The organism is Myroides sp. LJL119, from assembly GCF_054871605.1.
In genome coordinates this window covers 230686-288356 of the sequence record NZ_JBTXLO010000001.1, presented here as the reverse complement: position 1 = coordinate 288356, position 57671 = coordinate 230686, and the positions used below count along the sequence as shown (strand labels likewise).

Here is a 57671-nt window from a genome sequence, read left to right as displayed (position 1 = left end):
GATAGGTTCTACACCAAATGTGTCGCTGTAGGCCTTAGCTGCTGCTTGATAACCTACAAAGTCAATTGGTGTTACATACCCTTGTCCTCCATGATGAGGAGTAACTTTTACAGTTACCGCCTTTGGTGCAATACTCTCGAAGTGTTTTTTAAATAACTCGGTAATTTCTTCCCAATCTTGATTTGGTACCAAACGCATAGATATTTTTGCAAAAGCTTTACTGGCTATTACTGTTTTAGCTCCTTCTCCTGTATATCCACCCCAAATTCCATTTACATCTAAAGTTGGACGTATAGAGTTTCTTTCATTGGTAGAATATCCTTGCTCGCCATATACATCTTGTATATTTAAAAGGTTTTTGTATTTTTCTTCAGAGAAAGGGCGTTTAGCCATTTGTTCTCTTTCATTGGTTGATAACTCTTGTACTTTATCATAAAAGCCAGGAATAGTGATTCTATTGTTATCATCATGTAATGAAGCAATCATCTTTGTTAGAACATTTATTGGATTGGCAACAGCCCCTCCATATAAACCAGAGTGTAAGTCTCTGTTAGGACCTGTAACCTCTACCTCAACATAACTTAATCCTCTAAGACCAGTTGTAATTGAGGGTTGTTCATTGGATATCATCCCTGTATCACTAATTAAAATTACATCGTTTTTTAATTTTTCCTGATTTCTTTTAATAAACCATCCTAAACTAACAGATCCAACTTCTTCTTCTCCTTCGATCATAAACTTAACATTACAAGGTAAAGTATTGTTTGCAATCATGTATTCTACAGCCTTAACATGCATGAACATTTGTCCTTTGTCATCACATGCTCCTCTAGCAAAAATAGCTCCTTGTGGATGAATTTCTGTTTTTTTAATAACTGGCTCAAATGGAGGAGAATCCCAAAGCTCGATTGGATCGGCAGGTTGTACATCATAGTGTCCATATACTAGTACAGTAGGAAGACTCGGGTCTATTATTTTTTCTCCATAAACAATTGGATAACCCGGGGTGTCACATAACTCTACGTTATCACATCCTATTTTTTCTAAACTAGCTTTTACAGCCTCTGCTGTATTGAACACATCTTGTGAATAGGCGCTATCGGCGCTAATTGATGGCATTTTTAGTAGTTCAATTAACTCGTCAATAAGACGTTGTTTGTTTTCTTGAACAAATTGTTTCGAATCTGTCATGATATATAAAGGTAGATTGTTTTATAGTTACAAACATAAGCATAAAAAAAAATAAAGTTTTTCTTGCAGATTAAAAAAGTCATTGTATATTTGCAACGTCTTAAAGGAACAGCATTGTTCCCCAGTACTAGCCGCGGGTATGGTGAAATTGGTAGACACGCCAGACTTAGGATCTGGTGCCGCAAGGTGTGAAGGTTCGAGTCCTTTTACCCGCACAAAGCCTCTTCAAAAGAAGAGGCTTTTTTATTTAAGTAAAACTGAAAAAAAAATATTTTTTTCTTGTAGATTAAAAAACTCGGTGTATATTTGCAGCGTCTTAAAGGAACAGAAAACGTTTCTATGTACTAGCCGCGGGTATGGTGAAATTGGTAGACACGCCAGACTTAGGATCTGGTGCCGCAAGGTGTGAAGGTTCGAGTCCTTTTACCCGCACAAAGCCTCTTCAAAAGAAGGGGCTTTTTTATTTACAATAAAATAATGTCTATTTTTTTTTGTACTTTCATTCTCTAGCTGAGACAACAAAAATTCAATAGACTTAAAAATAGGAGCTGTGAGAGTTAAAGATTTTATTACAAACGTTTTAGAATATCCCCTTTACACCAGTAAAACGGTTAGTATTACAGTGGCTACGCTTATATTTATAGTAGTTACTTTTTTAGTGACTAAGTACGCTTTGTATTTTTTGCGTAAAACCTATTTACGTTATGCAGCTCCTGATGTAGCAGCGCGTTTAAAAACGGTATTTAACTTTGTGAATTACTTTATTTATTTGATAATGTTTTTCTTTATTTTGAATGCCACTGGAGTCAATATTACTGTTATTCTAACCACATCTGCTGCTTTATTTGTAGGTTTAGGACTTGCTTTGCAGGATATTTTTCGTGATTTAATTGCTGGAATTTATATTATAGCTGACAAAACGTTAAATGTTGGCGATGTCATTGAGATAAATAATGAGGTGGCAATGGTTCACTCTATTAGTTTACGATGTACGGTAGTTGAGACTAGGAATCGTAAGAATATAGTAATTCCAAATCGTAAATTAATTGATGATATTGTTTACAATTGGACTCATGGCGATAATATAGTTAGAGCCAAGATAGAAGTAGGGGTTTATATAGGAACTGATGCACAGTTGGTTAAAGCTGTTTTATTATCTTGTGTGGAAAATCACCCTTTGGTTTTAAAGAGTCCTAAGTCAATGGTTTTTTTGCATGAATTTGGTGAATCTAGTATTCGTTTTTATTTATATTACTTTATTGAAAGAGCATTTGACAATGATCGAATCGCAAGTGAGATACGTTATGAGATAGATAAAAAATTCAAGTTAAATGATATTAAGCTACCTGTACCAGTAATTCGTTTGGATCACAAGTAAGTAGAAATCGGTTTTTTTTTAATAGGTTTTTTAGTATTATGTCAAAAACGGATCCAGATTCCAAGGCGCTAGCCCGTAGTATAGATAAAGTTAGGAAGACTCCACCTAGAAAGAAGGTTCCCAACAAAGGCAAAACAAAGGCAAAACCAAAAAATAAAGTTCAAGTAAATAAGCTCAGAAAGTATGCTAATCGTTTAAAATGGACTCTTATTATTGCAGGATTATTGTTTTTTGGGGGATGGTTTGGGATAACTTTTAAAGATGGAATAAAATATTTACTAGATAATAACAACGTGCCAAACCAAGACAAGCGTCTTAGTGACTTAAGAAGCGTTGAGGTTATATCCAGGCATATGGATATGTTGTTGGGAATTGATGTTTCCCATTATCAAGGTGTTATAGATTGGTCTTTGGTCGATTCTGTTAGTCATTTAAAGCAGATTGATTTTGTATTTGTTCGTGCCACCATGGGTAAGGATGGGGTTGATAAAGCTTTTAAAATGAATTGGAAAGGAGCAGGTGCTAATCATTTTATTCGTGGAGCTTACCATTATTACCGACCTGATGAGAATTCGGTAGAACAGGCAAAGAACTTTATTAAAAATGTACGTTTGCAAGAAGGTGACTTACCTCCTGTTTTAGATATAGAAGACCTGCCTAAACATCAAAGCCTAGATTCTTTAAGAACAGGTCTTGTTAAATGGATGCAAGTAATAGAGCAGCATTATAAAGTTAAACCTATTCTTTATTCGGGAGAATCTTATTATACGGATAATTTAAAGAAGTGGTTTCCGGATCAGGTATTGTGGATAGCTAATTATAATTTTTTTATAGAAAAAATTAAACCAACTTGGAACTTTTGGCAGTTTACAGACAAAGGAAAGGTACAGGGTATTGATTCAAATGTAGATTTAAATATTTATAACGGTACACGTGCTACTATACGACCACTATTAATAAAATAAGATCAATTACTTTTTACATCTAATGCATCTCGAAGCGCATTTCCTAGTAGCATAAAACTAATAACTAGTAAAAACATTGCAAAGCCTGGTAGTAAAGCTAAGTAGGCTTTACCAAGTAAAATGTAATTGTAATTCTCTTTAATCATTGCACCCCAGCTTGGAGTTGGAATTTGGGTACCTATTCCTAAAAAGCTTAGTCCACTTTCCATTAGAATTGCAGAGGCAAAATTAGCTGCTGAAATTACAATCACAGGTGCCATGATATTGGGCAGTATATGCTTGGTAACAATTCTATAGTCCGAGTATCCTAATGCTTTAGATGCGGTAATATATTGCTGTTGTTTTAAACTAATTATTTGCCCTCTTACAACCCTTGCAACCTCTACCCACATGGTAAGGCCGACGGCTATAAATACTTGATAAAATCCCTTGCCTAGAGCTAAAGTAATGGCTATAACTAGTAATAGGGTAGGGATCGACCAAAAAATATTGATAATCCATTGTATAATCATATCTATTTTCCCCCCGTAATAGCCCGCCAATGATCCTAAAGTGATACCAACTAATAAGGATATACTAACGGCAATAAAACCAATAGAAATCGATACTCGGGAACCTAAAACTAAGCGACTAAAAAAGTCTCTACCTTGACTATCGGTTCCAAGGTAATAAGTTGTTGGCTTAACAATATGGTGCTTTTTTGTTGTATAAGGCCAATTATTTAACGCAATGCCAAGGGTGTCTGCTTGCCCGTAAGCTACATAAAATAAGGTATCTTTTGTAAAGTGAAAACTCTCTATTGGAATGGTGGATTCTGGATTGTCTTTACCGGTGAAAAATTCTTTTAATGTTTTATTTTGGTTAACAGGTAAATGGATCTTATCTATTTTAAAGCCTGGTGGCTTAGAATGTAATTCAAGATGACCATTATTTGCGTTTTGTGAGTCATCAGGAATAAACAAATAAGCGGTTAGCGATACAATGGATAAAGCAATAATTATCCAAAAAGACAAAACGCCCCAAAAATTTGATTTAAATTTTTGAAGCGCTAATCTGTTATTTGAATTACTCTTTGGAGTCATTTGTTTTAGGGTCTATACTGCAAATTTCCCTCTACAGCTTTAGGTGTAGATGTTGTTTTACGATTCTTTAAATCTCTTAGGATATTAACACCTTCTTCAATGTAAATATCTGATTCAAGATTTTCATGCCATCTGTCTCTTTTAATTTTTAACAAAGAGTCTTGTTCTACACGTTGTATTTCACTAGGTAGAGAGACAAAGGTTAATTTGTTTTTATATTCAGAGATTGGTTTAAATTTCTTTGCCGTTTCCTCTATTTCTTTTTGTCTTTGTTCGTATTTATCAAAATTTAATTCAAAAGTTTTTTCGTCTTTTCTTTGATTAATCCATTGTGCATTTTGATCAATTAAGATAAACTGCGGATTTTGGGCAATTCTATCTCTACTTGAATTAATAACGGAGGAAAAATCATTATTGTAGGGAACATAATTGGCTCTATCTATTTTATCCCATGGCATAGCATGTTCTAAATCTCTTTCTCCCATATCAATGTAAGAATAGCGATCCGGTAGTACGATATCACTTAAAACACCTTCTTTTTGGGTTGAACCTCCATTGATTCGATAGAACTTTTGTAGGGTTACCTTAAGGGCTCCCAAATCACCATAGGGTTGTTTTTTAAGTAGTTCATTTAAATCAATCAAATTTTGAACGGTTCCTTTTCCATAGGTATGTTTACTTCCAATTACAATTCCTCTTTTGTAATCTTGAATAGCAGCTGCAAATATTTCAGAGGCAGAGGCAGAGAAGTTGTTTACCAATACAACTAGTGGACCATCCCAGATTATATCTGTGCCTTTATCATCTAAAACCTGTTGTTTCCCGCGTGAGGATTTAACTTGTACAACTGGGCCTTCTTTTGCAAATAGACCTACCATATCAACAACCGTAGATAAAGAACCACCACCATTGTTTCTAAGGTCCATAATTATTCCATCAATACCTTGTTCTTTTAATTCTATAATTTCCTTTTTAACATCGGTAAAGGCATTTCTTCTGTCTTTATTTTCAAAATCAATATAGAATTTAGGTAGGTGAATAACGCCATATTTTTTTCCATTATCTTCAATTATAGAGGATTTAGCATAGGTCTCTTCTATTTCTATAACCTCACGCATAATTGGAACCACCTTTATTGTACCATCAATTTTTTTAATAGTCAAATATACAGTTGTACCTTTTTTACCTTTGATTTGTTTAACAACATCCTCTAATCGAACTCCTACCACATCAACAGGTTCCTCGTCTTTATTTTGAGCAACTTTTAAGATAATGTCTCCTACTTCAATTTCTTTTCCTTTCCATGCAGGACCTCCTGTTACAAGTTCATTTATTTCTACCCCTTCTGATTTTTTACGTAATACCGCACCGATTCCTTCGAAGTTTCCACTCATACTAGCATCAAATCGATCTTTGTCCTCAGGGGCAAAATACAAGGTATGTGGATCATATTGTTCCATGATGGAATTAATATAAACCGCAAACCAATCTTTGCGTTCTAAATCTGAAATCGCTTCAAAGTAATCATCTAAAGATTTTAAAGTAGATTCTCTGGCGTCAATTTCTAATTCTTCAAATGTTTTTTCAGTGATTTTTGTCTTACCAATCGAATCGGTTTCTACACTTACATCTGCTACCTCTATAGCCTCTGGTTGTTGTAAATCTTGTTGGTTATCTAAATCTGGATTGCTTTCTTTTTTCTTTTTTAATTTTTCTTTTTGAACTTTAACATTATCCGAAATGTTTGATAAAACGTTTAGTTTTAATTGTTTTGCCCATCTTTGTTTTAATTCTTCTTCGTCTTTTGCGTATGGTAAATTTTCATAATCCGCATCAAAAACTTCGTCTAAATTAAAATCAAAAGGAGAGGCTAAAATTTCTTTATAGTATCCCTTGGCATCTTGCATGCGTTTGGTAATTCTTTCTTGTGTTAATTCAAAAAAACTTAAGTCTTTTAATTGAATCATATCGTCAATTAATAACTCGTAAACTGCAAACTCATCGATATCGGCTTGGGTGAAATACCTTTTCATCGGATCTAAAGATTCGATGTAAGATTTATAAACACTCTTTGAGAATTCGTCATTTATTTTTGCAGGATCATAATGTGTTTGTTCCAGTAAATAGGTTACAAGCTCTAAAAGCAACTGATCTTTCTCTGGACTATCTTTGGGGTCTTTGGGCATAAAACTCCACAACAACGCCGATACTCCTAATAGAAGCAATAAAACTTTAAAATTCTTTTTCATAAATAGCCAAATAGTATTCATTAAATAGTTTTCAACTAAAGTAATTAAAAAAGCAAAGCTATGTAAGGTTTAGTCGATAATTATTTGTTAAAGGGATGTATTTTTAAGGTAATGACCTGTAAATTGTTGTTGTAATAGCGTTGAACAAGGAAGCCTTTAACTTTATAATTACTAAATTTGCGATAGTAAAAAGTGAAAAAAATGAATAAAAAACCACTAATATTAGTCACAAATGATGATGGAATTACTGCGCCAGGGATGAGAGCATTAATTCAAGTTATGAAACAAATTGGAGAAGTTGTAGTTGTGGCTCCTGATAAGGCACAGTCTGGTATGGGACATGCCATGACTTTAAATAGCACCTTAACTTTGGACTCGGTAAATATGGATTCGGATATTGAATTAGAATATGCGTGTTCTGGCACACCTGTAGATTGCGTGAAAATTGCTTTAAGTCAAATTCTTGATCGTAAGCCTGATCTTTGTGTCTCGGGTATAAATCATGGTTCTAATTCTTCAATTAATGTTATTTACTCAGGGACTATGAGCGCTGCTTTAGAGGCAGGAATGAGTGGTATTCCGGCTATCGGTTTTTCTTTATTAGACTTTAATTGGGATGCTGATTTTGAACATGTAAAGCCTTGGGTTAAACAAATCGTTGAAAGAGCCCTTGCCAATGGAATTCCAACCGATGTGGTACTAAATGTAAATTTTCCAAAATTGAAGTTTGATCAAATTAAAGGTGTGAAAATCTGTAGACAAGCTAAGGCTTCTTGGCGTGAAGATTTTGATAAAAGAGTAAGTCCTCATGGTAAAGAATATTATTGGCTAAAGGGGGAGTTTGTCAATTTTGATAAAGGTCAGGATACCGATGAATGGGCTTTAGCTAATGGTTATATCTCTATTGTACCGGTTCATTTTGATTTAACCGCATATCATAGTATCAATCGTTTAAATACGTGGGAGTTTGAAAAATAATAAGATTTTGCAATTAGGGCTAGGTTTTCTAGCAGCTATAGTGGCAACTATTATAGGAAGTGAGTTTTATTTGCGTGTTTTTACGCATTTTGATTTATTCCTAGACTTTAATTTTATTCTCAAGGCTAATATGTTTGGTAGGATTGTTGCTATAGGAAGTATTTTTAATTTGCTTTTATTTAGCTTTTTCATCCAAAAAAAGTTAGATAATTTCGCGAATGGCTGTATTTTAGCAGTTATTATTTTAACCTTGGTAACGCAAATAGTTTAGATGAAGTATTATATAATTGCAGGAGAGGCCTCTGGAGATTTACATGGAGCCAATTTGATAAAAGCTATAAAGGAGCAAGATTCAAGTGCCCAAGTAAGAGTTTGGGGTGGGGAGTTAATGCAAGAAGAAGGAGCGGAGTTAGTAAAGCATTATAAAGACCTTGCTTTTATGGGGTTCTTTGAGGTAGTGCAAAACTTACGCACTATTCTTAAGAATATTTCGTTTTGTAAAAGTGATATTTTGGCTTTTAAACCAGATGTGTTAATTTTTATTGATTATCCAGGGTTTAATATGCGTATTGCAAAATGGGCTAAACAACAAGGTATTGCTACGCATTATTATATTTCGCCACAAATTTGGGCTTGGAAAGAAAACCGTATTAAGGCCATTAAACGAGACGTAGATTATATGTATGTGATTTTGCCTTTTGAGCAAGATTTTTACCAGAATAAACATGGATTTAAGGTTAATTTTGTAGGTCATCCGTTAGTGGACGCAATTGAAAATTATAGAAGACTACCTCATCAGGACTTTATAGAACATAATAACTTAGACCATAGACCAATCATTGCTTTATTACCAGGGAGTAGAAAGCAAGAAATTAGTAAGTTGTTACAACAGATGTTAAGTGTAGTGAAATTTTATCCAGATTATCAATTTATTATAGCTGGTGCTCCTGGGCAAGAGCAGGAATTTTACAATCAGTTTGTAAAGGGTAGTGATGTCAAAGTGGTTTTTAACCAAACATATGCACTGTTAAATATTGCCTATGCGGCATTAGTAACAAGTGGTACAGCAACCCTTGAAACAGCCTTATTTAGAGTGCCACAAGTAGTGCTTTACAAAGGAAATGAAATTTCTTATCAAATTGCAAAGCGAATTATTACATTGAAATTCATATCTTTAGTTAATCTAATCATGGATAAAGAACTTGTAGTGGAATTAATACAAGCAGATTGTAATTCAGATAATATCAAAAAGGAACTTGATAAAATTCTAAGTTCATCTTATAGAGAGAATTTGATAAAGCAGTACGATGTTCTAATTAGTAAATTAGGTGCAGGAGGAGCTAGTCAAACAACGGCTAGATGTATTATACAAAACAGTACAAAGGGATAATTATAAGAAGTTATTATGAAAAAGGCAATAGTTTTATTTAGTGGCTTGATTTTGTGTTGCTCATCCATGTATGGAAAAGGGACAATTCATACAAGTGGGGGTCTATTGTTAGATCAATTCTCGGATTTTTATGAACAAGAAAACAACCAGGATCCACAAAAAACTATTGTTTTAAATGAAAGTAAACAAGTTGACTTGGATCTTCAAAATCAACTGGATGCATTATTAGAGGAGTTCATTGATGAACTCAATGAACGAAAGATGGAATACTCGTATGTATCAAGTCAAGTTATAAGTAGTGCGTTTGATTTCTATGGGGTACGCTACCGCTTTGGTGGAACAACATCCAATGGGATAGATTGTTCAGGACTTGTTATAAATGCATTTTCCGATACAGCCGTTGATCTACCTCGTAGTTCTTGGGATATGGCTAAAGTGGGACAAAAAATTAGTAAAAATCAAGCGCAAAAGGGCGATTTGATTTTCTTCAAAACCAGAGGATCTCGTATTTCTCACGTTGGGATTATTACAGAAGTATTAGATGATGAAATTAAATTTATTCATTCCTCTACTTCAAGGGGAGTTATTGTTTCCTCGACAAAAGAAAATTACTATAGATCTCGATTTGTCCAAATAAATAGGGTTTTAGATGTTAACATTTAGAAATAAGATAAAAAAAATCCCTCTTGATTAGTTCAAGAGGGATTTTTTTATAATTAAATAGATTTATTGTAATCTTTCCATTAGTTTATCCGGTGTAAGGTAACCAATAATAACATCTTGAACATTTAAGCTATTATCAAAAATTACCATTGATGGGTAACCAGGAATACGTAGAAATTCCGTGAATTGATGCGATGCATTACGACCTTTTCGATTCGGGTCATGTTGCGGGTTTGTGTATTCTTGTCCTTTGTAGTTAATTACTTCTGTACCTTCGGCATCAAATTTTACAGGATTATAATTTGCATTGATGTAATCTGCTATTTTAGGATCACCAAAAGTATTTTTATCTAACATTTTACATGGACCACACCAAATAGTATAAGCATCCATGAAAATAGGTTTTGAATTTTCTTTTTGAGCTTCAATAGCTTGTTCAAAACTCATCCATTTAATTTCTTGGGCATAAGTAGCTAAAGAAACTAAAGAGATTGTTAGTATTAAAAATAGTTTTCTCATATTTATTTTAATTTAATTTTTTTTTATTTAACCCCGTGCATTAACTTTTTCAGCTTAGGATTTAGAGCAATAACTAATAAACCTGCAATAATAGGAACAATTGTGAAAATTAAAAAGAAAGTGGATAAAGAATATTTCTCTGTAATAACATCAATTTGACCTCCCAATTTTGCTGCTAAGTTATTTCCAATTGCAATTGCAAGATACCACATTCCAAACATAAGTGCAATCATTCTTCCAGGAACTAGTTTTGAAACGTAGGAAAGTCCAACAGGTGATGAGAATAATTCTCCCAAAGTGTGGAGTAGATACGCAAAGACTAACCACATCATGGAAACTTTTGTTTGTTCTCCGATGCCATGTGATCCATATGCTAAAATACCAAAACCTAGAGCCATAATAATTAATCCTAGGCCATATTTAATTGCTGCTGGAGGATTGAATTTAGAATCCCATAACTTGGATACCACTGATGCAAAAGCAATAATAAAGAAAGAGTTTAAGATAGAAAACCAAGACGCTGTAATTTCAACTTGATCGTCTTTTGTGCTCTCTACTTTACCTTGTACAATTTGTGGCGTTTTATCAAACTTGCCGTATTCTTGTGTAAGGGTGTTTTGTTGTTCAGCAGTTATTATGTTGTATTTACCTAATTCCTTATATAAGTTTACGGATGCACCTTGAGAAAATACATCTAAGTTAGATACAATGGTGTGTTGAGTAACTACTTTTTGTCCCGATGTAGCGATGTAATCTTCGCTCACTGGTTCATAGTTATATTGTAAATCACCATGCTCATCAACTTGATGTTTACCTTGACTATCCATTAGCGGTGTTTCAATTGCTCTGTAAGAAACCTCATAGGTATGTGCAGACATCTCACGGTTTAACATCCAAATTGCGGCTGCCCAAACCCCAATGAAAGTTATGGCTAGAATAACATTTGAAGCAGGAGCCTTTTTAAATGTTTTCTTGGCTAGAATAATTAAAACATAACTAATTATAAGTAAAGGAATAACGGTAAGTAGTAAATTGAAAATTTGGAAGATAGAGGCTGTGCTACCAGTTAATATTCTTTGCGTATTATCTCTTGCGAATATTACCAATGAAGTGGCTCCTTGTTCAAAGCTCATCCAAAAGAAAATAGTGAAAAACGCAAAAATTATTACAGCAATCATTCGATCTCTCACAATTTTAGAGTAGCGAGAAATACGAGAAATAACAAGATATAAAAATAGTATTAATCCTACTACTATTCCCAAAGTCTTTCCGTCAATTCCAAAGATTTGATCAGGAAATAAGCCAAAACCTGCTATAACGCGGCAAGGGTCATCAAAGGCATATAATAAACCTATAATTGTACTTAGGACAATTAAAACATAATCTAAGGTAGTATATGGGTTAGGTTTTTCTTGATCTTCATCTTGATCTGTTTGGTTGGATTGACTTTGTGTATCTACATCTGAGTTTATTTGTTGGTTGGATTTATTTGGAATCTCGCCGATATTACCAAAAATAGGCTTAGCTAACCAAAACTGTAAAGTACCCAATAACATAAAAATACCTGCTAGACCAAAGCCATAGTGCCATCCTATGCGCTCACCTAGATACCCACAAAGCATCATTCCGAAGAATGCACCTGTGTTTACTCCCATGTAAAAAATAGTATAAGCACCATCCTTTTTGTCTGGAAATGATTTATACATCTCCGATAATATAGAAGTCATATTGGGTTTGAAAAAACCTGTACCTGCAACCAAAAGAGCTAATCCTAAATACATGTAAAAAGGCGCTTCTAATGTCATTGAAGCATGCCCTAATGTCATCAATAAAGAACCAATAACCACAGCCCATCGGTAACCTAAATATTTATCGGCTAAGATTCCACCAAAAATTGGCGTAATATATAGTAGCATTGCGTAGGTTGCGAAAATTGAACCTGCGTCTACCATAGACATTTGCCAACCTGGATTTAACCCGATTACTGACATAGTTAGGAACTGAATCAGTAATACGCGCATTCCATAAAATGAGAATCGTTCCCACATCTCTGTGAAGAATAAAACAAATAATCCAGAGGGATGTCCTAAAACCTTTGTGTCAAAAAAATTAGGATTTGTACTTGTACTTTTTTCCATAATGTAAATTGTAAGGGGGTTAAAATGCCAAAAGGTGAATTAATTCACCTCTTGCATTAGTTTTTTGATTAACGGAGATATAGCAATTAAGATTACTCCTGCAATAACTGCATATAGACCTAATTCTTTATATCCATTAGTATAGGATATTAAAGCATCATAATTTGGATCATTTCCTGTATTAGTTAATGCTGTCTTACTCATTGCAGCACCTAATAATCCCGCAACATATTGTCCGTAAGCACTAGCTAAAAACCACATTCCCATCATCATTCCTTGCAAATTAGCTGTAGATAGTTTAGTCATAATCGATAAACCGATCGGAGACAAGCATAGCTCACCAAGGGTGATTATTAAAAGAGCAAGTGTAAAGAAATCTAAAGAAGTAATTCCTTGTAGAGTTGCAAAAAGTTTAGTTGCAAATAAAGCATAATAACCCGCTCCTAGTAATAGAAATCCTAAACCGAATTTTATAATGGTATTGGGTTCTATTCCTTTTTTATGTAACCAAATCCAAAGTAATCCCATTAACGGAGCTATAAAGATGATAAAAAACGCACCACCAGAATTATTTACTCCATTTGGATCTAAATGCATTCCAAGTAAATTTGAATCTAAGTTTTTGGATGCGAAAATACTTAGTGAACCACCAGCTTGTTCGTAAATTCCAAAAAATAAAATAGAGAATACAATAAAGATTAACGCTGCAAGAATCTTTTTTCTTTCACTTACTGTTAGCTTAGTCATTTCGTAGAAAAGATATAATAAAGCTAATGGACCAACAATAAGCATAAAATAGTTGGTGTACTGGGTATTGTTAATCATTAAAATTACTAATGGAATCATTGCAAAAGTACCTATATAGGTGGCTAGTTCCTTCCAAAAAGGCATTTTGATTTGTTGTCCATCAGCATTTACTTGCATTGGCTGCAATCCAATTGGACCTAATGATTTTTTAGTTAGTGTGAAGTTTACCAAGCTAATAATCATTACAAGTGCAGCAAGACCAAAGGCTACATTCCATGTTTTATCTGCCGGTATGTAATCTGCTAATATATGTCCTTTACCAATAGCTATACACAGATATCCACCTATTAAAGCACCAAGGTTAATTCCCGCATAAAATAGGGAAAAACCAGCATCTGTTCTTCCATCACCTTTTTTATATAGTTTACCAACCATTGTTGAGATATTTGGTTTAAAGAAACCAGTTCCAATAACGGTGAATGCTATTCCGGTAAAAAAGAAGGCTTTCGGATCATATGCTAACACTAAACTTCCTACAATCATTAGAAGGCCTCCCCAAAAAAGAGATTTTCTAAAGCCTAGAATCTTATCGGCAAAGATTCCCCCTAAGAAGGTAAAAGCGTATACGAATGCTTGGGTTGATCCGTATTGCAAGTTTGCGCTTTCTTCTGTGAAATCTAACTGGTAGATCATAAAGAAAACTAGCATTCCTCTCATTCCATAGAAGCAAAAGCGCTCCCACATTTCCGAGAAGAAAAGACTCCAAATTTGCTTTGGGTATTTCCCAGAGAAATTTTGGATTTGTTCTAATGTTTGTGTTTGACTCATTTAAAAATTGTTATAAATATTTTGAACCATGATATTATTAGCGAATACCATGCATTAATTTTTTAAGTACTGGGTTAAGTATTATAACTAGAACTCCCGCAGCTGCTGGAATTAAAGTGAATAGGAAAAAGAAATGACTTAAAGAATAGGATTCTTTAATAACCTCAATTTGACTACCTAAAATAGCAGCAAATTTTTGTGCAATAGCCAAGGCAAGGTACCACATCCCAAACATAAAAGCTAACATTTTTCCTGGAACTAATTTAGAAACATATGACAGCCCAACTGGAGATATAAATAATTCTCCAAGGGTATGAAATAAATAAGTTAAAACTAAAAACATCATTGACATTTTTACGCCCTCACTAGTTCCTAATGAACCTAGGCCTAAGATCAAAAATCCTATTGCCACTAAGATTAGACCAAATCCGTATTTATAAGCCGCTGAGGGGTTGTATTTAGAATCCCATAGTTTAGATACAGTCGATGCTAATGAAATAATAAAGAATGAATTTAAAATAGAGAACCAAGAAACAGTTATTTCAGAAGCTTCTTTAGAAAATTCTTGACGTAACATATAAATGGCTAATCCCCAAATACCTACAAAACAAAGAATCAAAATCACATTGGATAATGCAATTTTTTTCCAAGTCGCTTTTGCCAATAGGAAAAGAACCCAAGAAATGATTAATAAAGGTATAATAGTAAGGCACGTATTTATTATGTTGAAAGTAAGCAATGCACTTCCCTCTAAAGTTCTATCTACATAATCACGAGCAACTAACACAAGAGAAGTAGCACCTTGTTCAAAACTCATAAAAAAGAACATTACAAAGAATGCAAGTATAATTACTGCAAACATACGATCTCTTATTATAGCTCCATAACGTAGAATTCGTGATACAACAAGGTATATAAATAAAACCAAAGCTGTAATAGCCACAATATTTTGACCTCTTAAATAAGGAGTGTCTAAGAACGAAAATATATCAATTACTCCATTTTTAGATAAAGGATCATTAAATGCATAAAGTAGTCCAATTATAGCTACTAGAGCAATTAAGATATAGTCTTTAACAGTGTAAGGATTTTTCGTTTCTTTTTCCTCTTCTATTTCTTCAGGTGTTGGAGCTTTAAGTTCTGTTTTGTCCTGTAATACACCTACCTTACCAAATAAAGGTTTTGCCAACCAGAATTGAATGGTTCCTAATAACATGAAAATTCCTGCTAAAGTGAATCCATAATGCCATCCTTTTGTTTCGGCAATATAACCACAAAGCATCATTCCAAAGAACGCACCGGAGTTAACCCCCATGTAAAATATGGTATATGCTGAGTCTTTCTTCTCTGGTAGATATTTATACATCTCCCCTAACATGGAAGGCATATTGGGTTTAAAAAATCCTGTTCCAATAACCAAACAGGCCAAACCAATAAAAAACATTATTTTGGCATCAAAAGCCATTGCTGCGTGACCAATAGTCATTACAATTGCTCCGATTATCACTGCCCAACGCGAGCCTATATATTTATCGGCTATGATTCCTCCAAGAATAGGGGTTAAATATAATAACATAGCATAAGTACCATATAGAGCTCCTGCTTGTTCGGCACTCCATCCCCAACCAGAATAGGGGTTGTCAAAAAGTACTTTAGCTGTTAAAAACTGTATTAATAATACGCGCATACCATAGAATGAAAAGCGCTCCCACATCTCGGTAAAAAATAGGACAAACAATCCTGCGGGATGTCCTAATACTTTAGATTGGAATAAATTTGCATTGGTAGTGTTTTCTACTGCCATTTTTTAATTAGTTTGTTTTGGGTTATGAAAAAATTGGGGAATACTTTTATTAGTATCTTATAAATTGTTTAAGACAAAGTCAGTCATTTTATTATAAAGTTGATATCTAGTCTTTCCACCATGAATACCATGATCTCTATCAGGGTAGATTAACCAGTCAAAATCTTTACCTTGTAAAACAAGTCCTTGGATCATTGACATAGCATTTTGTACATGGACATTATCATCAGCCGAACCGTGTATTAAAAGATATTTTCCTTTAAGGTTTTTAACATAAGTGTTAGGTGAATTTAAATCGTATCCAGTTGGGTTTTCTTGTGGTGTTTTCATATACCTCTCTGTATATATTGAATCATAATATCTCCAGTTTGTAACAGGAGCAACAGCAATGGCTAATTTAAAAACATCTGGAGATTGTAGTAAGCAATTTGAGCTCATAAAACCACCATAGCTCCATCCCCAAATTCCGATTCTACTAGGGTCAATATAATCTTGAGTTCCAAGAAACTTAGCAGCATTTGTTTGATCTTCAACCTCATATTTACCTAATTCGTTCTGAGTAACTTTTTTGAAATCAGCTCCTCTAAAACCTGTTCCTCGTGGATCTACTGTTACCACAATATATCCTTTTTGTGTTAGCATTGCATGCCAATAATCATTAGTGTCAAACCATTTATCAGCTACATTTTGAGAACCTGGACCACTATATTGGTACATAAAAACTGGGTATTTTTTATTCGGATCAAAGTCAGTAGGTTTCATCATCCAGGCATTTAACATAACTCCATCTGTAGTTGGGATTTGTATAAATTCTTTCTGTGGCAGAGCATAAGCTTCAAGGTTTTGCTCTAACTCTGTATTGTTTAAAATCTCTTTGATTACCTTACCTTTTTTAGTGTCCTTTAAGGTATAAGAAGGTGCAGATTTTGTAGAGGAATGGATATTGATAAACAAATCGAAATCAGGACTAAAAATAGCTGAATTAGTTCCTGGTAATTCAGATAATTGTTTTTTGTTTTTCCCGTTAACATCAATTACATAGATATCTCTATAGATTGGTCCGTTTTCAACTGACTGAAAGTAAACTTTTTTCCCTTTAGGATCTATACCATAGTAATTTGAAACTTCCCAATCTCCACTTGTGATTTGATTTATAAGTTCTCCTTTTTTGTTATAGTAATAAAGGTGATTATGTCCGTCTCTTTCACTTAACCATACAAAGTCATTGTTATCTTGAAAAGTGATAGTTTGAATATCTATATATGCAGGGTCTTTTTCATTTAAGATTAATTGCTTTTGGGCAGTTGTTCCATCAATGAAAAATAATTTTAAATCATTTTGATGACGATTAATAATTTGCGCGCTCAAGAATTGATTGTCGTTAGTCCACTTTATTCTAGGGATGTAGAAATCTTCAAATTCGCTTAAATCTACTGTAGTGGTTTTTTTACTTTTTAAATCGTAAATATCGATAGAAACCAAAGAGTTAGCTTCTCCTGCTTTAGGATATTTAAATGTTTGTTGAGTAGGATATAGGTCTTGTCCATATATATCCATTGAGTATTCAGGTACATTAGTTTCGTCAAACTTTACATAGGCTAGTTTATCTGAATCTTTACTCCAATCAAACATTCTTACAATTCCGAACTCTTCTTCATAAACCCAATCCGAAATACCATTTATGATGTGATTTTTCTTTCCATCAAATGTTATTTGAGTTGTTTGTTTGTCAGCAATGTCATAGATGTATAAGTTATTGTTATAAGCATAAGCAATCTTAGTACCATCTTTGGAAAAAGTTGGCTCAAGTATCTTGTGCTGCGCAATTTTCACTAAAGACTGTGTTTGCGGGTTGTACAAGTAGTAATCAGCTAGAGCCGAGCGTCTGTAGATCGGAGTTGAATTGGTTCCAATTAAGATCTGTTGCTCTTGATGATCAAAAATATAAGATGAAATTGAATTTATTTCATTATGGTCGGCCGTAGAAAACAAAGTTTTTACTTTTTCAAGAGTCTTGAAACTATAAAGATTGATATGTTGGTCTTTATTATCTCCTGTTTCAATACGTGAGTATTGATTGGAGTTATTCATGGCGTTTACAGACTGCATGGCTTTGGTTCTAAAGGTACCATTCCATAGATCTTCTGATTGAATTTGTTTTTGTGCAAAGCCTAAATTGGTCATAACAATGCACAACAATAAGGTTAGGTTAGGGTATTTCATCGTTGTTATAATTGAAAAAACTTTCAATTTTAATCAAAAAATATGAGTTACACCAATTTATTTTCGGGATTAACTATCAAAATTATAAAAATAGGTTAAAACTGGTCGTTTTATAATGTTTAAAGCAATGAAAAAATGGTTATACTGGAATTTCTAAGTTTTTTTTAACCTAAACAGAATGCATTATATTTGTATTTTTTAAAGCTAGAATTTATGCAAAGCAATATCAGTGGTTTCTCTAAACTTACTAAACAAGAAAAAATAAATTGGATCGCTAAAACTTATTTCAATCAAAGTGATAAGGTACTAGAAACAATACAACAATACTGGAATTCAGATACGGATATTCAAAAGTTACACGATGAGTTTATTGAAAACACAATTACTAATTTTTATTTGCCTTTTGGGGTAGCGCCTAATTTTTTAATAAATGGTAAGTATTATACAATCCCAATGGTAATTGAGGAGAGTTCTGTGGTGGCTGCTGCATCTAAAGCTGCAAAATTTTGGAGTAAAAGAGGAGGATTTACCGCAGAGGTTTTGGGAACGCAAAAAATAGGGCAAGTTCATTTTATGTTTCAAGGGAGTAAACAAAAATTGGAGCAGTTTATTGAAACTATACAAAACGATTTTGTTGAACAAACCTTGCATATTACCCAAAATATGCAAAAAAGAGGTGGAGGTATTTGTAGTATAGAATTAAGGGATAAAACACATCAGTTACCAAATTACTATCAGTTACATGTTAGCTTTGAGACTGTAGATAGTATGGGGGCGAATTTTATAAATTCATGTTTAGAGCAAATAGCAGTTACTTTGAAACAAAAGGCCTTGGAGTATTTTTTGTTTGATCAAAAAGAAAGGGAATTAGATGTAGTTATGAGTATTTTATCGAATTATGTGCCAGAATGTGTAGTTAGAGCTAGCGTTAGTTGCGCTGTTTCAGATTTACAATCAGCAGATATTCCCGATCCACAAACATTTGTGCGTAAGTTTATTCAAGCTATTACTATTGCTGAGATAGAGCCTTTTAGAGCCGTTACTCATAATAAAGGAGTTATGAATGGAGTTGATGCGGTGGTAGTGGCTACTGGTAATGATTTCAGAGCAATAGAAGCCGGTGTACATGCCTTTGCTTGTAAAGACGGGCAGTATTCAAGTCTATCACATGCTAAAGTGGAAGATGGTATTTTTACTTTTTGGATTGATTTACCATTAGCCTTAGGTACAGTAGGAGGCCTTACTTCTTTGCATCCAATGGTTAAGGTTGCTTTACAAATGCTTGAAAATCCAAGTGCTAAAGAATTAATGCAAATTATCGCAGTGGCGGGGCTGGCCCAAAATTTTGCGGCTGTTAAATCCTTAACCACTACGGGTATTCAAAAAGGGCACATGAAAATGCATTTAAATAATATATTAAACCAGTTTAAGGCTACCAAAGCTGAGAAGCAAGCGGTCTTAGAACATTTCGAGAATCATACGGTAACCCATAGTGGAGTTGTAGATTTTTTAGAAAGCCTACGTAAATAACCAGTTATGCAGGATTTATCTTTTTATAGTAATGGAAAGTTGCTCTTAACCGGCGAGTATGTCGTTTTAGACGGGGTGAAGGCCTTGGCCTTACCATGTAAAACAGGACAGAGTATGCAGGTAATACCCAACGGGTCCGGTTTTGTTAATTGGACAGGTTTTAATTCAGATGGAACTTTTTGGATGCAGGAGAATATAAAAATTTCAGATATACTAAAGCCTAAGGGTCAATTAAATAAAAGCGCGTATTATAAGGTATTGCTTGATGTATTGGTTCAAGCCCATTTATTAAATCCTGAAATTTTCACAAGTAATAATTCTGGATTTGAGGTACGTTGTTATTTAACCTTTCCTAGATTATGGGGGTTGGGTAGCTCCTCAACTTGGATAAGTAATGTGGCTCAATGGTTTAATATAAATCCTTATGAACTCTTAAATAGAAGCTTTAAAGGTAGTGGTTATGATATTGCTTGTGCCACTAGTGATGGGCCAATTTGGTATACTAGAAATAATATTACACCTGAGATCCAACGCACAGACCTAAGTCAAGAGATAACTAAAGATTTGTATTTTGTTTATTTAAATAACAAGCAAGATAGTAAGCAAGGAATTGCAAATTATAGAGCAAATAAGACTCAGAATAATAGTGAATTTTTAAATGCCTGCCAGCAAATACAGGATATAAGTGAGCAGATACCTTTAGTGAAAAATTTAAAAGAATTTCACAAGCTGGTTAGTTTGCATGAAAATATTATTTCATCAATAATCAAAGAGCAATGTGTAAAAGATAAATTCTTTAGTGATTTTCCAGGAGCTATAAAAAGTCTTGGTGCCTGGGGTGGAGACTTTATTTTGGTAGGATCGGATACGAATCCAAAAAAATATTTTATGCAAAAAGGTTATAATACCATTTTAAGCTATCAAGATATGATATTATAGCCATTACCAGTGGTGGAAAATTTTTAGTCTGCTTGGTGATTAAAGATTATTAAAAAAATGTAAAAAAGTACCATTAAACACAACCAGCTTGGATGAGTTCAGGCTGGTTGTATTTAAATATGATTCTATTTTTGTCAATGCTATTTATTTATCGAACTGGTCTTAGAGTATTACTGTAAGTTATCTTAAAAGGGACTTTTTTGTTAGCATTGTTTTTCATAATGTAGATAAACTTAAATCGTTTGGCTAAATCTTGATCAATGGTAACCTCTCCATTGATATAATTATCAGAGACAACAAAATCTTGGGTGTTTTCAACTCTTACTGATTTTGCAATTCCAGTTGATAAGTCACTTATGGTCATTGCATTGAGAAAGGTTTTGTCCTGGTTTTTTATTGTAATATTCTCTCCCTGATAACCTTGTGTTAAAATCACTACGGAATAATTCTCAGCTGTAGCTCTCATGCCTGCTAAATAATTATTCTTACTTGCGGTACTAACCGAGCGGAAATCGTCTCTGACTTGCGCATAATCTGGTAAATCTAAAACTTCTTCTAATTCTTCTTCACGATCATCTTTAATTTCTTTGCTATTCTCTATGGTTGGCTTATCTGCAGGAACACTTTTAAGATGTTTAGCGGATTTACACATAGTAAACAAAGCAATTAAAGCTAAAAATGGTAATTTTTTCATATTCTTATATTTAACAATGATAAGTTTGCGATCGTTAGTAAGTATCTTTGTGGCTGTAAAGATAATTTTTTTACTTCTATTTAAAAAAGCTCGATTAAACTAAAAAGTTAAAAAGCAGTAGACAATGAATTACGATGTTATTATTATAGGTGGAGGTGCGGCTGGTTTTTTTACCGCAATTAATCTGGCTTGTGAAAAGCCGAACTTGCGTATTGCAATCCTAGAGAGAGGGAAAGAGTTCTTAACGAAAGTAAAAATATCGGGAGGAGGTCGATGTAATGTCACTCATGCCTGTTTTGATCCTGGCGAGTTAGTGAAATTTTATCCAAGGGGAAGTAAAGAGTTACTAGGTCCTTTTCATCAATTTTGTAGTGGAGATACAATTGCTTGGTTTGAACAAAGAAATGTTGAATTAAAAATTGAGCAAGACGGAAGGATGTTTCCTGTAACGGATAATTCTCAAACAATTATAGATTGCTTTTTAGCCCAAGCTAAGAAATATAAAATAGCTTTATATAGTGGGTGTAGTGTTAATGGAATTTTTCCAAAAGAGGACTCTTGGAAAATAGATACCTTGCAAGGTAGTTTTCAGGCTAAAAAACTTGTTGTTGCAACGGGTAGCAATCCTAAAATTTGGGACATGTTGCAAGAATTAGGACATTCTATTATTAGCCCTGTAGCTTCTTTATTTACATTTAATATTAAAGATAAAAGGATTAAGGATTTAATGGGTCTCTCTACAATGGCTAACGTTAGAGTTAAAGATAGTAAATTACAAGCGCAAGGACCTTTGTTAATTACCCATTGGGGAATGAGTGGACCTGGTATTTTGAGACTCTCGGCCTGGGGAGCAAGAGAACTAGCTTTGAACAATTATAACTTTACTATTGTTGTGAATTGGACTAAGGATCATAGTTATGAGTCTATGTTAGGGTATTTATTTGAACTTAGACTTGAACATGCTAAAAAGAATGTTATTAAACGTAATTTTGTTGATTTGCCATCGCGTTTATGGGAGAGTTTAGCTTTAGCTAGTGGGATAAGTGGAGATTGCTCTTGGGCGGACTTGTCTAATAAGCAATTACAAAATTTAGCCGGTGAGTTAACTCAAGGTGAATTTCTAGTGACAGGGAAAAGTACTTTTAAAGAAGAGTTTGTTACCGCTGGAGGAATCGATTTAAAGCAGGTAAATTTTAAAACTATGGAAAGTAAATTATTACCTAATATGTATTTTGTTGGTGAAATATTAAATATTGATGCAATTACAGGAGGCTTTAATTTTCAAAATGCTTGGACAACTGGTTTTATTGCCAGTAGTGACTTAAAATTTAAATTTAATGATGAAGAATAATTTTTATTACTATAATTTATCCAGTAGAATAATGCTATTAATTTTAGCATTAGGACCTTTTCTAGGATTCGCTATTTATTTTTTGGTATATGGAAATATACTAGCAAAAATCTTGAGCTTGGTATTGTTCTTTTTATCTGGTGTTTTTATTTTTAAAAGTATTTGCATGAAAGTAAGTATTGATCAATACGGTATACATTATAGTAGTTTGTTGAAAAAACAAACTTTATTATGGCAGGAACTACACGATGTACTTATTGTTGTTCGTGAAAGAAGAAATAATCCTGATTATTACAAATATGAGCACTGGTTTGCAGCCAATAGGCTTGGTAAGGGATATTTCTTACTATTCCGCGCTGGGGACAGTTTTCCGGAAAACCCTATGTTTATGTTTAGTGCTCCTGTCTCTCAAGGATATATTAGTGTGCAATACCGTAAAGAAATTCAAAAATATGTAGATAGGTATTATAGACCTTCTAATAAAAATTAGTTATTTATTTGAGGTTTATTTTTTTTAAGTGTAAAATAAACTTTAATGGTAGCCAATAGCCATATTAATACTAGGTTAAATAAAGCTATTTGGTAGAATTCTTTATCTTTAAGATATAAGTTAAGTTCAAATATATCAATGTGTGAATGCGATGGGAAATAGGTTATAATACATAATACGACATATAACGCTACGCATATGGGAAATAATCTTATGTAAATTAGAAATATTTTTTTAAACATATTTAAATGTAAGTTTCTTTACATTAACAATTTATCTGATTGAGTTAAAATTAGTGAAAACACCTAAGGTCTACAAGGTGCTATTTGCTAGTAGTAGGGTGTTTTTTACTCTGGTGAGCTTATGCTGGTTTTATTTGGTAATATATGTTGAATCAAAGAGAATCTTTACACCGATAAGAATAATAAAATAGCTAATGTTTAATGTTGAGAGAAAAGAGTGTATTTTTGTGAAAGTTGAAAAAAAATAAATATGAATATTGAAGAGTTTATTTATAAAGAGCCCTTAAAAATAGATGAGAAATTATCAGGTGTTTTTACTTGGAGTTCTCCAAGTAATATTGCACTGGTTAAATATTGGGGGAAGAAAAAAGGTCAGATTCCTGCTAATGCTTCTTTGAGTTTTACTTTAAGTAATTGTAAAACAATTACTAATTTGCATTACCAGGGTAAAGAAAAACAAGCCATCGAATTTGAGTTAATTTATGAATCTCAGCCCAAATCTTCATTTAATCCAAAAGTAGAAAAGTTCTTTGAGCGAATTTTAATTTATTGTCCATATATAGCTTATTTTAAATTTAGAATCGATACCCGAAATACGTTTCCTCATTCCTCAGGAATTGCGTCTTCTGCTTCATCAATGGCTGCATTAGCTGTGAATATAATGAGTTTGGAGCGTGTATTGAACCCTAAGATGACTCAAGAATTTTTTGATAAAAAAGCATCTTTCTTAGCACGTTTAGGTTCGGGTAGTGCTTGTCGTAGTATTAAAGGAAATGTTGTGGTTTGGGGGCAAGATGACCAAATAGCCGGTAGTTCAGATTTATTTGGATTGCCGTTTCCATACCAAGTACACGATAAGTTTAAAGATTACTGCGATGTTGTATTATTGGTAGATAAGGGAAAAAAGCAAGTATCAAGTACCCTTGGTCATGATTTGATGCATAATCATCCTTATGCACAACAAAGGTTTATACAAGCCAAAGATAACATCTCTAAGTTAAAGCAGATTTTAATTAGTGGTGATCAAAAAGGGTTTGTTGAATTAGTGGAGAGTGAAGCTCTAACTTTGCACGCCATGATGATGACCTCTATGCCTTATTTTATTTTAATGAAATCCAATACATTACGCATTATTGAAAAAATATGGAACTTTAGACAAAGCACCAATATACCGGTGTGTTTTACTTTAGATGCAGGGGCTAATGTACATTTGTTGTTTAGTCCTGATGATAAGCCAGGTGTAATGGATTTTGTAAAAAAAGAGCTTGTAGAGTTATGTGAAAACGAGCAATTCATTGAAGATAAAATGGGATTTGGTTCTATAGAAAATAAATAATTTTTTGTATCTTTATGATATGGATGTTTAATTCAAAAAAGAAATGTTATGAAAAATACATTATTATTGGGAATTTGTTTTTGTGGTTCTTTACTAATAACTAAAACTTGTTACTCCCAAGAATTAGCGCCGGATCAAAATCCTAATTATCGTAGTAGTATGCTTGAATATATCAGTGTGAGTGATTCTATTAACCAAGGTCAAGGAACCACATTTCAAGATACCTATAAAGCTTACGATTGGTATGAAGCAAAGCAAGAGCGAAAAGATTTAAGAAGAGCTTACCGTCAGGAATTAAGAATGGAAAGAGCCAAGAATTCGCGTAATTATTACAACGGATATTCAGGTGGATACTATGGAAATTACTACAATAATTATAATCGATGGAATTGGAATTGGAGACCTAATATAGGCTATCGTACAGGAAATTGGTGGTTCTCAATTTAAAAAAAATAAAAAAAAATAAGTTATGCAAATAAAACGTATCGCAATAGCGGCATTGTTTACCCTAAGTGGTTTATTAATTACTTCGTGTGGTCGTCAAGTAACTAGAGTTAGTACTGACCAAACTATTGATATTAGTGGGAGATGGAATAATTCCGATTCCAGGGAGGTTGCCCAACAAATGACCAGGCAGGTTCTTGAGGGGCCTTGGATAACAAACTTTCAAGAAGAGCACCAAGGCAAAAAGCCGGTGGTTATCGTAGGTATGGTGTATAACAAAAGTCATGAGCATATTGATGCGGAAACATTTGTAAAGGATGTAGAACAGGCCTTTATTCAATCCCAAAGAGTTCGACTTGTTCAAGGAGGGCAAAAACGTGAGGAGTTAAGAGCTGAACGCGCAGATCAACAAACAAATGCTTCTGTTTCTACGATGAAAAAGTTCGGTTTAGAAAACGGTGCGGACTTTATGTTACAGGGATCGATTAACTCGATTGTGGATTCACATAAAAAGAAAAAAGTAGTTTATTATCAAGTTAATTTAGAGCTTAGTAATATTCAAACTGGAGAAGTTGTTTGGATAGGAGATAAGAAAATTGCCAAATACGTCAAAAATTAAAAGCTAAAAGGAATGGTTTATAACCAATTCATTTCGACACTAAAAAGAACATCAGTATTTATTATGCTGATGTTTTTCTTATTTGGGTGTGCCTCATATAATGAAAGAATTGCTCCGTATTATAATGCAATTAGCGCAGGAGACTTACAAGGTGCCAAGAAGTCTTTAGAGAAGAATGCTCTTTTAAAGAAGCCAAGAAACAAATTACTCTATGACATGGAAATGGGACGTTTGGCTCACCTACAAGGCGATTATCTACTAAGTAATCAGTATTTGAATCAGGCTGATCTACTTATTGAAGATGGTCTGAAATCCGCTGGTGATGTGGCAGTAGGTTTGGTTTTAAATTCAATGAGCCAAAATTATAAGGGGGAGGAATTTGAGATTTTTATGTTACATTACTACAAGGCTTTAAATTATATGTATTTAGGTCAGATTCAGGAAGCTGTGGTAGAGGCAAGGAGAATAAGTTTGCAAAATTACCAACAAGCAGATAAGTATGGTGATAAAACCACTCGTTACTCCAAAGATGCCTTTTCTTTAATCCTGCAAGGTTTGATTTATGAATATGATCGGGATTATAATAATGCTTTTATTTCTTATAGAAATGCCGTGGAGGTATATCTAAGTTCAAAAACAGGACTCTATTATGGAGTAAGTATGCCAAAAACTTTACAACATGATGTTATGAGAATGGCCTATTTATTAGGATTTACGTCAGAGCTTTATGAATTAGAGAAGACATTTAATACCACTTTTGAGCATGAATCTAATGGACAAGCAAAAGATTTAGTGATTTTTTGGGAGAATGGTTTAGCGCCAATTAAACAACAAGAAGATGTTTTATTTACATTGGTAAAAGGAGAGAGTGGAGCCTTGTTTTTTACCAACGCTTTAGGTATAATGATTCCGGTGGATCTTGGTATTGCAGGAGGTACTTCTTTAAATGACATACATAGTGTTAATATTGCTTATCCTAAGTATCTTTCTATTATGAAGCCTTATTATATGGCTAAGGCTAAAGTTAATGAGCAAAAAAGCTATAGTTTCGAGCAAGTTCAAGATATAGATAATCTTGCTGTTTCTACTTTAAAGGAACGTTCAGCTAAGGAATTAGGAAAAATATTAACACGGATGGCTGTGAAAAAATCTGCGGAATATTCTCTAAAAGCTGCCGCTCGTAATCAAGCCAGTAAAGGAGAGAATAATGCTGTTTTAGAGGGGTTAGGTTTTGGAGTACAGGTTTATAACTTACTTTCGGAAAAAGCCGATACTAGAAACTGGCAAACTCTACCCAGTGAAATTAGTTACCTAAGGATACCCTTAGAGCAACAGGAAAATAAGATAAAGATTGAGCTCTATAATCATCAAACAGGTAAAAAAGAGTTTGAAAAGGAATTTTCTCAAAGTAATAATTTACAGTTTTATAACTTTGCAACCATGAAATAATTATGACAAAAAATAAATTATGTACCCATTGTAAGGCTATTATAGATTGTAGGGCCGAAGATATTGTTAACTGTGATTGCACGAAAGTTAACATAAGTGGGGAATTACGCGTATTTTTAGCCAAGAGTTATCATAAATGTTTATGCAATAACTGCTTGGGAAAATTCGAGCAGATGCTAGAATTTAGTAAAGAAAATCAACTTCCACTGCGTAGAAGTCAAATGCAAGAAATGACTCATTATTATATGGAAAATGGTTATTTTGTATTTACGGAATTATATCATTTTTTAAAGGGACAATGCTGTGGAAATGGTTGTAGACATTGTGTTTATGGCTTCAAAAACAGATATTTATAAAAAAAATGTAAATCAACGATACCCATGAGAATATTATATGTATTTTTGTGGGGTAAATTACTTTTATTGCTATGAAAGGACCATTATTTTATTCGAAGATATTATTATTTGGAGAGTATGGAATTATAAAAGATTCCAAGGGGTTATCTATCCCTTATAATTTTTATAACGGAGCTCTGAAAATTGATCAAAATTTAGATCAGGTTGCTGCAAATTCCAATCAAAGCTTAAAGAACTTTTCACTTTATTTGCAAGACTTACAACAAAGTGAACCAGAATTAGTGCAATTTGATTTAAACACATTATTTAACGATATAGACCAAGGACTTTATTTTGACTCTAGTATTCCACAAGGATATGGAGTTGGAAGCAGTGGAGCTTTAGTAGCGGCTATATACGATAAATATGCTTTAGATAAGATTACGGTATTGGAGAATCTTACTAAAGATAAATTAGTTGCTTTAAAGCAAATCTTTGGAAAAATGGAGGCGTTTTTTCATGGAACTAGTTCTGGATTAGATCCTTTAAATAGTTATCTTAGTCTTCCAATTTTAATTAACTCCAAAGATAATATTGAGCCAACGGGTATACCTTCTCAAAGCGTTAATGGTAAGGGAGCTGTATTTTTGATAGATAGCGGGATTGTAGGAGAGACTGCTCCGATGATTACAATTTTCATGGAGAAGTTGAAAGATCAAGGATTTAGACATATATTAAAAGAACAATTTGTAAGGCATACCGATGCGTGTGTAGAAAATTTCTTAAAAGGAGATATGAAATCTTTGTTTAAAAATACAAAAGAGCTATCTCGTGTTGTTTTTAATCATTTTCAACCTATGATTCCAGAAAAATTCCATCAAGTTTGGCAGCAAGGTATCGAAAGTAACGACTATTATTTAAAACTTTGCGGTTCAGGTGGTGGTGGTTATATTTTAGGATTTACTCCTGACTTTGAAAAAGCAAAAGAATCATTAAAAGACTATAAACTAGAGTTGGTGTATCAATTCTAGAATTACATATTTTAAATATTATAACCTTTGGCTATTGCCAAGAAAAGTTAAGCAATGGGAATATTATCTAGGAAATATAAAATACTCTTAGCCAAGATTTTCAGTTTGTTTTCAGTAGTTAGGGGTTATAATATTTTCATTATCGTTTTATCACAGTATTTAGCATCTATCTTTTTATTTGCTCAAGAGAAAAGAGCATGGGATGTAATCTTAGATTGGCGATTATTTTTAATTATTTTTTCAAGCTCCTTGGCCATTGCTAGTGGATACATTATAAATAACTTTTATGATGCCGAAAAAGACGTTATTAACCGCCCGGTTAAATCGATGTTAGACCGTCTTGTTAGTCAAAATACAAAATTAAAGGTTTATTTTATACTTAATTTTTTATCTGTAGGTCTGGTATTTTTTGTCTCTTGGCATGCTAGTTTATTCTATGGATTCTACATATTCTTACTTTGGTTTTATTCTCATAAGCTAAAAAAATTTCCAGTAATTGGTAATTTAATGGCTGCTTTGTTGGCGATTTTGCCTTTTTTCGGAATATTAATGTACTTCAAGTCATCTTATCCAGAAATATATATTAATGCCTTTTTTTTATATTTAATTATTTTAATTAGGGAATTAATTAAAGATATGGAGAACGTTCCTGGTGATTTTGCTAATAATTATCAGACCATACCAGTTCGATTTGGAGAAACAACTGCAAAAAAAGTAATTACCGTTTTAGTGGTATTAACTCTGATCCCGATTTACTTACTTATAAAAGATGAGAGTATGGGCTATATGGCTTACTATTTTTATTTGTGTATCGCTGTATTGCTGGTTTTTTTGTATCGCTTATGGAACTCGAATACATACTTTCAATACCATCGATTACATGTGAGTTTAAAGTTGTTAATACTTCTGGGAGTTTTTTCTATTGTGTTAATTAAACCCTCTGTAATTGTAAGTGGTACTTCTTTATTAAGCTAATTTTTTGTATTTTAAGGCATAGGTGATAAATTGACTGATTAAAATCGACAATAATAAGGTTGGTTTATGATAATTGAGTTAAAAGTATATTCTATAAATCCATAGTTTAACTATCTTTGTAAAAATAATTTATTATGAATAACGGTAAGTCAAATTCGAAAAATAAAAAATCCTCTTTTAGTGGAGCTAAAAAGAAGGATAAGGGCAAGCCAATTTCTAAATCTAAATTTGGAAAAACGCCGAGCTCGTCAAAGAGTTTTATAGCTGACTCGAATAAGCCATTTGACGCAAAGCCTAAAGTAAAAACGACAAAGAAAACCATCGAGTCCGATGAAATTCGTTTAAATAAATATATTAGCAATTCAGGAGTATGTTCTCGTAGAGAAGCCGATGTTTATATAGTTTCTGGTAATGTAAAGGTTAACGGTGCAGTGGTTACCGAAATGGGTTATAAGGTTAAGCCTGGTGATACAGTTGTTTTTGATGGTTCATTAATTACTCCTGAGAAAAAGGTTTATGTATTGTTAAATAAGCCTAAGGGATTCTCAACAATCAACGAAGAATTTATCTCCAATGAGAATGTTTTAAGCTTAGTTAAAAACGCTAGTAAATCCGTATTAACTCCAGTTGGTAGAATGGATAAAAGTACCTTAGGCCTTATGCTTTTTACCAATGATAGCGATTTGTTACAGAGATTGAATTCTCCGGATCAACGTTCTTCAAAAGTATACCAAGTATCTTTGGATCGTAACTTAAAATATGAGGATTTAGAGAAAATTAAAAAGGGTATTTATATCGAGGAAAAGCGCGTTTTTGTTGAAGATATCGCCTATGTTGAGGATCAACCAAAAACCGAGATTGGAATTAAGTTAAAAGCTTCTAACGTGAAATTAGTACGAGCACTTTTTGAGAGTCTTGATTATAATGTATTGAAGTTAGATCGTGTAATGTATGGGCCAATTACTAAATGGAATTTGCCTCGTGGAAAATGGAGATTTTTAACTCCCGAGGAAGTCTTAAGTATAAAAAATGGCTAAAAGCACAGTAATTGTATTATAAAAATAAAAGCTCATCAATGTTTATTTGATGAGCTTTTTTTGATTGTTTTTTGTTTTGTTGTTTATTGCGCAAGATAGCTAGGTAATTCCAAAGGAACCTCCATTAATAAAAGCTCGCTTTCTTGCATGGCTTCTATGGTTATTTTATTGTCTTGGGTAATACTTATAGCGTCTTTAAGTTCAAGGGTTTTATCTAAAACTTTAATCGATCCCTTTAAGACCATTAAATATATGGCGTTTTTAGAGTCTTTTAACTCATAATCTAAAGTTTTGCCTTTTTGTAAGTCAGCCAGAGCGAACCAAGCATTTTGGTGTATCCAAAGCCCTTGATTAGCATCTTTTGGTGCTATAATAGTCTCCCATTGATTTAGACGATTTTTTTTATCAAAAGTAATTTGATCATATCGAGGCTCTACATTTAGAGTGTCTGGAAACAGCCAAATCTGCAAAAATTTGACTTCTTGGTCGTCACTAGGATTAAACTCACTATGTTCTATTCCTGTACCTGCACTCATAACTTGTATGTCTCCTGTATGAATTTCGGTTGTGTTTCCCATCGTATCTTTATGGGCTAAGCTACCTTGTAAGGGAATGGAAATAATTTCCATGTTTTGATGAGGGTGCTGTCCAAATCCCATGTTAGGGGCTACTATATCATCATTTAAAACACGTAAAACACCAAAGTGCATTCGTTCGTTATTATGATAATTTGCAAAACTAAAGGTATGGTGAGAATCTAACCAACCGTGATTTGCATGTCCTCTTGTATTAGCTTTGTATATTGTGTTCATAAATTTTGTTTCTACTGATTTATAACACAAAGATAGCTTATCGATTGTAAAATAAACTTAATCTAGTTTAAGAAATAGATTTATCTTTATTTTTTTAATAAGTTTCTTTTCATTTTGCTAAAAAATTCTGGAGTAATTCCAAGATAGGAGGCAATTTGCTTTTGAGATATGCAATTTTTAATGCTAGGATATCTTTGACAAAATTTCTCGTAGCGCTGTTCGGCTGTAAGGCTTAAATTATCGATCAACCTTTGTTGATTAGCAATTAAAGAGCGCTCTACTAAAATACGAAAATACCTTTCCATTTTGGGAACTTGGGCAAATAGCTCATTTTGTTTATCTCTAGTTAACACAAGAACTTTGGCTTGTTCGATTACTTGAATATAAGAGGTGCAGGTTTTTTTGGATAAAAAACTGTACATATCTGCCATCCACCAGCCTTCAGGGGAGAAACTCAATGTGTGTTCGTTTGCCTGTTCATCTATGTAATAATTTCTTAATATACCATCTACTACAAAGTAAGATGGACTAATGTCTTTATTGGCACAGATAAGTTTTGTTTTATTAGGAAATTCTTGTGTCTCAAAGAAACTTAATACCGTTTGTTGTTCTAAGTCACTAAGGCTTATATGTAAGGCAATATTTTTTAAAAGTAAGTCCAAATTCAGTTTTTATATATTAGGTAGAATAATAAAGATACTAAAAAAATAGATAAATTTTTAACATCTTATAGGCCTTATCTAAAGGTATTTCAAAATAAGTAGGCTTTGTTAATAAAACAAAGCCTACTGTTGTTATTACTTTAAAGCTTGTTTAATTCTTTTAAAAGCTTCTATTAGTTGATCTTCGCTTGTTGCGTAGGAGAAGCGGATGCAATCCGGATTTCCAAATGCAGCTCCGGTTACACATGCAACATGAGCTTTATCTAAAAGATACATAGCTAGATCATCGGCATTATTAATTTTATAACCTTCAAAAGTTTTACCAAAGAAAGCCGATACATCAGGGAATACATAAAATGCACCCTGTGGTACGTTGGTTTTCATTCCTGGAATTTCTTTTAAAAGAGATACAACTAGGTCGCGTCGATTTTTAAATGCATCTACCATGTTTTTTAAAAAGACAGGATCTTCTTGTATTGCTGCAATAGTTGCTCTTTGAGCGATACTATTGGCCCCAGAGGTTACTTGTCCTTGTATCTTGGTACAGGCTTTTGCTATAAATTCAGGAGCTCCGATATAGCCAATTCGATAACCTGTCATTGCAAAGGCTTTAGCAATACCATTTACTGTAATGGTTCGCTCTAACATGCCAGGTATTGCCCCAATACTTGCTGTTTTGCCCTTAAAATTAATGTGTTCATAAATTTCGTCTGATAAGATAAATACATTTGGATATTTTTTTAATACCTGTGCTAATCCTTGGTATTCTTCTTGACTATATACCGAACCACTTGGATTACAAGGAGAACAAAACCATACCATTTTTGTTTTTGGTGTGATTGCTTGGTCAAGTTGTTCTGGTGTAATTTTGAAGTCATTTTCTATATTTGTCGGTAACTCAATTGGAATCCCACCACATAGCTTAACTATCTCTGCGTAACTTACCCAATATGGAGCTGGAATTACAATTTGATCACCAGGATTTATCATCACTTGTGCTACGTTGTATAAAGATTGTTTTGCTCCAGTTGAAACTACGATTTGATTGGGAGAATAATCTAAATTATTATCTCTTTTAAATTTATGGCTGATGGCTTGTCGCAAATCTAAGTAACCTTCCACTGGTGGATATTTGCTATAATTTTGCTCAATGGCTTGTATAGCAGCTTTTTTAATAAAATCGGGTGTGTTAAAATCAGGTTCTCCAAGACTAAGGCTAATCACATCAACTCCTTGCTCTTTTAGCTCTCTAGCTTTTGCTGCCATTGCTAAAGTTTGGGAAGTTGCTAGTCCTTTAATTCTATCTGATAAAAATTCATTACTCATAATGTGGAAATACTATTTTGTTGGATATCTAATCAAAGGTAATTATTCTAGTAGTATAATTGAAGTATTCGGGTGGTTTTAACCAATAAAAAAGCTTAATTTTGTCAAAATTTTACACATGGAAGAGATTTTAAGATATTTCCCAAATCTTACGGATCAACAGATCAATCAATTTGCCAAATTAGAGCAGGTCTACACCCAGTGGAATGCTAAGATTAATGTTATCTCAAGAAAAGATATTCATGAATTATATACCAAGCATGTTTTACATTCCCTAGGGATTGCTAAAATTATGGAATTTCATCCAGGGGCTAGTGTGATGGATGTTGGTACAGGAGGAGGTTTTCCAGCCATTCCACTTGCTATACTTTATCCTGAGGTGCAATTTTATGCAATTGATATTATTGCAAAGAAAATATTGGTGGTTAATCAAGTTATCCAAGAATTGGGATTAACCAATATTAAAGCAGAGCAAATGCGAGCCGAGAAAGTGGAAGAGAAATTCGACTTTATAGTTAGTAGAGCCGTAACTAATATGCCTGATTTTGTTAGTTGGATTAGACACCGTACTAAAAAGGAAAATAACCACGAATTTGAAAATGGTATTTTGTATTTAAAAGGAGGGGATTTGACACAGGAATTACTAGACTTTCCTAAAGCAGTGGAATTTGATCTAAGCAATGTTTTTGATGATCCATTTTTTGAGACTAAGAAAGTAGTTTACTTACCATTAAAATATAGAGGATAAAAAAATGCCCCAAAAAGTATTTAAAACTTTTGGGGCATTTCTATTTTTGAATGTTTCTCTATTGTATTAGTTTATCCTAAAAATGGATATTTATAATCTGTAGCTGGTACAAAAGTTTCTTTAATTGTACGCGGAGAAACCCAACGTAATAAATTTAAGATAGATCCGGCTTTATCATTTGTTCCAGAAGCTCTAGCTCCACCAAATGGTTGTTGTCCTACAACAGCTCCTGTTGGTTTATCATTAATGTAGAAGTTACCAGCACAATTTTGTAATGCTTCTGTAGCCTCTACAATAGCATAACGACATGTTGCTAGAATAGCTCCAGTTAAAGCATAGATAGATGTTTGGTCAACTAATTTTAAAGTTTCGCTCCATTTTTCATCTTCATAAACATATACTGTTAACACAGGCCCAAACAACTCCGTTTCCATTGTTGTGTAATGAGCATTGGTAGTTTCTATGATTGTTGGTTCAATGAAGTATCCAACAGATTTATCATATTTACCACCAAAGATTACTTGTGCATCGGTATCTTTTTGAGCTTGATCAATAGCACTGGCTAATTTATCAAATGAAGATTCAGAAATTACAGAAGAAACAAAGTTAGAAGGATCCTCAGGTGAACCCATTTTAATGGTAGCTAAATCTTGACCAACGTATTGCTTAACTTGTTCCCATAAAGAAGCAGGTATATAAGCTCTTGATGCAGCTGAACATTTTTGTCCTTGGTATTCAAAGGCACCTCTTACAAGAGCAACAGCTACCTCTTTTGGACACGCTGAAGGGTGAGCGATAACAAAATCTTTCCCTCCAGTTTCACCTACGATTCTTGGGTAAGTTTTGTAGTTGTTTATGTTTTGTCCAATTTTATTCCACATGGAGTTAAATACTCCGGTTGATCCTGTGAAGTGAATTCCAGCAAAATCAGGGCTAGCTAATAATGTGTCGGTAATCATTCCTGAATTTCCGTAGATAACATTAATTACTCCTTTTGGTAGACCTGCTTTTTGTAATACCTCTACAATTACTCTAGCTGAGTAAATTTGCGTAGCTGATGGTTTCCAAACAACTACATTCCCCATCATTGCAACTGATGTTGGTAAGTTACCAGCAATTGCAGTGAAATTAAATGGTGTAATAGCGTAAATAAATCCTTCTAATGGTCGGTGTTCTAATCTATTCCACATTCCTTCTGATGATTCAGGTTGTTCTGAATAGATTTGAGCCATATATTGGGCATTGAATCTTAAAAAGTCAATAAACTCACATGCAGCATCGATTTCGGCTTGGTGTAAAGTTTTTGCTTGAGCAATCATTGTTGCAGCATTAATTTTAGCACGGTATGGGCCAGCTAAAAGATCGGCTGCTTTTAAGAAAATCGAAGCTCTTTGCTCCCAAGGCATTGCTGCCCATTTCACTTTTGCTTGTAAAGCAGTAGAAACAGCTTTTTCCACTAAGCTTTGATCAGCTTGGTGATAAACTCCTAATTTATGTTTGTGATCAAATGGAGGGAATAAATCTTTAGTATCACCTGTTCTAATTTCTTCTCCATTGATATATAATGGAATATCAACTTGTTGGTTGTATTGTTCTTTGAAAGAATTCAAAGTCAATTCTCTTTCTTTTGACCCTGGAGCATAAGACTTTACTGGCTCATTTACAGCTACAGGAACTTGGTAGAATCCTTTTGACATATATTTCTTTTTTAAGTAGTTGTTAAAAAATGTGTTATTACAAAGATAGTAAAAAAGGTTGTATTATTTTTTAATAATCTTATTTCAAATCAGTCCAAATGGTTAAAGTATTAAAAATTTATTTGCTAATAAATCTTAAAATATTTATCCGAAATAAGCTAATTCATTGCATAGGTAGCAATTAACTTGAACCTAGGAATACGAACCTTGAAAGTGCGATTCTCTAAGGGACATACGACATTATAATACCCAGTCATGACTCCTATTGTTGAATGTAGTATACAACCACTGGTGTAGCTATGGCTGTTTAAAGGGTCAATAATTGGCTGTTGACCTATTATACCTTGCCCTTGAACAATTTTTGTGGCTTGTAATGAATCGATTATCTCCCAATATCTCGAGTCTATTTGAATGGGTAAATCGGTATGATTGGTTATGGTAATGTTATATGAGAAGGCGTGTTGCAAAATATCTTTTTGAAAAAAGCTTCCTTGGTATACACTGCGAACAGAAACTTGTACGCCTTTAGTGTTTTGTGTAATCATAGCTAATTGGAAAATTAGAAAATCAAAAATAGGTAATTGTTAGGGTTTTATTGTCAGATTAGGATTATTTTTAACTTGAATTGTTTCCAATTAATAAGTTATATTTTTAGCGTCTGCATATCCGATGGCTAAAACTCTGTCATATAAATCAGTGTTTTTTCGATAATAAACTACTACTTGATAGGTATTTTGCGTTAGGGCATAGTTACCATCGGGATTGTTTTTTGCAGAGACTTTATTGTTCTCAACCCCAATATAGGCGTAGTTGGTAAACCCTTGCTTTATTAATATAGCTTTTTCATAGTAATTTTTCTCTGGATTATAATCCATTTTACTATTGTTGTTTAGTTGGTAATCATTGAACATACCTCCAATGTAGTAATGGGTATTTTTGGGCATGTCCTCACTTGGTATATAGGTAAAGTACACCCAAGCATATTCAGCTTCAATACTAGGATTTCTTGCATTTATGTTTCTCACGACAAATTGACCATGTATATCGGGAAAATAGGTATATCCTTTGTCTTTTCTACTGTAGTTTGTATATAAGTAAGTGTTATAAATTCCGCCAGATACAGTTGTTGAGCCAATAAAGTTATTTATTTGCCTTATATCGCTATTGTCAAAATTTAAAAATTGATTTAACCCCCAAAATTGGGTGGGTTCTTCGTAGCGATAAATCAAATCGTTACCTATAGTATATTGTGGTTTTATTCCTGTTTTAAAGCTATCCCAACGACCATTTTGTAATATTGCAACCTTTATATTGGCAGTAGGATTGGTAAGTAGATTATCACCCAATGAGATGGTGAAATCCAGGTTTTGTTTGGTTTCGTATACTTGTAAGTCTCTTGTTCTTTTTACAGCCACCCCCACATTTACAACATCTTCGTATAGGATGAATTTCCTTCTTATAACAACTTGATTGTCTTGATCGTAGATTTCTAAAACGTAATTTCCGCTTTTAGTGATTTGATATACGCTATTTGGTAGATTTAGCTTATAATGGGTGTAGTTTTGCAAAGTATTGTAAGAGTTTTCGCTATGCATAATGCGTTGATTCTCCATTCCTTTGATGTATTGAATAGGCTTTAAGTCCGAAGGTGTCCAATCATAATTATATGCAAGTACTCGATAGAAGTAATTAGTGTCATCTGCGTATAAGTCATCAAACTCAAAACTAAAAGTATCTCCTAGTCTAAAAAATGGATTGCAGGATTGTCCTTGACACATGAAACTTGCCGTTTTTATATAATCAGCGGTCGTATTTTGCGGTACTTGTGCAAAGCTGAGCATAGTGCCAAGTATAGTAAGTACAATAGCGTAAAATCTGTGAGTCATTCTTATTTTATTTAGTGAAAATTTGATATTATAAAGAGTTTATCAAGATCCGTATAGACTTGGTGTAAACTTGTAATTTTAAAGTCCACGAAATCAAATTTTGCATTTTTCACTTCATGATTTTCACCAAAAAGAATAACTTCCATGTTGGCTGATTTACCTGCCTTGGCTCCCGTATAGGAATCTTCAATAACAATGCAATTTTTGACCTTAGAACCTAGTAATTTAGCACATTGTAAATACACATCAGGTTCAGGTTTGGGATTGTCAACTTGCTCGGCAGAGACGATTTGGTCAAAATATGGAGTTATCTTTAAAGACTCTAAAGTGTATTGTATTATCTGAGAGCTAGAATTACTTGCCAAGCCAATTTTGATATTGTTTTTCTTTAAAAACTCAAAAACATCTAGTAAACCTGGACTTGGGACGGCCTGTTGCTGTATTAATTGAATAACACGATTAGAAATCATAGAAGCAACTTGTTCCACACAAGGACCTTGCCAGGGTCTGATATTATACCAGAATTGAACAATTTGTTGGATAGTTTGTCCTTTGATTTGATTGGCTTGTGCTAAATTATACGCAACCCCTAAGCTTGTTAAAATTTCCTGCTCGCTTTGTCTCCAAAGTTTTTCAGAATCTAACAATACGCCATCCATGTCAAATATCACAGTATCTTTCATTGCTTTTGATTCTTTATAGTTAATCTATGCAATATAAGCAAAGACTAAAAGAATAAAAAACATGCTTAATAATAAATTATTTATAACATACTGGAATAATTTCTCCCTCACATAAGCAATACTTAGTAATGAGTTCTGGTTTTATTACTTTTGTGTAGTCAACCGGATCAACTCTAAAGCCTACTTGACGAAGTTTATCAAAATAATCTAGACCATATATTCGTAGGTGATCATACTGACCAAATATTGCGGTTCTTTGTTTAGGGTCTGTAATACTGTCATCTTGAAAGGTGCTTTTTCTTTTAAGATCTTGTGGAACTTGGAAGATTCCCATTCCTCCAGGTTTTAAAATCCGATATAATTCTTTCATAGCCTTTTGATCATCGGGAATATGTTCTAAAACATGATTACACAAAATTATATCAAAGCTATTATCTTCAAAGGGTAGATTACAAATATCCGCTTTTACATCTGCTAAAGGAGATTCTAAATCTGTGGTAATATAATTTAGATTATTTTGTTTTTTAAACCGCTTATAAAAAGCCTGTTCGGGGGCGAAATGTAGAACCTTTTTAGGTTGAGTAAAAAAGTCAGTTTCATTTTTAAGGTAAAGCCAAAGCAAGCGATGCCTTTCCAAAGAAAGGGTACTGGGAGACAGTGCGTTGTTTCTCTGGGTAGAATAACCATAAGGTAAAAAAGTTCTAAAACTTCTCTTATCAATAGGGTCGGTGTATACATCCCCCTTTAAATACCAGGCTAAGATTGGTCTAACCAAGTAACTCAACCGAATCAGAATCGGCCGAGGTACTAAGTTTAAGATTGTTTTAAAAGCTTTTTTCATTTATAAATAAAAGTGCCTAATAAGTTATAAAACTAATGGATTAGCTCTAAATTCATCCTCTTCCGTGCTGTGAATGCCTAAAGCTTGATAAATATATTGGAAGGTAGATAAAAGTTCAGGTTTTCCATTAATTAAAGCTACATCATGTTCAAAGTGCGCTGATGGTTTTCCATCTCTTGTAACAATTGTCCACCCGTCGCTTAGTTGTTTAATGTTTCTAGTTCCTAAATTTATCATTGGCTCAATGGCAACTACCTGTCCTTCGATAAACTTTTTGCCTCTACCTTTTTTTCCGTAATTAGGCATCTCTGGATCTTCATGCATTTTACGCCCAAGTCCATGACCTACTAATTCACGTACCACTGTATAACCCTGGGCTTCACAATAACGCTGAATAGCACTTCCAACATCTTCTACTCGGTTTCCTAAAACAAACTCGCGGATACCAACATATAAAGATTCTTTGGTTACTTGTAGTAATTTTTTCGTTTCTTCAGAAACCTCACCAACTTCAAAAGTATAGGCGTGATCTCCATAAAATTCATTCATTAATGCACCACAATCTACCGAAACGATATCTCCTTCTTCAATGGGGCGATTTGTAGGTAGTCCATGTACAATTTGATCATTAACACTTGTCAATAAAGTAGAAGGACATCCATATAAACCTTTAAAACCAGGAACAGCTCCATGGTCTCTGATGAATTCTTCTGCTTTTTTATCTAAATCTAGAGTAGATACACCTGGCTTTATTTCTGTAGCAATCATACCTAAAGTTTTAGAAACCAATAGTGCACTTTGTCTGATTAACTCAATTTCTTCTAGAGTTTTTGGAATTATCATACCTTATAATTTTAAGTCTGACAAAATTACGTCTTTAGATTCAATGAAAAAAATGATTACTAATAGTTTTTTGGTTGTCTATTCTATGGTAAAAGTGTAATTTTACTTTTTGTTAAATAACAACCATAGATAATTAATTATATCATCAGATTAATCGTTTTCAAATGACATATGTTACTGCTAGCCAAGCGGCTAGTCTTATAAATTCGGGGGACCGTATTTATGTTCATGGGATTGCTTGTACACCGAACTTTATTCTTGAGGCAATTACACAAAGAGCAAGGGAGTTAAAAGATGTCGAGTTTTACCATATTCACACCTTGGGTGATGCTCTTTATGCTGATATAAAGTACAAGGATAGTTTTAAAGTAAACTCTCTTTTTACTGGGGCTAATGTACGTCATACCATTAAACAAGGAAATGGATCCTATATACCCGCTTTTTTACAAGATATGCCAGGGTTGTTTGATAATCAGATTTTGCATCTTGATGTGGCTTTAATCCAAGTCTCCAGTATGGATCAACATGGATATGTTTCTTTGGGAACCTCAGTGGAGAGTACCTTGGCTGCTATTCGAAATGCGAAGACAGTTATAGCACAAGTAAATAAGTTTATGCCTCGTACCTTTGGAGATAGCTGCCTTCATATTTCGCAAATAACTTGTTTGGTTGAACACAACACGCCACTATTGGAAGAGTTTGTAGTCAGCGCAGCTAGTGAGCAAGAGGAACTTATCGGGGATCATATTGCAAAAATGATTGAGAATGGGAGTACATTACAAATGGGGATAGGTACAATCCCGGAAGTAGTTTTGCAAAAACTTCGTAATCATAAAAATCTAGGATTACATACCGAGATGTTTTCCGATGGAGTAATAGACCTAATTGAGGCTGGTGCTTTAAATGGAAGTCAAAAGTCCATCGATAAAGGTAAAGCTGTAGCTACTTTTGCTGTTGGCTCACAAAGATTATATGATTATATGGACAATAACCCACTTTTTTTACTAAAGGAATGTTCTTATACTAATGACCCTAGTATTATTAAACAAAACCCGAAGGTAATTGCTATTAACTCTGCTGTGGAAATTGATCTAACGGGGCAAATTTGTGCTGATTCTATTGGACCTAGAATTTATTCTGGTGTTGGTGGTCAGGTAGATTTTGTCCGAGGTGCCACTCTTAGTAAAGGGGGTAAGGCTATTATTGCCATGACTAGTACGACAAAGAAAGGGGAAAGTAAGATTGTACCATTTTTAAAACAAGGTGCAGGAGTTGTTACCTCTAGAGCACATGTGCAATATGTTGTTACAGAATATGGCGTTGCTGATTTAAGAGGGAAGAATTTAATTCAAAGAGCTCATCTTCTTTCTAGTATTGCTCACCCGGATCATCGCCAAAGTATTTTACAAACCTACCTTCAAAGTATAAAATAATATTTAAAAACAATAAAAGCTCTATTTTGAAATTTAATTTCTAGAGCTTTTATTATTTTTAATAGGTACTTTTAATCCTGTACCGTTTTTTAAGACTAATTAGTTTGATTTTTTTGTGGATTAAATTAGTGATTTCCCAGTCATTTCTAGAGGCTGTTCAATCCCCATTAATTTTAGAATTGTTGGAGCTATATCTCCTAATACACCTGGGTGGATATGCTTTATTTGCTTGTCCACTATAATAATAGGAACAGGATTGGTTGTGTGTGCTGTGTTTGGTGTACCATCTGGATTAATCATTGTTTCACAATTTCCATGATCGGCCAAAATAATAGTTGTGTAATTATTATCTAATGCAACATTAACTACTTGTTCAACACATTGATCCACAGCTTGACAAGCCTGAATAGCCGCTTGCATTACCCCGGTGTGTCCTACCATATCTCCATTGGCAAAGTTTAAACATACAAAGTCAACTTGCTTTTTGTTTAGTTCTGTAATAAGGGCATCTTTTAATTCAAAAGCGCTCATCTCTGGTTTTAAATCATAGGTAGCAACCTTTGGAGAGGGGCATAAAATACGAGTTTCATTTTCAAAAGGAAGCTCTCTTCCTCCAGAGAAAAAGAAAGTAACATGTGGATACTTTTCTGTTTCTGCTATTCGAAGTTGTTTTTTATTATTGGCCTGTAAAACCTCTCCTAAAGTATTTGAAATATTTTCTTTATTGTAAACTACATGAATATTTGAAAAAGTAGGATCATAATTAGTTAGGGTTACATAATATAAATCGAGTTTTTTCATATGATATTCCGGAAAATCCACTTGGGTTAGTACCTGGGTTAATTCACGCCCCCTATCTGTACGGAAATTAAAAAAGATAACCACATCCTCAGGTTCTATTAAGGCCACAGGTTTTTGCTGTTGATCAACCATTACAATTGGTTCTAAAAACTCATCAGTTATGTTGTTTTGATAACTATTTTGAATTGATAAGCATGCATTTGTAGATTTTACTCCTTGTCCATTTACAAGTAAGTGATAAGCCTTGGCTACTCTTTCCCATCTTTTATCTCTATCCATGGCATAATATCTACCAATAACAGAGGCAAGTTTTGCTTTTCCTTTAATGGTGTCTTGTAGTTTTTCTATGTGCGCTAGACCTGATTTAGGGTCTACATCTCTACCATCGGTAAAGGCATGTACAAATAGATTATCAACTCCTTGTTCATATGCTCCTTGAATTAATCCATAAAGGTGATTTTCATGAGAATGAACTCCTCCATCGGATAATAGACCTAAGAAGTGCACCTTTTTATTATTCTTTTTTGCATAAGCAAATGCTTGTTGCAAAGCTGGTTCATTGGTAATAGTGTTGTTTTGTACGGCCATGTTGATTTTCACTAAGTCCTGGTAGACAATTCTACCAGCACCTAAATTCATGTGCCCCACTTCAGAATTACCCATTTGTCCTTCTGGCAACCCAACGTTTAATCCATCTGTTAATACATAAGTATTTGGATATTTAGTGTATAAGGAGTCAATAAATGGGGTATTGGCAAACTCGATTGCAGAAACTTTAGGGTCTTGTGTTTGTCCCCAACCATCTAAGATCATTAAGATTACTTTCTTATTCATAGCCTATTAGATATAATTTAGTGTGTGTGCTCAAAATTAGTGATACTTAATTAAAATTCCATTATTTATGATTGGTATTTGATCAATCTAGTAGAAAATTATTGTTTGTAGCTAACAAATAAGTAGAATCTGGATTTAAAAGCGATTTAATTTATAATAATGTTAAAATGAGAGAGTTAAAAGTCAATTTTTTTGTAAAATAAAAGGCAGTCCGGTTTTTTTATCTATTTTTACATTTTTAATAATTATTCTAACTACTTAAAAATAAGAATGTAATGAAAAAAGGGATTATGGGATTTGCTGTTTTAGCTTTGATACTGACAAGCATATCTATAAAGGCTTCTTATGAACATAACAAGGTTGATTGGACACCGGAGTTAGAAAAGGAATTATTAAAAGAATCCTCTAAGACCTTAAGTTCAAATAAAGAGAGTTACAAGCCGGAGGATGTTGCTTTGGAAATGTATAATTCTTTACAAGTTAATGATTTTCAAACCCCTGATCAACATGTTTTTCAAATTGCTGTAAAGGGTTATTTAAACTTAAAGGAAAAAGGAATTATAAAAAATAATAAGTTAACAATTCTTGACTTTAGTGTATCTTCAACCAAGCAAAGGCTATGGGTTATTGATATGGATAACATGGAAATAGTGTTACAATCTTACGTAGCCCATGGACAAAAAACAGGAGAGGAGTTTGCAAATGTTTTTTCTAATCGTGTTAATTCACATATGAGTAGCTTAGGATTTTATAAGACAGCTGAGGTTTATCATGGTATAAATGGACTTTCTATGCGTTTAGATGGACTTGAACAAGGAATCAATGATAATGCGAGATCAAGAGCAATCGTTGTACATGGAGCCAAATATGCTTCCAAGAAATTAATTGATCTCCAAGGAAGGTTAGGTCGTAGTTATGGTTGTCCTGCTGTTCCGGTAGAGGTAAATAAACAACTAATAGACTTGATTAAAAACGATTCATGCCTTTTTATTTATCATACTGATTCTAGTTATCATGCACATAGTAAGTATGTGTAGTTAGTTGGTTAATTTAGTAAAAAGGTTGGTGTCATATTTATAAATGTCCTGGATATTTTCAAAAGATAAATCTTCATTTAAATTTAAAGTCCAATATAAAAGATACACGCCAATTGGGTTTTTTTGAACGGAAATATTAGTTGTTTTTTCCGAGGCTATTATCTTGTCAATGTCTTGTTTATTTAAATCATTGTCCTGTACTTGTAAAATAAACTCTGCTAGTTCAAACGGATCTTGAACCCTTACACATCCAGAGCTTATGTCTCTGAATTGCTTATTGAAATTGTTCTTATTCGGTGTATCGTGAAGATACACCGAATGGTTGTTTAAAAACATAAACTTTATTCGTCCTAGGGTATTTCCTTTCCCGCCTTTTTGTACATATCTATAAGAATTGTATTTATTTGGATCCCACTGCTCAGGGGTAACTGTTTTTCCAGTTGAGTTTTGATAGATGGTGAAATTTTGTGATGCAAAATAGCCTGGATTTCGTTTGGCCTTTGGAACTATATCGTTTTTTAGAATTGTTGGAGGCACAGTCCAAGTTGGATTTAGAACTAAAGTGGTTAGAGTTGAGCTTAGTATTGGTGTTTTTCGTGAAGGAGTTCCTACAATTACATTATGTTTTTGTATAGTATCTTTTCCCATTACACTTACTAGTGTGAAATCTGGAATGTTTACTAAAATATAATCCTTACCATATCGTCTTGGAAACCATCTAAACCTTTCTAGATTCACCATCAGCTTTTGGTATAGGGATTGTCTTTGTTTATCTAAAACTGCTAATGTATTTGAATTAATAGTATTGCTTGGAGTGATTTTGTTTTGGATTTGAAAATCCCGTAAAAATTGATCAAAACCGGGGCTGTAGTTGGTATCTATAGATAAGGTGTCGGGTAGGATGCTTAAAAATTTCATGTGTGATTTTATTGCAAGTAAGGCATCGTAATTTTGGTTGACAACCATTAAAGTATCTATGGGTTTTAAAGAGTCGGTTTGCTTGGTGTAATATTGCTTTAGTTTCTCTCTATAGCGATGATACTGTGGATGAACAGGGCGAATAGAATCAAATGCTTGGCTAACAGCATTATTATCTAAAACTAAGATAAGAGTTTTAGCCGTATTAATTTGGTGATATTCTAAATCCCAATCGTTATAAATTTTTCTAGGGTCTAAAATGCCATTGAACAATACTTGTGTTAATTGTTCAAACGCTCTTGTAAAAGTTATATCTGCTTGTATTTTTAATGAATCTGTGGAGTTTTCCCAATTCTCCACTAGATCTTTTATCTTATTTAATTCAAAATATTTGGGGTTAATTCCATCGTAGTGAATCTCTTGTAAGGTTTGTAATAACTCCAAGCGGTTTTCTTTTTCAAGCCAAGCTGTTTGATAGTTATTTAATTGATAGAATTCTTTTGTGCTATTACTTTTATCTTTGAGTAACAGCGAATCAATGTGTAAAGGCGTAGTTAGAGATGTTATTGGCTCTAGTCTTAGGGTATCCTGACTTTTATATACTATTTGCATAGGTTGAGGTTTTGCTCGTTGGCAAGAAACACTCATTATAATAAGACTAATAATTAACAAAAGGTATTTCATAATTTTTATTTGGCAGACTAAAAATGTGTTATACTATAAATTTACACATAAAATTTTGATAAAAGCCTCCAAATTACTATTAATCTGGACTAGAGGGTTTTTTAGATTTGGACTATTGTAGTGTTGTTTAATGCTACTACTTTTGCCTGGAATTTCTTGTTAGGGTATGGCGCCTATATCTTTTTGATAAGAAAAAAAAATAATATATATGTTCTCACGTAAATCTTTTCGCCTAGTAATAGGGATTATTAGTTTTTTATCTTTTGGTCTGATGGTGAAGGCTCAACAGAGCTCTGAAAAAGAGCAGTTGACTGAAATTTTTATTTATCAGCCACAATTAGATGTTCACTCTGGGTTAAAAAACAGAAATGTAAGTGTTTTGAATCAACAGCAAATAAAAGCTCTTCCAGTTACATCAGTTGCTCAAGCCTTGTCTTATATTTCAGGGGTAGATATTAGAAGTCGCGGACCTTTTTCTAGTCAAAGTGACCTTAGTATAGATGGAGGTGGATTTGATCAAAATATTATTTTGATAAATGGGCAAAGTATTTCCGATGCACAAACCGGGCACAATAGTTTAAATATACCTATTTCCCTTGATTTAGTAGAACGAATAGAGGTTATTAAAGGTCCTGCAGCAAGATTATACGGAGCTAATAGTTTAACAGGGGTTGTTAATATTGTAACAAAGCAATTTAGAAGTTCAGGGCTTTTTGCTTCGGCTTTAGTTGGTAGTAATTTTACAAATGTGGAGGAATCGCAATCAAAAGAACTTTATAATAATCGTTCTTTAGAATTAGGAGGTAATATAGCTAGTGGAGAGTCAAATCATTTGTTGTTTGGTAATTATCAAAGTGGTAATGGAAGTCGTTATAATACAGACTTTAATCAGTTTAAATTTTTCTATCAAGGAAATATTAAATTAAACAATCAAAATTCGTTACAAGTATTAACCGGCTATGCCCAAAGTAAATTTGGTGCAAATGGCTTTTACGCATGGCCTGGAGATAAGGAGTCACAAGAAGTTATTCAAACTAGTGTTGTACATGTAAAAGCCAAAAATAAATTATCTACTCGACTTACTATATTTCCAAGTTTAGCTCTTCGTTATAATTATGATGATTATAGATTTTATAAAGATAATTTAAATGCAGGTCGAAGTAGACATTATACTACAAGTGGGCAGGCAAATATTCATGGTGAATATGTTTTTGATAATGGTAGTAGTTTGAATTTAGGTGCTCAATTGGGCTATGATCAACTTAATTCTACTAATATGGGAGATCACCATAAGAATAATTATGGTTTGTTTGCTCAGTATAGTACCTATTTATGGCGAGTGTTAGAGGTGAATTTAGGCTCCTATGCAAATTACAATAATTATTTTGGCTGGCAGTTTTATCCAGGAGTAGATGTTGATTATTTGGTTAATTCTGATTTGCGTTTGGTAATGAATTTAGGTTCGGCCACAAGGCTTCCCACTTTTACAGATTTGCACTTGAACCAACTCCCTGGAAATATCGGAAATCCTGATTTAGGTACAGAAAAAGCCTACCAAGCTGAAATAGGAGCTAAGTATAACAATGGTGCTATTCAGGGGTCTTTTTTTGGGTTTTATAGAAATATTAGTGATTTTATAGATTGGGTTAGGCCAGATGCTCATACTGCTTACCAACCTTTTAATTCGGCCAGTAATAAAACTTTTGGATTAAATGCCATGCTTGGCTATCAAATTCATAGTAATCAAATTACTTGGAATTTTGTTACGTCATACACGTATTTAGATCCTAGAATTAAAAGTGATAGAGCCAATTGGGAATCAAAATATATTTTAGATGGATTAAAGCATCAATTTATTGCCCAAGTAGGGATGAATTGGCGCCAGTGGAGTCTTATGGTAACAGGCCAGTTTAAGGAGCGATTTAGTTATAAAAGTTATTGGGATAATAATCTAAAGCTGAGTTATAATCAAAAGCAATATCAGATTTATTTAGATGTGCAAAATTTCACTAGTACTACTTTTATTGAAGCTGGGATTGTACCTTTGCCTAAGGCTTGGTTCACTTTAGGAGTGAAATATAATACGTTTTAATAAGAGGGAATATTTAAAGTGTTAGCTTTTAAATATGGTTTTTAAAATATCTTAAACATCTTATAATGATTGCTTAAGAAGGTTGAAGTTATATGCTTGGAAAAGTAATTTTCCAAGCATATAATTATTTGGAAATGTTTTAATCTCCTATTTTTCTACCATTTTTATCAATAGTAAACGAAGAAGATTTAATTTGTACCTGAGCCTGTCCGTCTTCAAAATTACTTGCATAGTCATATTGAAAAGGAATAATGGTGACACCATATGGATTAATATAACCAAATAGTTGATTCTTAGAGGCCAATGCTAATCCCTGATTAAAGGGTCCTACAAATTCATAACTAGCTTCAATTACTCTTTGACCAGTATGATCAAAAAATCCCCAGAGTCCCATTTCATAAAAAGCTATTCTTTTTTCAGAGCTTGTCTGTAATTCTTCATATTGAAAAGGAATTATTATTTGTCCTTGATTATTTATAGCTCCTTGTAGATTATCAAAAGTGACTATTGAAATACCATCGACAAAAGATTCTATTTGAGAAAACATAGGCTCTATAAATAGCCTGCCATCATTGGTTTTTATACCAAATAAAGCTAAAGTAGTGTCTTCAAACCAGTGCAAATTATTTTTAAATTGAAATTCAGGGTCATCTTTTAAGTTAATAAAAATGGTATCTGTTTCTATTTTATTATGCATGTAGGTTTGTACTCTATTTATAATAATGTTATTGTTACTTTTGACAGTTAATCCCATTAAGCAAATAAGTAAAAACAGGATGTTTTTTAAGGTCATATAAAGGGAGATTTAAACAAAAAAGTATTATAAATTATTCTTTTGAATCAGAAACGAGTTGGCCTGTGCCTTGGGTAGTATTGTCATGTCAGCTATTTGCACGTGTTTTGGTTGTTCAATAGCATATTCAATGGCTTTGGCTATGTCTATAGCCAGTAAAGGATCAAAACCTTGATATACTTGCTCGGCTTTTTGTTGGTCTCCTTTGAATCTAACTAAAGAGAAGTCCGTATGAACGGCCCCAGGTGCAATATTGGTAACTTTAACTCCTTGATTAAGTAGATCTATACGCAGCCCTTGTGAGAGTGCTTCTACCGCAGCTTTAGAGGCACAGTATACCGCGGCATTACCATAGGTTTGTTTACCGGCTGTGGAGGAAATATTTATAATATGTCCATTTTCACTCTTTAAAATATAAGGTAATACAGCTTTTGTAACATAAATGAGCCCCTTGACATTGATGTCTATCATATCTTCCAAGTCTTGTAGTTCTGCTTGCTGAAAACTAGCAAGTCCATGTGCGTTACCAGCGTTGTTTACAAGTACATCTATATTTTGCCAAGTAGGGTCAAGCTGGGCTATTTGTTTGAAGACCTCTTGTTTATCGCTTACATCAAAACAAAGAGTTTTTACTTGAGTAATAGCGGATAATTCCATTTGAATTTCTTGTAATTTTGTGGACTTTCTTCCACAAAGAATTAATCGGCAACTCGGTGCTAGTAATTTAGCAGTCGCTTTTCCTATACCCGAGGTGGCTCCGGTAATTAAAATCGTTTTCATAGTTATTGTTATAAAATAGTTTGCTTAAGTCCTTGAAGAACACAAAGCCAAAGGTAATTGAAAAAAGATTTTTCTTGACTTCGTTTCACAGGTTTAATTTCAACTGTTTTTGTCTGTCCATGGGTGTTTTTCCTTATAAATAGATTGCCTATAGCCGATAGGAATTTTCTTTTCACCTTACCATCTTTTTGGTATAGAGTTACTTTTAAATCCTTATAATTCATGCCGAAATATCCTGTAGCCGATGTATTATTTCCAGAGAAATTAAATTCTACTAAATCTATATTACCTTGTGTGGAGGCCTTAATATAAGGCTGAAGAAATGGCTGCATGGCATCTGTATTAAAGTTTTTTATGTTGCCTTTAATATTAAAATTATCCTGGGTATCCAATACATTAAAATTCCAATCCACAACCAATGGTGCTGCATTCATAAATTGTGCATTAACATGTATTTGGGTGTTTGGTAAACTTGTATGTGAATAGGCACTAGATACATTATCAATATTGGCATAAAAACTTGAAAAAGTTAGTTTACCCGGGGCAACTGCATTAGCATCATATTCTTCATATTCTAAATTGGAACGTAATATTTTTACGTTTTCAATATTTAATCCAAAATTTAGTTTTCGTAAGTCGGCGCTAAAAAGTGGTTTATAGGTAGTATCGTGTGGTGGGGTTTTATCTCTGTATATATTGGCATTAACCCTATCTAAACTCAGTAGGCTACTTGTTAGATTAAATACTCCTTTTTGATCAAAGTACCATTTATAGTTTTCTAAAACGATAAGATTGGCCTGTAAGTTATAAATATCTACGGCAGTTTTGTTCATACTAACAATCTTTGCACGGGTAAACTTAGGCTTCATTATTAAGTTGGTTAATTTTACTTTCTGTAAATCAAGCTCCAAATTATCAGCATAAAGATCATAGGTGTCGTTGGTATTGTAATGTAGTTTTTTGGTAGTAAGATTATTTTTTGTAAAAGTAAAGGGAACTTTTTCTAAAGTGGTTTTCGGGTCAATTGTGATGTTTTGCATCAAAGAATTGATTTGTCTTATCTCAAGTGTATTTTGTGCTAAATTGGTATGCTTCAAGAAAAAAGAAGCATTACTGATAGCAAAAGAATCAATGTTTATATGATCTGAAATTTGTTTTAAGCGAACACTAGGGGCATTAAAATCAGTTTTAGGGTAATGGGTGATTTGGGCATCTTTTAGATGTAAAGAGTTTATATGTAGGTTTTTATTTCGTGTGTTATTTATCTGATTAATTAAAATTGTTGTTCCTTTGGTTTGCCAAGTGTCTAGTGAGTTAAAATTAAGATTTTTGATCGCAATTTGATTAATAGCTAAATTAAATGGTACCAAGCTAGGTAGAGTATTATCTGCGTGGTTCAGTTTATTTTGAGTGTTATTAACTTTTTTGCTCACAATGTCGACTCTAGCAGAGTCACTTATAATTTTATCAATTTTAAGGTAAAAATTTTCATCCTTATCATAGCCCCAATCAGTATTGGATAATTTTAACCCTGGCATGTCCAACTTGACAATATTTGTATTTATATTACCACGATCATCTGGATATATGGGACGTATTTTAGCATAAGCTAAATCAAAATCTGTAGGAGTAATATTTATAGGCCCTAGATGAAGCTTTAAATTTTGATTCAAATTAGCAGATACGGAATCACTAGATAGTAAATAATCTTTATAAGTGAAAGGGATAGGTTTGTTTTTGGTCTGCTCAGAGAATTGAACTTGGTTAATTTTTGCGTGAAAATTAAAAACCTCAATTAAGGGATTTTTGTGATTAACATCTGTGATTTTCACATGTGCGTTAGCCACTACAATTTTATTTATATTTATACTATTGGTTAATTTTAATGTTTTCTTTTCCCCCAATAAATCGGTCTTAGCTTTATCTACTTGAAAACTTGGACTAACCAGACTAATTTTATCAGCTTTTAAATTGTGTTTTTTTATTAATTCCCAGTAATCTACCCCGGATATGGAAATCTTATCAATATAGGCATTAAACCTAGTGACTGAGTCGGATTCATGTTGGTTTTTTGCAGTGATCTCCACTTTGTTCAACGAGAGTTCACCTAGTAAAATAGTGAAGGTTACCTTTTCATAAGAAAGGTTATATTGAGAATCGTTTTTTTGAGCTATAATACTTGGGAGTTCATGCCTTAAGTACATATTTAACATGGCTTGTCCGAAGAAGTAAACTATTAAAGCCACTGCTGTTATTACCAATAAAGTAATTCTTTTTTTAGAAAGTTTCATTGTAGTGTCTTTTAGGCTCGATTATTAATGTAATTTAATAAAAATTAGTCACATAATTTAATTTTTAGTTGTCTATTTGATAATTAATTGATGTTTGCCAAGTAGTCCTTCCAATCCAGATTTACTAAAAACAGCTTTTTTTAGCTTAGTTGAACTAGGATCAATATCATAGTTGTAAGAGGAATAAAAATCTGCTGCTTGTGCATTTGCTTTAGTGAAAACTGCTCGGTGTAAGTTGCAATTATCAAAAGTGGCTTGGGTTAAGTCACATTCCATAAAATCAGCACTTATTAAACTACAATTAATAAAGGAAATGTTTTTTAATTTTAGGTTATAAAACTGTGTAAATTCTAGATTGCAATTATTGAAGTTAAATTCAAATATAGTTTGGTCAATCATCGCAAAATTTACTCGTGTGAAATTACATTCAAAAAAATCACAGGTTCGAAAAGCCACATAGTTAATCTGTGCATCTTTAAAATTACAACCGATAAATTCACAATCTATAAAGATGGTAGATAAAAAGGAGCACATTGTAAAATCACAGTTTATAAATTTACAATTTTCAAATTCTTTAAAGCAAATACCTTGATTTGGAAATGTTTGGCTTTCAAATATTTGGTCGTAGAGGAAGTCAGGTGTCATAAAAAAAATTAAAACCGATTAAATAATTAATCGGCTGTTTGTTATTCAATAATATGTGGAATAAATCTACTTTTGTCGGTAGTAATTAGACTATCGCTTTCTCTAAAAGTTAGTCCGCACGGCTCGTTTCCTATAACCCAACTACCTATAATTGGGTAACCGGTTTCTTGTTTTAAGGGTGTCGCAAGTTTTTGGCAAACATATCCTTCTTGTCCATAATCTCCTTTTGTAGCTTCTACAATTTTAGAGTCTTTATATAGTGTTATATTTGCTCCTTCTCTAGATAAAAGAGGTTTTTTTACATAATCTTTCATCTGCATGGGGGTATCAAAATAGGCCTCTAACAGTAAAGGGTGATCTGGATATAATTTCCAAAGTATAGGTAAAAGCGCTTTGTTTGAAAGTATCATTTTCCACGAAGGTTCGATCCAATTGGCTCGAGCTAGGTCATTTGGTATATGTAATGCAAACGGCTCGTAAGCTAACCATTCCCATGGATAAAGCTTGAAAATGTCCGTTATTACTTGGTTCTCTAAATCCACAAAATTATCTGAATCCCAACCAATATCATCTACATAAATTAATTTTGTTTTGATACCGGCTTGTATGGCACAGTCCCTTAAATATTCCACAGTGGTTAAATCTTCCAATGTTTCTCGCATGCAACTAAAATGCAGGGTGTCACTTTTTAAGTAAGCTTTAATCTCTCTCCAATGTTGTATTAATAACTCATGGACAGAATTAAATTGATCTACTTTATCCTTAAAATATTTTTCTTTCCAATGCCATTGTACAACTCCTGTTTCAAATAGGGAGGTTGGCGTGTCGGCATTAAATTCTAGTAGTTTTAATTTTTGGGTATTTTTATCAAAGGCTAAATCAAATCTTCCGTAAATACTAGGTGTTTCGTTTTCCCAAGAATATTTAATGTGATCAACAATAAACAAGGGAATTTGAAATTGATGAAATAAGTTATTATCAATAACGTATTGTACAGCATCTAAGGACATAGTCCAGAGTTGATCTGTTGCGCGAAAGATTTCGTTTGCAAAATCCTCTGTGATACTATAATAATAGTTTTCAATCCAATATGGAATGCCATTATCTGTATGGTATCCAAAACCGAGCTCTTCTAATTCAGTTTGCCAATTATCTTGGGGGGTAAGTTTTTTTATTTCCATAGTATCATTTTATGACGAAGCAGTGGAGCTTTTGGCTGTACTACCAAATCCACCACGTTGTACAGTTTTTGCAGCTGCATCTTTTTTCATATTAGTTCCTACATTGCTTTGATGGGATAGTCCTGCACTAGCATACCCCATTGCTGTTCCTCCCATTAATGGTCTAAAGGCCATGTACCACAATAAAGCACTTCCCATTCCCATTCCCGATCCACCTGCTTGCCTTTGTTGCTGGTATTGTTCGGTTACCTCTGTGTAAGGGGCGCTTTGATCTGCTCGCATATAAACGCGTTGTATTTGTTGGTCTTGTTCTGGAGTAGTTCTAGAGCAAGCCACAAGAGTTGCTGTAATAAGGACTAAAGATACTGTTTTACTACTTCTTTTTTTCATACTCATTTTATTGAACAGTTACGTAAATAGGTACATTAATTAAAGAGGTCGGTTCAGATTGATTCCAATCGGAAATTTTGGCAGGGGTAATTATTGTATCGGTTTTTTGAGAGATTATCTGATCGTTGGCCCAAATAACTTGCTTGGTGATATGGTAGATACTATCTCCTTTAACTACAGAACTTAGGGAAACTTCTCTAGCAGAACTCTTTTCCAAATTACTTAAATTATTGTTTGGCCTGTTTTGCGTACATGAACTAATAAATATCATTAGACTTAATACAGAAAAAATTTTAAATTTCATGCTTTGGATATATTTATTGGTTAAAGATAACACTTTTCATTAAACTATAAACCATGGATTTAGTTAATAAACAAAGCCGAATAAGTTAGTATATTTACCCTTTTCAAGACCTTAGTGATAATGAGTGATATAATTGTTTTAAATCTAGATGACCTTGCCAAAGATTTTTTAGGTGCGGGGTTTTATGCTGATACCATACCAGCTCACTTGGTTACCAATCATGCGCATATTGAAAAGCCACATAAACATAATTTTTATGTTTGTGTGATTTTTACAAAAGGTAGTGGTGTGCACGAAATTGACTTTACCAAGTATGAGATTCAACCAGGAAGTGTTTTTATGTTAGCACCTGGTCAGACCCATAGTTGGACGCTTTCAAATGATATAGATGGTTACATATTTTTTCATACACAAGATTTTATGGATATGTTTTACTCAAGACAAAGCATTCGAGAATATCCTGTGTTTAGTTCTTTGTTTGGTAGTTGTATGATTTTATGTGACCAAAACCAAACTAATGAACTTGTACACTTATTTACAAGTATGATAAAGGAGGTTAGCAATAGGCAGTATAAGGATCAATTGATGATCGTTAATTTATTAAGCATTTTTTATATAACTACCAATCGAATTGTATTACAAGGCAATGATTATAAAGAGGCTTCAAATAGTGTGTATTACAATCATTTTATCGAATTTGAAAATTTACTAGAAAAATATTTTAGAAAATTCAAGTTTGCCGCACAGTATGCTCAACAAATGAATATGACCCAAAAGCATTTAAATCGAATTTGTAGAAATCTAATTAATAAAACCACTACGGATCTTATTTTAGAACGATTGATATTGGAGGCTAAAAGGGAGCTTATTCATTGTGAAAAGGGTCTGTCTGAAATTGCAAGTGATTTAGGATATGAAGACTACTCTTATTTTTCAAAAGTGTTTAAAAAACAAGTAGGTTTAACTCCTAAAGAATTTCAAAAAAAGCATCAAGAATAAAAAAAGGCTTTCCAATTTGGAAAGCCTTTTTTGTGCTGCACGGGTGGAGGGATTCGAACCCCCATCAACGGTTTTGGAGACCGCTATTCTACCCTTGAACTACACCCGTGTTTGTTTGAAGTGGTGCAAATATAAAGAAAGTTTATTTAATAAACCTAACGAAATTTACTCTTTTTTATAAAACAAATTTAACCAGATTATACGAGACACTCTATAGTTAAAAGTCCACAGAGCAAACAAAGTAATGACTATAGCTATAAAGGTCTGAGCCATAGTGATGTTAAGATCAAATAGATAATTTGCAATAAAACGAAGAACAATAACTGCGACCATTTCAGCAACTGTTATTGCATAGCTCACATACATGGCGCCAAAGTAAAAACCAGTCTCTCGGTGGAAATTATATCCACATTTAGAACAATTTTTAGTCATTTTTGGCATGCGAAATGTAAAAGAGTTTCCCTTGTCGTAGAATAATTTTTCTTCACCACAATTTGGGCAAGTGCCAGATAAAACTTTATTGATGTATGACATATAATTTTAATTTGCACAAAGGTCGTTAAAATTAATAATTTTATAAAGGAGTAATATACTTGTTTTTTTGTTTTATTCGGACATTTTCACCCTAATAGGATATTAGTTGTAATTTTTGGAATAAAAAAAGGAGATTATAAAATCTCCTTTTTCTTTATATCGTTATTGTTTATTTTACATCTCATCTGGATAAACATCTAAATACTCTTCTTGTTGATCTGGATATTCTTCTGAAATTTCTAAGAAGTCAAGAGGATTTGTTTGTTTCTCTTTTGTATAATAATCATCATATGCTTTATAGATATTGGCAATTTCCTCTAAAGACATTACGTATTCATCTTGTGTGTCATCTAATTGGTCTTTATCTAAATTAGAGAAAGCTTCTAAGATTTGATATCTTTCGTATTCATATGATTTCTGAGCAATTTTTCTTTGTGCGTAGTAAATGGATTTATCCCCTTTGTATCTAGCTCTAATGCTTCGAACTTCTTGTTGATACTGCTTATCTAAATTGCGTAATTTCTCTCTTAAAGTATGCTTATCTATAACCGGTTCAGATACATCTTGAGTTTGGACAATTGTAAATTCCTTTATTTGTTCAGGAGTTAATATTTTTTGGATATATAAGCCATATGACTCCGATAAATCATGTAAAATAGTTTTCTTCTCGTAATCCGAAGTAACTGTATTACTGTTTAACTTTTGCATATCTCTTTTGATATATTCATTTTTAATATTTAAAGCTGACTTTTGGAAAGTATTTAATTTTAGATTATCTGCATTATCTAATATCTCTTTAATCTTTGTGTATTTTAGCTTTGTATCTGGTTTATTTACTTTTTTGTTATTTCTTTTTTCTTTTTTTCCACCCTTATCTTGTAGCTCGATATCCACCGAGGAGTCTGATGTTACTTGTTCTTGCGCTTTTGCAGAGATTATTGATGCGAACATCAAACACAACACTAAGATTCTTTTCATTTGAGTCTATTTTAAATTCTTAATTGCCTAACTGGAAATTTACCGAGTCAAAACTGCGGTACTCTAGTTAGTTTTACTATAGTATCTAGGATAAATTGTATTTGTTATTTACTAGCAAAAATACAGATATTAATTGTATCTATACTATATTTTATATAACGTTTTACGTTTTTATTTATTGTCAAGGAGTTTTTTAAGTATAAAAAAGATAAGCTGTCACAAAAAACAAGCCTTGTCAAGTTATAAAGCTCTCAATTTTTGTGCCAAGTCTAATGAAATGAAGTTCACAGGATTTTCAGGTGTAAAATAGCCTATAAACAAACAGTCACAGATAACTATTTTTTTAGGAGTATAGTTTTTCTGTGACTGTACAAATAAGATTAAACTGTTTTAGATTTTATTAGTTTTCTTTAGAATCTATTTTAAATGTAACGCATTTTGAATAAATTAATTAAAGAGTATTTCTTATAACTTAATAGAAGATTTTAAATAATTTTATCATTTAAATTAAATCTGGTAAATCTCGTGTTATAGGTATGGCTATAATTGTGGGAATGTTTTGTTTTAAAGCCTCTTGGCAATATTGAGCAAGATCTTCTAAATTTTCTGCATTTTTTCCAATACACCCATATCCTTGTGCTAATGAAGCAATATCTAAATCAGGTAAATCTAATCCAGGAACATTAGGTGTGTTTTGACACTCCGAGAATGATTTCAAAATTCCATACTCTCGGTTGACTGGTACAACGTATATTACAGGTAATTCATGTTGCTTGGCAGTCCACATTCCTTGTACGGCATAATTCAGCGAGCCATCACCAATCATTGCCACAACTGGACGTTTTCTTCCGG

Annotated in this window: 53 protein-coding genes and 3 tRNA genes (2 of these 56 only partly in view); 25 read left to right on the top strand and 31 right to left on the bottom strand. The window is 33.2% G+C overall.

What is annotated here, in order from left to right; translation table 11 throughout:
• On the bottom strand, positions 1-1191 hold the 5' portion of the coding sequence (locus ACYSNV_RS01275; protein ID WP_461760750.1) for a dipeptidase. The gene continues 201 nt to the left of window position 1, outside the view; 1191 of the gene's 1392 nt are visible here — the first part of the coding sequence; the start codon lies at positions 1189-1191; the stop codon falls past the left edge of the window.
• 133 nt (positions 1192-1324) lie between these two features.
• On the opposite strand from ACYSNV_RS01275, the gene ACYSNV_RS01270 reads away from it, so the two are divergent.
• The 4 genes from ACYSNV_RS01270 (at position 1325) to ACYSNV_RS01255 (ending at position 3534) form a co-directional block, all read left to right on the top strand.
• A tRNA-Leu gene (locus ACYSNV_RS01270) sits at positions 1325-1406 on the top strand.
• A gap of 135 nt (positions 1407-1541) precedes the next feature.
• Positions 1542-1623, top strand: a tRNA-Leu gene (locus ACYSNV_RS01265).
• 118 nt (positions 1624-1741) lie between these two features.
• Entirely contained in the window at positions 1742-2569 is an 828-nt protein-coding gene (locus tag ACYSNV_RS01260; RefSeq protein WP_461760749.1) for a mechanosensitive ion channel family protein, read from the top strand.
• Positions 2570-2607: 38 nt separating this feature from the next.
• The gene (locus ACYSNV_RS01255) at positions 2608-3534 is read left to right on the top strand and encodes a glycoside hydrolase family 25 protein (RefSeq protein ID WP_461760748.1); all 927 of its coding nucleotides are present in this window, start codon (positions 2608-2610) and stop codon (positions 3532-3534) included.
• Positions 3535-3536: 2 nt separating this feature from the next.
• Here the strand turns inward: ACYSNV_RS01255 and ACYSNV_RS01250 are convergent, their stop codons facing one another.
• Positions 3537-4616 carry an ABC transporter permease gene (locus ACYSNV_RS01250; protein WP_461760747.1) on the bottom strand — a complete coding sequence of 360 codons (1080 nt, stop codon included), beginning with the start codon at positions 4614-4616 and terminating at the stop codon, positions 3537-3539.
• Between the two features lie 5 nt (positions 4617-4621).
• Positions 4622-6886, bottom strand: coding sequence for a carboxy terminal-processing peptidase (locus ACYSNV_RS01245; RefSeq protein ID WP_461760746.1), 2265 nt, complete (start codon positions 6884-6886; stop codon positions 4622-4624).
• 180 nt (positions 6887-7066) lie between these two features.
• On the opposite strand from ACYSNV_RS01245, the gene surE reads away from it, so the two are divergent.
• The 4 genes from surE to ACYSNV_RS01225 are packed head-to-tail and all read left to right on the top strand — an operon-like array spanning position 7067 to position 9896.
• Positions 7067-7843, top strand: a complete 777-nt coding sequence (surE, locus tag ACYSNV_RS01240) for a 5'/3'-nucleotidase SurE (protein WP_461760745.1) — start codon at positions 7067-7069, stop codon at positions 7841-7843.
• Positions 7833-8114: a hypothetical protein gene (locus ACYSNV_RS01235; RefSeq protein WP_461760744.1), complete on the top strand. Its 282-nt coding sequence runs from the start codon at positions 7833-7835 to the stop codon at positions 8112-8114. Before surE ends, ACYSNV_RS01235 begins: the two co-directional genes overlap by 11 nt.
• A complete protein-coding gene (lpxB, locus tag ACYSNV_RS01230) occupies positions 8115-9233 on the top strand; it encodes a lipid-A-disaccharide synthase (RefSeq protein WP_461760743.1) in 1119 nt (372 codons plus the stop codon).
• 15 nt (positions 9234-9248) lie between these two features.
• Entirely contained in the window at positions 9249-9896 is a 648-nt protein-coding gene (locus ACYSNV_RS01225) for a C40 family peptidase (protein WP_461760742.1), read from the top strand.
• A 63-nt stretch (positions 9897-9959) separates the two neighbouring features.
• On the opposite strand, the gene ACYSNV_RS01220 is transcribed toward ACYSNV_RS01225, so the two are convergent.
• Genes ACYSNV_RS01220 through ACYSNV_RS01200 form a run of 5 tightly spaced genes read right to left on the bottom strand, consistent with a single transcriptional unit; the run spans position 9960 to position 18155 of the window.
• Entirely contained in the window at positions 9960-10415 is a 456-nt protein-coding gene (locus ACYSNV_RS01220; RefSeq protein WP_461760741.1) for a thioredoxin family protein, read from the bottom strand.
• Positions 10416-10438: 23 nt separating this feature from the next.
• Positions 10439-12553: a peptide MFS transporter gene (locus ACYSNV_RS01215; RefSeq protein ID WP_461760740.1), complete on the bottom strand. Its 2115-nt coding sequence runs from the start codon at positions 12551-12553 to the stop codon at positions 10439-10441.
• A gap of 39 nt (positions 12554-12592) precedes the next feature.
• Positions 12593-14128 (bottom strand): peptide MFS transporter, encoded by a 1536-nt coding sequence (locus tag ACYSNV_RS01210; protein ID WP_461760739.1) that lies wholly within the window; start codon positions 14126-14128, stop codon positions 12593-12595.
• Positions 14129-14165: 37 nt separating this feature from the next.
• Positions 14166-15932, bottom strand: coding sequence for a peptide MFS transporter (locus tag ACYSNV_RS01205; RefSeq protein WP_461760738.1), 1767 nt, complete (start codon positions 15930-15932; stop codon positions 14166-14168).
• 57 nt (positions 15933-15989) lie between these two features.
• Positions 15990-18155, bottom strand: coding sequence for a S9 family peptidase (locus ACYSNV_RS01200; protein WP_461760737.1), 2166 nt, complete (start codon positions 18153-18155; stop codon positions 15990-15992).
• Positions 18156-18368: 213 nt separating this feature from the next.
• Here ACYSNV_RS01200 and ACYSNV_RS01195 point away from each other — a divergent pair, with 213 nt between their 5' ends.
• Both ACYSNV_RS01195 and ACYSNV_RS01190 read left to right on the top strand, forming a co-directional pair.
• Positions 18369-19685, top strand: coding sequence for a hydroxymethylglutaryl-CoA reductase, degradative (locus ACYSNV_RS01195; protein WP_461760736.1), 1317 nt, complete (start codon positions 18369-18371; stop codon positions 19683-19685).
• 6 nt (positions 19686-19691) lie between these two features.
• Positions 19692-20624, top strand: a complete 933-nt coding sequence (locus tag ACYSNV_RS01190) for a GYDIA family GHMP kinase (RefSeq protein ID WP_461760735.1) — start codon at positions 19692-19694, stop codon at positions 20622-20624.
• A gap of 148 nt (positions 20625-20772) precedes the next feature.
• On the opposite strand, the gene ACYSNV_RS01185 is transcribed toward ACYSNV_RS01190, so the two are convergent.
• The gene (locus tag ACYSNV_RS01185; RefSeq protein WP_461760734.1) at positions 20773-21318 is read right to left on the bottom strand and encodes a hypothetical protein; all 546 of its coding nucleotides are present in this window, start codon (positions 21316-21318) and stop codon (positions 20773-20775) included.
• A gap of 124 nt (positions 21319-21442) precedes the next feature.
• On the opposite strand from ACYSNV_RS01185, the gene ACYSNV_RS01180 reads away from it, so the two are divergent.
• The 10 genes from ACYSNV_RS01180 to ACYSNV_RS01135 all read left to right on the top strand — a co-directional run bounded on the left by ACYSNV_RS01180 (position 21443) and on the right by ACYSNV_RS01135 (position 30627).
• Positions 21443-22669, top strand: a complete 1227-nt coding sequence (locus ACYSNV_RS01180; protein ID WP_461760733.1) for a BaiN/RdsA family NAD(P)/FAD-dependent oxidoreductase — start codon at positions 21443-21445, stop codon at positions 22667-22669.
• 166 nt (positions 22670-22835) lie between these two features.
• Complete coding sequence (locus tag ACYSNV_RS01175) at positions 22836-23159, top strand: hypothetical protein (protein WP_461760732.1); 324 nt, start codon at positions 22836-22838, stop codon at positions 23157-23159.
• A gap of 492 nt (positions 23160-23651) precedes the next feature.
• A complete protein-coding gene (locus ACYSNV_RS01170) occupies positions 23652-24737 on the top strand; it encodes a diphosphomevalonate decarboxylase (RefSeq protein WP_461760731.1) in 1086 nt (361 codons plus the stop codon).
• A 48-nt stretch (positions 24738-24785) separates the two neighbouring features.
• Positions 24786-25184 carry a hypothetical protein gene (locus ACYSNV_RS01165; RefSeq protein WP_461760730.1) on the top strand — a complete coding sequence of 133 codons (399 nt, stop codon included), beginning with the start codon at positions 24786-24788 and terminating at the stop codon, positions 25182-25184.
• A 22-nt stretch (positions 25185-25206) separates the two neighbouring features.
• A complete protein-coding gene (locus ACYSNV_RS01160) occupies positions 25207-25800 on the top strand; it encodes a penicillin-binding protein activator LpoB (RefSeq protein WP_461760729.1) in 594 nt (197 codons plus the stop codon).
• 12 nt (positions 25801-25812) lie between these two features.
• On the top strand, positions 25813-27249 hold the full coding sequence (locus ACYSNV_RS01155; protein ID WP_461760728.1) for a COG3014 family protein: 1437 nt from the start codon (positions 25813-25815) through the stop codon (positions 27247-27249).
• A 2-nt stretch (positions 27250-27251) separates the two neighbouring features.
• On the top strand, positions 27252-27605 hold the full coding sequence (locus ACYSNV_RS01150) for a cysteine-rich CWC family protein (protein ID WP_461760727.1): 354 nt from the start codon (positions 27252-27254) through the stop codon (positions 27603-27605).
• Between the two features lie 71 nt (positions 27606-27676).
• Complete coding sequence (locus ACYSNV_RS01145) at positions 27677-28615, top strand: mevalonate kinase family protein (RefSeq protein WP_461760726.1); 939 nt, start codon at positions 27677-27679, stop codon at positions 28613-28615.
• Between the two features lie 60 nt (positions 28616-28675).
• Positions 28676-29590, top strand: a complete 915-nt coding sequence (locus ACYSNV_RS01140; RefSeq protein WP_461761067.1) for a geranylgeranylglycerol-phosphate geranylgeranyltransferase — start codon at positions 28676-28678, stop codon at positions 29588-29590.
• A gap of 134 nt (positions 29591-29724) precedes the next feature.
• Complete coding sequence (locus ACYSNV_RS01135; protein WP_461760725.1) at positions 29725-30627, top strand: pseudouridine synthase; 903 nt, start codon at positions 29725-29727, stop codon at positions 30625-30627.
• Between the two features lie 83 nt (positions 30628-30710).
• On the opposite strand, the gene ACYSNV_RS01130 is transcribed toward ACYSNV_RS01135, so the two are convergent.
• The 3 genes from ACYSNV_RS01130 to ACYSNV_RS01120 form a co-directional block, all read right to left on the bottom strand.
• Positions 30711-31439 carry a pirin family protein gene (locus ACYSNV_RS01130; RefSeq protein WP_461760724.1) on the bottom strand — a complete coding sequence of 243 codons (729 nt, stop codon included), beginning with the start codon at positions 31437-31439 and terminating at the stop codon, positions 30711-30713.
• A gap of 86 nt (positions 31440-31525) precedes the next feature.
• Positions 31526-32101, bottom strand: coding sequence for a Crp/Fnr family transcriptional regulator (locus tag ACYSNV_RS01125; RefSeq protein ID WP_461760723.1), 576 nt, complete (start codon positions 32099-32101; stop codon positions 31526-31528).
• Positions 32102-32236: 135 nt separating this feature from the next.
• Positions 32237-33427 (bottom strand): pyridoxal phosphate-dependent aminotransferase, encoded by a 1191-nt coding sequence (locus ACYSNV_RS01120; protein ID WP_461760722.1) that lies wholly within the window; start codon positions 33425-33427, stop codon positions 32237-32239.
• Between the two features lie 118 nt (positions 33428-33545).
• Here ACYSNV_RS01120 and rsmG point away from each other — a divergent pair, with 118 nt between their 5' ends.
• The gene (rsmG, locus tag ACYSNV_RS01115; RefSeq protein WP_461760721.1) at positions 33546-34175 is read left to right on the top strand and encodes a 16S rRNA (guanine(527)-N(7))-methyltransferase RsmG; all 630 of its coding nucleotides are present in this window, start codon (positions 33546-33548) and stop codon (positions 34173-34175) included.
• Between the two features lie 71 nt (positions 34176-34246).
• On the opposite strand, the gene pruA is transcribed toward rsmG, so the two are convergent.
• The 6 genes from pruA to map all read right to left on the bottom strand — a co-directional run bounded on the left by pruA (position 34247) and on the right by map (position 40125).
• Entirely contained in the window at positions 34247-35872 is a 1626-nt protein-coding gene (gene pruA / locus ACYSNV_RS01110; protein WP_461760720.1) for an L-glutamate gamma-semialdehyde dehydrogenase, read from the bottom strand.
• Positions 35873-36030: 158 nt separating this feature from the next.
• On the bottom strand, positions 36031-36417 hold the full coding sequence (apaG, locus tag ACYSNV_RS01105) for a Co2+/Mg2+ efflux protein ApaG (RefSeq protein ID WP_461760719.1): 387 nt from the start codon (positions 36415-36417) through the stop codon (positions 36031-36033).
• 90 nt (positions 36418-36507) lie between these two features.
• Positions 36508-37758 (bottom strand): type IX secretion system plug protein, encoded by a 1251-nt coding sequence (locus ACYSNV_RS01100; protein ID WP_461760718.1) that lies wholly within the window; start codon positions 37756-37758, stop codon positions 36508-36510.
• A gap of 11 nt (positions 37759-37769) precedes the next feature.
• Positions 37770-38441 carry a hexitol phosphatase HxpB gene (gene hxpB, locus ACYSNV_RS01095; protein ID WP_461760717.1) on the bottom strand — a complete coding sequence of 224 codons (672 nt, stop codon included), beginning with the start codon at positions 38439-38441 and terminating at the stop codon, positions 37770-37772.
• Between the two features lie 76 nt (positions 38442-38517).
• On the bottom strand, positions 38518-39282 hold the full coding sequence (locus ACYSNV_RS01090; RefSeq protein WP_461760716.1) for a class I SAM-dependent methyltransferase: 765 nt from the start codon (positions 39280-39282) through the stop codon (positions 38518-38520).
• A 24-nt stretch (positions 39283-39306) separates the two neighbouring features.
• Positions 39307-40125 carry a type I methionyl aminopeptidase gene (map, locus tag ACYSNV_RS01085; protein WP_461760715.1) on the bottom strand — a complete coding sequence of 273 codons (819 nt, stop codon included), beginning with the start codon at positions 40123-40125 and terminating at the stop codon, positions 39307-39309.
• Positions 40126-40289: 164 nt separating this feature from the next.
• Between map and ACYSNV_RS01080 the strand changes: the two genes are divergently transcribed.
• Complete coding sequence (locus ACYSNV_RS01080) at positions 40290-41558, top strand: acetyl-CoA hydrolase/transferase family protein (RefSeq protein ID WP_461760714.1); 1269 nt, start codon at positions 40290-40292, stop codon at positions 41556-41558.
• A 120-nt stretch (positions 41559-41678) separates the two neighbouring features.
• Here ACYSNV_RS01080 and gpmI read toward each other — a convergent pair whose 3' ends face one another.
• Positions 41679-43193, bottom strand: a complete 1515-nt coding sequence (gene gpmI / locus ACYSNV_RS01075) for a 2,3-bisphosphoglycerate-independent phosphoglycerate mutase (RefSeq protein ID WP_461760713.1) — start codon at positions 43191-43193, stop codon at positions 41679-41681.
• 275 nt (positions 43194-43468) lie between these two features.
• On the opposite strand from gpmI, the gene ACYSNV_RS01070 reads away from it, so the two are divergent.
• Entirely contained in the window at positions 43469-44230 is a 762-nt protein-coding gene (locus ACYSNV_RS01070; protein ID WP_461760712.1) for a murein L,D-transpeptidase catalytic domain family protein, read from the top strand.
• On the opposite strand, the gene ACYSNV_RS01065 is transcribed toward ACYSNV_RS01070, so the two are convergent.
• Positions 44231-45760, bottom strand: coding sequence for a L,D-transpeptidase family protein (locus ACYSNV_RS01065; RefSeq protein WP_461760711.1), 1530 nt, complete (start codon positions 45758-45760; stop codon positions 44231-44233). It lies immediately after the preceding gene.
• 280 nt (positions 45761-46040) lie between these two features.
• Between ACYSNV_RS01065 and ACYSNV_RS01060 the strand changes: the two genes are divergently transcribed.
• Positions 46041-47924, top strand: coding sequence for a TonB-dependent receptor plug domain-containing protein (locus ACYSNV_RS01060; RefSeq protein WP_461760710.1), 1884 nt, complete (start codon positions 46041-46043; stop codon positions 47922-47924).
• A gap of 139 nt (positions 47925-48063) precedes the next feature.
• Here the strand turns inward: ACYSNV_RS01060 and ACYSNV_RS01055 are convergent, their stop codons facing one another.
• The 7 genes from ACYSNV_RS01055 to ACYSNV_RS01025 form a co-directional block, all read right to left on the bottom strand.
• A complete protein-coding gene (locus tag ACYSNV_RS01055; RefSeq protein WP_461760709.1) occupies positions 48064-48621 on the bottom strand; it encodes a WG repeat-containing protein in 558 nt (185 codons plus the stop codon).
• Positions 48622-48744: 123 nt separating this feature from the next.
• The gene (locus ACYSNV_RS01050) at positions 48745-49497 is read right to left on the bottom strand and encodes an SDR family NAD(P)-dependent oxidoreductase (RefSeq protein WP_461760708.1); all 753 of its coding nucleotides are present in this window, start codon (positions 49495-49497) and stop codon (positions 48745-48747) included.
• 8 nt (positions 49498-49505) lie between these two features.
• Entirely contained in the window at positions 49506-51788 is a 2283-nt protein-coding gene (locus ACYSNV_RS01045) for an AsmA family protein (protein ID WP_461760707.1), read from the bottom strand.
• Positions 51789-51860: 72 nt separating this feature from the next.
• Entirely contained in the window at positions 51861-52433 is a 573-nt protein-coding gene (locus ACYSNV_RS01040; protein ID WP_461760706.1) for a pentapeptide repeat-containing protein, read from the bottom strand.
• Positions 52434-52474: 41 nt separating this feature from the next.
• Positions 52475-53614 carry a glutathionylspermidine synthase family protein gene (locus tag ACYSNV_RS01035; RefSeq protein ID WP_461760705.1) on the bottom strand — a complete coding sequence of 380 codons (1140 nt, stop codon included), beginning with the start codon at positions 53612-53614 and terminating at the stop codon, positions 52475-52477.
• Between the two features lie 9 nt (positions 53615-53623).
• Positions 53624-54004 carry a hypothetical protein gene (locus ACYSNV_RS01030; RefSeq protein ID WP_461760704.1) on the bottom strand — a complete coding sequence of 127 codons (381 nt, stop codon included), beginning with the start codon at positions 54002-54004 and terminating at the stop codon, positions 53624-53626.
• 7 nt (positions 54005-54011) lie between these two features.
• A complete protein-coding gene (locus ACYSNV_RS01025) occupies positions 54012-54308 on the bottom strand; it encodes a hypothetical protein (protein WP_461760703.1) in 297 nt (98 codons plus the stop codon).
• A 120-nt stretch (positions 54309-54428) separates the two neighbouring features.
• Here ACYSNV_RS01025 and ACYSNV_RS01020 point away from each other — a divergent pair, with 120 nt between their 5' ends.
• Positions 54429-55307: an AraC family transcriptional regulator gene (locus ACYSNV_RS01020; protein ID WP_461760702.1), complete on the top strand. Its 879-nt coding sequence runs from the start codon at positions 54429-54431 to the stop codon at positions 55305-55307.
• Between the two features lie 38 nt (positions 55308-55345).
• On the opposite strand, the gene ACYSNV_RS01015 is transcribed toward ACYSNV_RS01020, so the two are convergent.
• From ACYSNV_RS01015 to mdlC, 4 genes are all read right to left on the bottom strand, one after another.
• Positions 55346-55416 (bottom strand) — tRNA-Trp (locus ACYSNV_RS01015).
• 56 nt (positions 55417-55472) lie between these two features.
• Positions 55473-55841: a DUF983 domain-containing protein gene (locus tag ACYSNV_RS01010; RefSeq protein ID WP_461760701.1), complete on the bottom strand. Its 369-nt coding sequence runs from the start codon at positions 55839-55841 to the stop codon at positions 55473-55475.
• Positions 55842-56015: 174 nt separating this feature from the next.
• On the bottom strand, positions 56016-56819 hold the full coding sequence (locus ACYSNV_RS01005) for a hypothetical protein (protein WP_461760700.1): 804 nt from the start codon (positions 56817-56819) through the stop codon (positions 56016-56018).
• A gap of 502 nt (positions 56820-57321) precedes the next feature.
• Positions 57322-57671: the end of a benzoylformate decarboxylase gene (gene mdlC, locus ACYSNV_RS01000; protein WP_461760699.1), read on the bottom strand. Its footprint extends 1255 nt past the window's final position; 350 of the gene's 1605 nt are visible here — the last part of the coding sequence; its start codon lies beyond the right edge, outside the window; its stop codon occupies positions 57322-57324.

Excerpts from the sequence above, each read along its gene's own strand:
- ACYSNV_RS01170 (WP_461760731.1), top strand. The coding sequence starts at position 23,652 with ATGAATATTGAAGAGTTTATTTATAAAGAGCCCTTAAAAATAGATGAG.
- ACYSNV_RS01255 (WP_461760748.1), top strand. The coding sequence starts at position 2,608 with ATGTCAAAAACGGATCCAGATTCCAAGGCGCTAGCCCGTAGTATAGAT.
- ACYSNV_RS01225 (WP_461760742.1), top strand. The coding sequence starts at position 9,249 with ATGAAAAAGGCAATAGTTTTATTTAGTGGCTTGATTTTGTGTTGCTCA.
- ACYSNV_RS01210 (WP_461760739.1), bottom strand. The coding sequence starts at position 14,128 with ATGAGTCAAACACAAACATTAGAACAAATCCAAAATTTCTCTGGGAAA.
- ACYSNV_RS01160 (WP_461760729.1), top strand. The coding sequence starts at position 25,207 with ATGCAAATAAAACGTATCGCAATAGCGGCATTGTTTACCCTAAGTGGT.
- apaG (WP_461760719.1), bottom strand. The coding sequence starts at position 36,417 with ATGATTACACAAAACACTAAAGGCGTACAAGTTTCTGTTCGCAGTGTA.
- ACYSNV_RS01205 (WP_461760738.1), bottom strand. The coding sequence starts at position 15,932 with ATGGCAGTAGAAAACACTACCAATGCAAATTTATTCCAATCTAAAGTA.
- ACYSNV_RS01035 (WP_461760705.1), bottom strand. The coding sequence starts at position 53,614 with ATGGAAATAAAAAAACTTACCCCCCAAGATAATTGGCAAACTGAATTA.
- ACYSNV_RS01250 (WP_461760747.1), bottom strand. The coding sequence starts at position 4,616 with ATGACTCCAAAGAGTAATTCAAATAACAGATTAGCGCTTCAAAAATTT.
- ACYSNV_RS01185 (WP_461760734.1), bottom strand. The coding sequence starts at position 21,318 with ATGAAAAAATTACCATTTTTAGCTTTAATTGCTTTGTTTACTATGTGT.
- ACYSNV_RS01180 (WP_461760733.1), top strand. The coding sequence starts at position 21,443 with ATGAATTACGATGTTATTATTATAGGTGGAGGTGCGGCTGGTTTTTTT.
- ACYSNV_RS01175 (WP_461760732.1), top strand. The coding sequence starts at position 22,836 with ATGAAAGTAAGTATTGATCAATACGGTATACATTATAGTAGTTTGTTG.
- ACYSNV_RS01025 (WP_461760703.1), bottom strand. The coding sequence starts at position 54,308 with ATGAAATTTAAAATTTTTTCTGTATTAAGTCTAATGATATTTATTAGT.
- ACYSNV_RS01055 (WP_461760709.1), bottom strand. The coding sequence starts at position 48,621 with ATGCATAATAAAATAGAAACAGATACCATTTTTATTAACTTAAAAGAT.
- ACYSNV_RS01080 (WP_461760714.1), top strand. The coding sequence starts at position 40,290 with ATGACATATGTTACTGCTAGCCAAGCGGCTAGTCTTATAAATTCGGGG.
- ACYSNV_RS01030 (WP_461760704.1), bottom strand. The coding sequence starts at position 54,004 with ATGAAAAAAAGAAGTAGTAAAACAGTATCTTTAGTCCTTATTACAGCA.
- ACYSNV_RS01130 (WP_461760724.1), bottom strand. The coding sequence starts at position 31,439 with ATGAACACAATATACAAAGCTAATACAAGAGGACATGCAAATCACGGT.
- ACYSNV_RS01100 (WP_461760718.1), bottom strand. The coding sequence starts at position 37,758 with ATGACTCACAGATTTTACGCTATTGTACTTACTATACTTGGCACTATG.
- ACYSNV_RS01165 (WP_461760730.1), top strand. The coding sequence starts at position 24,786 with ATGAAAAATACATTATTATTGGGAATTTGTTTTTGTGGTTCTTTACTA.
- ACYSNV_RS01245 (WP_461760746.1), bottom strand. The coding sequence starts at position 6,886 with ATGAATACTATTTGGCTATTTATGAAAAAGAATTTTAAAGTTTTATTG.
- ACYSNV_RS01045 (WP_461760707.1), bottom strand. The coding sequence starts at position 51,788 with ATGAAACTTTCTAAAAAAAGAATTACTTTATTGGTAATAACAGCAGTG.
- ACYSNV_RS01215 (WP_461760740.1), bottom strand. The coding sequence starts at position 12,553 with ATGGAAAAAAGTACAAGTACAAATCCTAATTTTTTTGACACAAAGGTT.
- ACYSNV_RS01190 (WP_461760735.1), top strand. The coding sequence starts at position 19,692 with ATGCAGGATTTATCTTTTTATAGTAATGGAAAGTTGCTCTTAACCGGC.
- ACYSNV_RS01060 (WP_461760710.1), top strand. The coding sequence starts at position 46,041 with ATGTTCTCACGTAAATCTTTTCGCCTAGTAATAGGGATTATTAGTTTT.
- ACYSNV_RS01005 (WP_461760700.1), bottom strand. The coding sequence starts at position 56,819 with ATGAAAAGAATCTTAGTGTTGTGTTTGATGTTCGCATCAATAATCTCT.
- gpmI (WP_461760713.1), bottom strand. The coding sequence starts at position 43,193 with ATGAATAAGAAAGTAATCTTAATGATCTTAGATGGTTGGGGACAAACA.
- ACYSNV_RS01155 (WP_461760728.1), top strand. The coding sequence starts at position 25,813 with ATGGTTTATAACCAATTCATTTCGACACTAAAAAGAACATCAGTATTT.
- ACYSNV_RS01020 (WP_461760702.1), top strand. The coding sequence starts at position 54,429 with ATGAGTGATATAATTGTTTTAAATCTAGATGACCTTGCCAAAGATTTT.
- ACYSNV_RS01070 (WP_461760712.1), top strand. The coding sequence starts at position 43,469 with ATGAAAAAAGGGATTATGGGATTTGCTGTTTTAGCTTTGATACTGACA.
- ACYSNV_RS01220 (WP_461760741.1), bottom strand. The coding sequence starts at position 10,415 with ATGAGAAAACTATTTTTAATACTAACAATCTCTTTAGTTTCTTTAGCT.
- ACYSNV_RS01195 (WP_461760736.1), top strand. The coding sequence starts at position 18,369 with ATGCAAAGCAATATCAGTGGTTTCTCTAAACTTACTAAACAAGAAAAA.
- surE (WP_461760745.1), top strand. The coding sequence starts at position 7,067 with ATGAATAAAAAACCACTAATATTAGTCACAAATGATGATGGAATTACT.
- ACYSNV_RS01010 (WP_461760701.1), bottom strand. The coding sequence starts at position 55,841 with ATGTCATACATCAATAAAGTTTTATCTGGCACTTGCCCAAATTGTGGT.
- pruA (WP_461760720.1), bottom strand. The coding sequence starts at position 35,872 with ATGTCAAAAGGATTCTACCAAGTTCCTGTAGCTGTAAATGAGCCAGTA.
- lpxB (WP_461760743.1), top strand. The coding sequence starts at position 8,115 with ATGAAGTATTATATAATTGCAGGAGAGGCCTCTGGAGATTTACATGGA.
- ACYSNV_RS01145 (WP_461760726.1), top strand. The coding sequence starts at position 27,677 with ATGAAAGGACCATTATTTTATTCGAAGATATTATTATTTGGAGAGTAT.
- rsmG (WP_461760721.1), top strand. The coding sequence starts at position 33,546 with ATGGAAGAGATTTTAAGATATTTCCCAAATCTTACGGATCAACAGATC.
- ACYSNV_RS01200 (WP_461760737.1), bottom strand. The coding sequence starts at position 18,155 with ATGAAATACCCTAACCTAACCTTATTGTTGTGCATTGTTATGACCAAT.
- ACYSNV_RS01150 (WP_461760727.1), top strand. The coding sequence starts at position 27,252 with ATGACAAAAAATAAATTATGTACCCATTGTAAGGCTATTATAGATTGT.
- ACYSNV_RS01090 (WP_461760716.1), bottom strand. The coding sequence starts at position 39,282 with ATGAAAAAAGCTTTTAAAACAATCTTAAACTTAGTACCTCGGCCGATT.
- hxpB (WP_461760717.1), bottom strand. The coding sequence starts at position 38,441 with ATGAAAGATACTGTGATATTTGACATGGATGGCGTATTGTTAGATTCT.
- map (WP_461760715.1), bottom strand. The coding sequence starts at position 40,125 with ATGATAATTCCAAAAACTCTAGAAGAAATTGAGTTAATCAGACAAAGT.
- ACYSNV_RS01120 (WP_461760722.1), bottom strand. The coding sequence starts at position 33,427 with ATGAGTAATGAATTTTTATCAGATAGAATTAAAGGACTAGCAACTTCC.
- ACYSNV_RS01135 (WP_461760725.1), top strand. The coding sequence starts at position 29,725 with ATGAATAACGGTAAGTCAAATTCGAAAAATAAAAAATCCTCTTTTAGT.
- ACYSNV_RS01040 (WP_461760706.1), bottom strand. The coding sequence starts at position 52,433 with ATGACACCTGACTTCCTCTACGACCAAATATTTGAAAGCCAAACATTT.
- ACYSNV_RS01065 (WP_461760711.1), bottom strand. The coding sequence starts at position 45,760 with ATGCAAATAGTATATAAAAGTCAGGATACCCTAAGACTAGAGCCAATA.
- ACYSNV_RS01050 (WP_461760708.1), bottom strand. The coding sequence starts at position 49,497 with ATGAAAACGATTTTAATTACCGGAGCCACCTCGGGTATAGGAAAAGCG.